This window comes from Actinomadura sp. 6N118, from assembly GCF_044326415.1.
Lineage (GTDB): Bacteria > Actinomycetota > Actinomycetes > Streptosporangiales > Streptosporangiaceae > Spirillospora.
This window is the reverse complement of sequence record NZ_JBIRAZ010000048.1, coordinates 1-40,453: the sequence shown is the minus strand read 5'-3', so window position 1 is coordinate 40,453 and position 40,453 is coordinate 1. Positions and strand designations below refer to the sequence as shown.

Below are 40,453 nucleotides of genomic sequence, written 5' to 3'. Positions count from 1 at the left end.
CACGGTATGGTCCGCGACCAGCACGGCAAGAAGATGTCCAAGTCGTTCGGCAACGTCGTCGACCCGCTCGACTGGATCGACCGTTACGGTGCCGACGCCACCCGCTTCACCCTCCTGCGCGGCGCCAACCCCGGCGGGGATGTCCCGGTAGCGGAGGACTGGGCGCAGGGCTCGCGCAACTTCTGCAACAAGCTGTGGAACGCCACCCGCTTCGCGCTCATGAACGGCGCGCACGTGCGCGGCCCCATGCCCGCCCCGGCCGAGCTGTCGACGGTCGACCGCTGGATCCTGTCGCGGCTCCAGACGGTCGTCGCCGAGGTGGACGACCAACTGGAGCACTACGAGTTCGCCAAGGCCTGCGAGACGCTCTACCACTTCGCGTGGGACGAGGTGTGCGACTGGTACGTGGAGCTCTCCAAGGTCCAGTTCGACGACGAACGGGCCGAGGCGACCCGCCGCGTTCTGGGCGAAGTCCTCGACACGCTCCTCCGCCTCCTCCACCCGGTGACCCCGTTCGTCACCGAGGAGCTCTGGACGTCGCTCACCGGCGCGGAGACCCTCGTCAAGGCCGCCTGGCCGGCCGCCGACAACGACCTGCTCGACAAGGACGCCACCGAGGTCGTCGAGTCGCTGCAGCGGCTGGTCACCGAGGTCCGCCGGTTCCGCTCCGACCAGGGCCTCAAGCCCGGCCAGAAGGTCGCCGCCGCGCTCGACTTCGGCGGCTCGCCGCTCGCGGGCCATGAGGAGGGCATCCGTTCGCTGGCGCGCCTCACCGCGCCGGGCGAGGGGTTCGCCGCGACCGCGTCGCTCCCCGTCGAGGGCGTGACCGTCCGGCTCGACACCGCCGGGGCCATCGACGTGGCGGCCGAGCGCAAGCGCCTGGACAAGGACCTGGCAGCCGCCCGCAAGGAGGTCGACCAGGCACGCAAGAAGCTCGGGAACGAGGCGTTCATGGCCAAGGCACCCGAGGCCGTCGTGGCGAAGAACCGCGAGCGCCTGGCCCAGGCCGAGACCGACATCCAGCGCCTGGAGGCCCAGCTGGCGGCGCTGCCTGCCGGCTGACGAACGAGCGACCAGGGCCCCGGCGGTGATGCCGGGGCCTGACTCGTCGGCGTCATTTCGGCCACACCGCTCAGAACGGGACGGGTGTGCGCGCGGGCCAGGCTACGATCTCTCTGATCGGCTGCGCTTTGGGTGGGATTGTGGGGGGTGTGATGGCGGATTCGGTCGCCAAACCCGGCCTGCCGGATGCTCCAGAGGACATCGATTTCGATGATGATGATCTGGACGCTCCGCGGGTCATGCCGCAGATGATCGACGACATCGAGGCCCCCGACGTGCCGCCCGACCTCGAACTGCTCCCGGACGACCTGGCCGAGGACCTGTACGACGACTTCCCGGAAGACCTGCGCGACGACCTCCATGACGACCTGCGCAACGACCCCCACGACGACCGGCGCGACGGGCAAGCCGAGGGGCAGCGTCGCGAGTTGCGCGACGAGGAGATCGACGAGGGTTACGAGGGCGAGCCCTGGTGGATGTCGGCGCCCGACGTGCGCGTGGCCGAAGGCCCCATCCCTGGTCCGCCCGCGACCCTGATGGACGGGGGGCACGGGTCCGGCCCGATGCCCGTGCTTCCCGTTCAGGCACCGCCGCCCCTGCCCGAGCACCGAGTGCCGGACTCCCAGACCTCAGGCGGCTGGCAGGTCGTGCCGGACGGCCCGGTCGAGGGGCCCGTGCCCCCGCTGCCCGCGCCGTACCAGCCCAAGCAGCGCAGCCGTGGCGGCCTGCTGATCGGTACCGCCCTGAGCGCCGGGATCTGCCTGCTGGCCCTCATCGCCGCCGGAGTCCTCTACACCGGGATGGACGGCGGTTCCGCCTCCCCGCCCAAGCTGACGCGTGCCATCGTGATCGTGCCCGTGGCGGGCGGCCTGACCAAAAGCCCCGAGCCCGCCGCCACCACCGCGGCCTACCCGTTCCTCCAGGCGGGTGTGCGAGCGGCCGGTGCCGAACGCCCGCGCAACGTCGCGGCCGTCTACTCCGGAGTCCCGATGGCCCCCCGGAACGTCGTCTTCTACGGCGGTACGGGTGACCTCGGGAGCCCCGAGGCGTTCCTCCGCAAGTCCCGGCCCAGCACCGTCATCGCCACCGTCAAGGCCAACCCCGGACGAGGCGGCGGCCAAGGTCTGTGCGGCACGTTCGCGGTCCTGAGCGACGTGCACGTCTACTGCGCCTGGGCGACCCGGACCTCGTTCGGCATCATCGCCGACAACGCGCCGACGGCGGCACCTGACACCGCCGCAATGGCCGTGCTGATGGCCCAGATGCGGCCCGATCTGGAGAAGAAGGCCTCCTAGGAGATCCCAGGCGTGTGACGGCCGCCTTCAGGCATTTCTCAGGGTTCTTGCATGGTGCCCTCAGAGTCGAACGGCACGGTCGAACTGCGGCCAACAAGCCGCGCAAAACCGACGCCAGTTAACGAACGGGGGCAGCATGAGCGAGGAGAAGAAGGTCGCACCCGAGCCTGCGGAACCGCAGGCTCAGGAGCAGCCGCAGGCTCAGACTGGGGATCAGCCGCAAGCCCAGCCGCAAGCCCAGGCTCAGGAGCAGCCGCAGGGGCCGCCGCCGCAGGCACCACAGGCGGAGGCGCAGGCACCGCAGGCGGAGGCGCACCAGCAGCCCGCCTACGCGGCTGCCGCGCCGGCGACGGGGACGGTGCGGAAAGACGGGGGCTTCGCCAAGTTCGTGCAGAACAGGGCGGTCCAGCTGGCCGGGGCAGGGCTCATCGGCGTCTTCATCGGCGGCGGAGCCGTGGCCACGGGGGTCGCGGTCGCCAATGACGGCCATGACCGTCCTGACCGGTCCGGTTTCTCACGTCAGTGGCAGGTTCCGGACAGGCAGCAGGGTGGCTTTCGGGGCGGTCCTCAGCGAGGCTTTGGCAACGGTGACGGCGCCCCGGTGTTTCCCGGACGCCCGGACGGGTCACAGGGAGGCTCCGGATCCGCTTACTGAACGGGAGGTCATGGGGGCCCGCGCCATCCATGACCTCCCGTGATCTGCGTTGTGGCCCTACGGCGCCGTGAAGAGACGCGTGGTGTCGGCGTCGACGAGATCGAGGACCTGGCCGATGAAGTAGACCGTGCCGAGGGCGACGACGTGACGCCCCAGGCCGGCCAGGCGATCGGGGGTGAGCTCGGCGGCGTCGATCACCTTCCAGGCCGAGGGGAGCGGCCGGGTGAAGCGCAGCCGTTCGTACGGCAGCCGGACGAACGTCACCGGCAGCGCGCCGAGTGCGGCGATGGCACCGTCGAGGTCCTTGTGGTCGGGCAAACACAGCACGACGTGGTCGATGTTGCCCCACCGCTCCCGGGCGGTCACCAGCGCCGTGGCCACACCGGCGCCATTGATCGCGCAGTCAGCCAGCACCTCGGTGTCCGTGCCGGGAAGCCGGTGCCACGAAAGGCGGCCGGGCAGAACGACCGTGGACAGCACGGTCTTCAGCCGGTCCGCGTCCGGATCGTCCTCCAGCAGCCTCAGCGCGGCGGAGCAGCCGACCTCGGCGGCCCGCCGGCCGAGACCAGACGGCAGGTGTTCCTGGGGGACATCGGCGCTCTCGACGTACTCCACCAGCCCCTTCCCACCCGTACGGGCCTCGACGGTCCGCTCCAAGGCCTCGGCGACCGCCGGAGTCTGCGGGGCCGACACGACGCGCCGGGTCAGCGCGTCCACCACTCCGGCCTTCTCGGCGGCGATGGCCGCGGCGGTGTCGCCGAGGACGCCGAGATGCTCACCGAAGATCGGTGTGATCGCGACGACCTCCGGCCTGAACAGCGAGACCTCGTCGCCCCGGCCGCCCATGCCCGCCTCCAGAACGAGGACGCCCGCACCTCGTTCCAGGGCCTGCACAACCCCCGACAACGTGAAGAGACCCGTCGGCGCGAGGTAGCCGCCGGTCCCGAGGTGGTCGCCGGTCCGCGGTGGCAGGGAGCCGATGGCCCGATCCAGCCGTTCGGCCAGCGACGCGAACTCCGCCTCGCTGACCGCCTGCCCGTTCACACGGATGCGGTCGCGGTTGCTGCGCAGGCCCGGGCTGGTCACCGTGCCGACCCGCAACCCCGCTGCGGCCAGACAGGCGGAGGCGTAGGTCGCCGCCGTGCCCTTGCCCTTGGAGCCGACGACCACGAGGACGGGAACGCCCGCCGGAAGGATGCCCAGATCCTCCGCCAGGGCGCGGGCACGGGCCAGGCTCCGGGTCTCGCCTGCGCCCCGCGCCTGCCATTCCCGGAAGAACACCTCGTCGGCCGTCACCCACTCATGGTTCCAGGCGGCTTCCAGGGCGTCGCGGCCGGGCCGCAGACCCATGGCAAGTAGGCTGCAAAGGTCACTTTCCGCAGGCATGGAGCAACGTGAGCCAGGTAAACGAGCCGCTCGACTACCGCGACGCCGTCAACGAGATCATGGGCCGCGGAGTCGAATGGGACATCGATCCCACCCTCGACCGGATCCGCGATCTGGTGGACCTTCTGGGGGAGCCGCAGCGCGGCTACCCCGTCATCCACGTCGCGGGCACCAACGGCAAGACCAGCACCGCGCGGCTGATCGAGGCGCTGCTGCGCGAGCGCGGCCTGCGCACCGGCCTCTACACCAGCCCGGAGATGACCACCCTCCGCGAGCGGATCGCGATCGACGGCGAGCCGATCTCCGAGGAACGCTTCGTCGAGACCCTGCAGGACGTGCTCCCGTACGTGCGGCTGATCGACGACAAACATGGCGTCCGGCTGTCGTTCTTCGAGGTGCTGACCGCGATGGCGTACGCGGCGTTCGCCGACGCTCCGGTGGACGTCGCGGTGGTCGAGACCGGCATGGGCGGCGCCTGGGACGCGACCAACGTCGCCGACGGGACCGTGGCCGTGATCACGCCGATCGGCCTGGACCACACCCGCTATCTCGGTGACACGATCGAGGACATCGCGGCCGAGAAGGCAGGGATCATCAAGCCCGGCGCGATCGCCGTCCTGGCGCAGCAACCGGTGGCTGCGGCCGAGGTGCTGCTGCGCCGCGTCTCCGAGGTGGGCGCGGTGGCGGCGCGGGAGGGCATCGAGTTCGGGGCGGTGCACCGCGACATCGCGTTCCGCGGCCAGATGGTGCGCATCCAGGGCCTGCACGCCATCTACGACGAGGTCTTCCTGCCGCTGTTCGGCGACCACCAGGCGAGCAACGCCGCGTGCGCGCTGGCCGCCGTGGAGGCGTTCGCCAGCGGCGCGCCGACCAGGGGAGAGGCCAACCTGGAGGCGACCACGCGGATCGCCGCGGGGGAGTCCTACCTGGGAGGCGACGAGGGCCAGCTCGACCCGGCGCTGGTCCGCAGCGGCTTCGCCAAGGCCGGTTCGCCCGGCCGGCTGGAGGTCGTCCGGACCGGGCCGACGGTGCTGCTCGACGCGGCGCACAATCCGGCGGGCATGGCGGCGAGCGTCGCCACCGTGACCGAGGAGTTCGACTTCACCCGGCTGGTCGGCGTCTTCGCCGCGTTCGCCGACAAGGACGTCACCGGCATGCTTGAGGAGCTCGAACCTGTCCTTGCCGAGCTGGTCGTGACGCGCAACTCCTCGCCCCGCTCCTTGCCGGCCGAGGAGCTCGCCGAGATCGCCGAGGGCATCTTCGGCGCTGACAGGGTGCACCTGTCGCTGCGCCTGGACGACGCCATCGACCGGGCGATCGGGCTGGCCGAGGAGACCGGCGAATATCAGGGCGCGGGCGTGCTGATCACCGGCTCGGTGGCCACCGTGGGCGACGCGCGGACCCTGCTGCGGGTGGAGGGATCGAAGTGAACGCGGGCGGAGCGGGCCGGTGAACGCGGGCGGAGGCGAGCCGATGAACGCGAGCGGAGCGAGCCGATGAATGCCGCACGGAGGTTGCTGGCGACGGTGCTGACCTGCGAGGCGATCGTGATCGCGCTCGCGATCCCGGTCGCGGTCTCGGTGCTGGACGTGGACGGCGCGCTCGCGGGACTGGTCTGCGGCGGTCTCGCGGTGGCCTGCCTGCTGCTGGCGGGTCTGCTGCGCTTCCCGTGGGCGGTCGCGGCGGGCAGCGGGCTGCAGGTACTGATCATCGCCACCGGCTTCATGGTGCCGACCATGTTCTTCCTTGGTGCCCTTTTCGGGTTGCTTTGGGTAACGTCCATTTGGCTCGGACGCAAGGCGGAAAGCGTGCAGGCACGCTAAATTCGCGGGAACGGCGTTTAAACTCATCCGCCGATATTCGCGATTCCAATTTATCGCACAAATCCGACATTGCACTTTTGCGGGAAGTGCCTCGGTGGATGACGCCCTCTTGAAGGAGAAGGCCGTGTCCCCCCACGAGGATCCCAGCGAATTCCCGACCGGCGACCCCGCCGACCGCACCGTCACCTTCGACCGTCCCGACGGTTTCACCATCCCGGTCGAACGGCCCGTCCGCCGGGAACGAGCCACCACCGAACCTCCAGCCGATCAGCCCCTCGCCCGGCCCACCGGCATGCGCATCGGCTCGCCCGTCGGCCTGCGCGCCGATCCGCCCCCCGACCCACCCGCCGACTCGTCCGACGACCCGCTCACCGGTTCGCAGACTGGTTCGTCCGCAGAGCGGTCGGCAGGTTCGCGCGCTGGTTCGTCCGAGGGCCGGCGTGCCGGTCAGCCCGCCGATCCGCGCCCCGACTCGTCTGCCGACCCGGTCACCGGTTCGCCCGCCGGTCCATCCGCTGGCTCGGTCACCGGTTCGTTCGCCGAGCCGTACGCAAGTTCGTCTGCTGAGCCGTACGCAGGTTCGTCTGCTGAGCAGCGCACGGATCCGTCCACCGGTCAGTCCTCTGATCCGGACGTTGACAGGGCCGGTGCCGAGGTGCGGCCGGGGCGGGTGCGGGGGTGGTTCGTTTCGATGGGCGTCGTCCTGTTGACGCTCACCGCGTTGCCCGCGATCGCGCTGGCGCTGCCCAACACCAGCATGAACGGCCTGGTGCCCGCCCGCGACGCCCTCGGTCTCGACAACGCGGGCATGCCGGGGCTGATCCGCGCCGCCGGGCTCGCGCTGCCCGCGCTCCTGCTCGCCGTCCCGGTCTTCGCCGTGGCGTCCCGCCGGTTCTCGCCGCGCCTCGTCCTCCTCTTCGGCCTCGCCCTTCTGCTGGGCGGTATCGGGGCGGCACGGTTCGCGGAGACGGTGCCGGCGATCGCTGGCGGCCGCGTGCTCCAGGGCCTCGGTGCCGGTGCCGTGCTGCCCGCGGTCCTCGTTCTGGTGATGGAGAGGCAGAGCCGCTTCCTCGCCGTGATCTGGGCGGGCACGCTGGCCGCCTCACTCATCGTCGCGATGCCGCTGGCGCTCCATGCGACACCGCTTCCTGGCGGCGGAGCCCCGCCCGCCGACTGGCGCGTGGCGTTCGCGCCGTACCCGGGCATCGCCGCCGCCGCACTCGCCGCCGCGTTCCTCTGCGTGCTCCTCAGGAGCCGCAGCCGGCTGTCCTCGGCACGGCGGGCCGAGCGCGGCCAGCTGTTGCTGCCCGCCGTCCCCGCCGCCGGTTTCGCGTTCCTCGCCGTCGTCACCACCTACGGCTGGTCGCCGGGTGCGCAGCTCGTCGTCGGCGGCATCGCGATGACCGCGCTGCTCGGCCTCGCGATGGTGGGCAGCCGCGACACGGCCACGGGCAGCCCGCTCGGCTGCGCGGTCGTGATGGTGACCACCGGCCTGCTCACTTATCCGTTGGCCGGGCCGCTGTCCGGGCTCGCGAACGCGTCCGCGACGATGCGGGGCGCGACCGACCCACGCCTCCATCTCGTTCCGTTCGCCGCCGCCGCTCTCGCCGCGCTGCTGGGGGCCATCGCCACGGTACGGATGTCACGGGACGCAGCGCGCGGAGCGGTGCTGAGCGGGCACGGCCTTGCCATCGTGGCGGTGCTGGTCTGCCTGGCCACCGACACCGCCTCGGATCCCTGGCTGCTCCTGGCGCCGCTCGTTCCTCTGGGTGCCGGCCTCGGCATGGCGCTCGCCGCCTCGCTCCGGGACGCCGGGGTGGGCGCGGCGCTGTTCGGCCTGACGCTGGGCTTCCCAGCCGTCCTGGTCGGCCAGCTGCTGGTGCTCGCGCTTCAAGCAGGACAGATCCAGCGCCTGCGCCCGGAGAACGGCGCGCAGCAGCTCTACGGTCTCACCGCGGGATTCCGCATCTGGGTGATCGTGGCCGGTGTCCTGACCGTGCTGCTGGTCGCCGCCTGCGTCCGGGTCACCGCGGCACGCGAGCGGGCTCCCCGTTCCGAGGGCCGCCGCCGCGCGGGTAACCTTCTCGCGTAATCCCACCTGTACGAGGAGAACTATCCGTGTCCGAGCGCACTCTTGTTCTGGTCAAGCCCGATGGCGTCCGCCGTGCCGTGGTCGGTGAGGTCATCTCCCGCATCGAGCGCAAGGGCCTGAAGATCGTGGCGCTGGAGCTGCGCACGCTGTCCCGGGACACCGCCGAGGACCACTACGGCGAGCACCGCGAGCGCCCGTTCTTCGGCGAGCTGGTCGAGTTCATCACCGGCGGCCCGCTGGTCGCGATGGTGGTCGAGGGCCCGCGGGCGATCGAGGCCTTCCGTGCGCTGGCCGGCGCCACCGACCCGGTCAAGGCCACGCCCGGCACCATCCGCGGCGACCACGCCCTGGAGATCGGCGAGAACATCGTGCACGGCTCCGACTCGCCCGAGTCCGCCGCGCGCGAGATCAAGCTGTTCTTCCCTGAGCTGGGCTGACCCCGCAGAGGCGTCACAACCGCCCCGACCTGTCCATGCGCCCGATCTGTTTCAGGGTTCAGATGACGGGGAAAGCTGACACATGCGGGCCGGAGAGATCCGGCCCGCATGTCTTTTTGCCGAAACTGGCCTGGTAGCCCTCTGATTTTTAGGCAAGACGCCCCGGGGCGGTGTCTGCCTCGCACCGCTTCAGCGCGTTACGATAGGTACGCCGCTCTGCACGCCCGCCAACATGAAGGGCTCCCTTTCTTCATGGGTAACAAGCTGTCTTTTCTTGGCCGTGACATGGCGGTCGATCTCGGTACCGCTAACACGCTGGTGTACGTGCGCGGGCGCGGCATCGTCCTGAACGAGCCCTCTGTGGTAGCGATCAATACCAACACAGGCAAGATCGTTGCGGTGGGCATCGAGGCGAAGCGCATGATCGGCCGCACTCCCGGCAACATCGTCGCCGTGCGTCCGTTGAAGGACGGTGTCATCGCCGACTTCGACGTGACCGAACGAATGTTGCGCTATTTCATCCAAAAGGTGCACAAGCGGCGGCATTTCGCCAAACCGCGCATCGTGGTGGCCGTGCCCAGCGGCATCACCGGGGTTGAGCAGCGCGCCGTCAAGGAGGCCGGCTACCAGGCCGGCGCCCGCCGGGTCTACATCATCGAGGAGCCCATGGCCGCCGCGATCGGCGCCGGGCTGCCCGTCTACGAGCCCACCGGCAACATGGTGGTCGACATCGGCGGCGGCACCACCGAGGTCGCCATCATCTCGCTCGGCGGCATCGTGACCAGCCAGTCCGTGCGTGTCGGTGGTGACGAACTCGACCAGGCCGTGATCTCGTTCTCCAAGAAGGAGTACTCCCTCATGCTCGGGGAGCGCACCGCGGAGGAGATCAAGATGGCGATCGGGTCGGCGTATCCCGGCGGCGAGGACGAACCGCACGCGGAGATCCGTGGCCGCGACCTGGTCAGCGGGCTGCCCAAGACCGTGGTGATCTCCTCCGAGGAGGTGCGCCGCGCGATCGAGGAGCCGGTCAACGCCATCGTCGACGCGGTCAAGACCACCCTCGACAAGTGCCCGCCCGAACTGTCCGGCGACATCATGGACCGCGGGATCGCCCTCACCGGGGGCGGCGCCCTGCTCAAGAACCTCGACGAGCGGCTGCGTGAGGAGACCGGCATGCCGATACACCTCGTCGACAACCCGCTCGACTCGGTCGTCCTCGGCACCGGCAAGTGCGTCGAGGACTTCGAGTCATTGCGGCAGGTCCTCGTCCCCGAGCCGCGACACTGACCGCCCAGCCCCCTTCGCGCACGGAAAAAGGGAGGTCAGTGGGTGAAGGACACCCGACGGACCCGCTTGGTCCTCGGCTTGCTCCTCGTCGTGGCGCTCGCGCTCATCACGGTCGACTATCGCGGTGGGGAGAGTTCGCCGCTGCGCGGCCTGCGCGGGGTCGGCGCCGCGGTGTTCGGTCCGGTGGAACGGGCGTCGGCGGCGGTCGTGCGGCCGATCGGCAACACCTTCGACGCGTTCACCGACGCGCCGGGTGAACGCCGGCGAGCCGACCAGCTCGAACGCGAAAACCAGCGGCTCCGCGAGCAGCTGCGCGCGAGCCGGCTCGACCAGCACCGCGCCGCGCAGCTCGACCGGCTGCTGGGCTCGGCCGGGATGGGCGGCTACAAGATCGCGGCGGCGAAAGTGATCTCCGCCGGGCAGGGCTTCGAGGACACCGTCACCATCGACGTGGGCTCGCGCAGCGGCGTCCGGCCGGAGATGACCGTGATGAGCGCCGACGGCCTGGTCGGCCGTGTCGTCCGGGTCGGCCCGGCCACCGCCACGGTGCTGCTCGCCACCGACGTGACCTCGCAGGTCGGCAGCCGCCTGGAGGACTCCCAGGAGATCGGCATCGTGCAGGGCCGCGGCCGCCGCGGTCTCGGCGGCGGCGGTGACACGCCGCTGCGGTTCCAGCTGCTCAACGCCAACGCGCCGATGCGGGTCGGCCAGCGGCTGGTGACGCTCGGCTCCCAGGCGGAGCGGCCGTACGTGCCGGGCGTGCCGATCGGCGTCATCGAACGGATCGACCAGCCGGTCGGGGACCTGACCCGCACCGCCTACGTGCGCCCGTTCACGAAGTTCACCAGCCTTGACGTCGTCGCGGTGGTGGTGGCCCCGCCCAAGGTCGATCCGCGTGACGCGGTGCTGCCGCCGAAGCCCAAACCGACGCCGTCCGCCACCCCCTCCGCCACGCCGAGCGGCAAGCCGGACGACGAGGGCAAGCCGGCCGACCGCGAGCCGGAGGGCGAAAGCAAGCCGACCAACAAGCCGACCAAGAAGCCGTCCACCAAGCCGTCATCGGGGGATTGATGTGCTGAACACAGCGGAGGTGTCGCCGGCCGGCCGCAACTTCCTGACCGCGGTCGTGATCGTGGTCGCGCTGATCCTGCAGGTGTCGGTGGCCAACCGGCTGCCGTTGCCCGGTGGCGTGACGCCCGACCTGGTCCTGCTGACCGTGGTGGCGCTGGCGCTGGTCAACGGCTCGCTGACCGGGCTGGTGGCCGGGTTCTCCGCGGGGCTGGCGGCCGACATCATCCCGCCCGCCGACCACACGATCGGCCGGTACGCGCTGGTCTACTGCCTGATCGGCCACGTCTGCGGGCTGGCCGCAGGTGAGATGGACCGCCAGTCGCTGGTGCCGTTCTTCGCCGTCGCGGCGGGCGCCCTGGTCGCCACCGTGCTGTACGCGGCGACGGGGATGTTGCTCGGTGACCCGCGTGCGAGCTGGACGATCGTGACGCGGATCGTGCCGTTGCAGGTGCTCTACGACGTGATGGCGAGCCCGTTCGTGGTGTGGGCGGTGCTACGCGTGACCCGCCGCTTCGAACGCGGCGAACGCCCGTCCCGGGATCGTTCCGTGGTGCCCGCCGCGAGCTACCGGAGCGGAGTGGGGACGCGGCTGTGAACTCCAGGACCCACTTCCGGCTCGTCGTGCTCTACGTGCTCGTCGGGGCGATGCTGCTGGTCCTGATGGGACGGCTCTGGACGATGCAGGTCCTCGACGGCGCGCACTACCGCCAGATCGCCGCCGAGAACCGCACCCGCGACATCGTGGTGCCCGCCGTCCGCGGCATGATCCTCGACAGCTCGGGGCGGGCGCTGGTCCGCAACCGCACCGCGCTGGTCGTCTCGGTCGACCGCACCTCGCTCTCGCGGCAGAAGGACAAGGGCAAGGGCGTCCTCGCCCGGCTCGCCGCGACGCTCGGCACCACCCCCGCCGAGCTGGAGAAGCGGATCCGGCTCTGCAGCCCCACGGTCAAGCGGCCCTGCTGGCCCGGCTCCCCGTACCAGCCGATCCCCGTCGACGACCGGGTCGACCCCAAGCGCGCGCTGCAGATCATGGAGCGGCAGGAGGAGTACCCCGGGGTGACGGCGGCGGTCCAGCCCGTCCGGGAGTACCCGGAGCCCGAGGGCGCCGCGGCGGTCCAGGCCCTCGGCTACCTCCAGCCGATCACGCAGGAGGAGCTCGACAAGCGCAAGGGCCTCAAGGTCACCGGCTACAGCGGTGTCGACCTGATCGGCAGGGACGGCCTGGAGGCCACCTACGACGGCGATCTGCGCGGCGTGCCGGGCTTCCGCAAGGTCCTGGTCGACAGCCATGGCCGCGTGACGGGCACCGCCCGGGAGAAGGCCCCGATCCCCGGCGGCAACCTGGTCACCAGCATCGACGCCAAGGTGCAGGAGGCGGCGGAGAAGGCGCTGGAGAACGGGGTCAAGAGTGCGCGCTCCCAGGGCAGGAAGGCCGACTCCGCCGCCGCGGTCGTGATGGACGTGCAGACCGGCCGTGTCGTGGCGCTGGCCAGCTACCCCACCTACGACCCGGCCGTCTGGACCGGCGGCATCTCCGAGGCCGAGTACGAGGGGCTCCTCGGCAAGAAGAAGGGCGAGCCGCTGATCTCGCGGGCCACCCAGGGCCAGTTCGCCCCCGCGTCCACGTTCAAGGTCGCCACCCTCACCGGCGCGATCGCCGACGGCTACTCCCTAAACGGCACCTACAGCTGCCCCGGCTCCTACATGGTCGGCAGCCGTGCGTTCCGCAACTTCGAGGGCCAGGCCCACGGCAGCATGAACCTGCACCGTGCCCTGGTGGTCTCCTGCGACACGATCTTCTACAAGTTCGCGTACGAGGCGTGGCTGCGCGACGGCGGCATGAAGCCCAAGAAGAAGCCCGCCGACCCGATGGTCACCATGATCCGCAAATGGGGCTTCGGCTCCCGCACCGGCATCGACGTGCCGGGCGAGACCCCGGGCCGGATTCCGGACCGGCAGTGGAAGCGCGACTACTGGAACGCCACCAAGAACGCCGACTGCAAGGCCGCCAAGGAGGGCTATCCCGACCTCGAGCGCAAGGATCCGGGACGCGCCGCCTACGTCAAGAAGATCGCGGCCGAAAACTGCCTTGAGGGCTTCGCCTGGCGTGCCGGTGACGCGGCCAACCTCGCCATCGGCCAGGGCGACATGCTCGTCACGCCATTGCAGCTGACCAGGGCGTACGCGGCGGTGGCCAACGGCGGGCGGCTGGTGGTGCCGCGGATCGCGAATGCGGTCGTGCGGCCGGACGGCTCGGTCGCGCGCCGCATCGAGACGCCGGCGGCGCAGCGCCTTCCGGTGGATCCCAAGGTGCTCAAGTACATCCGGGACAGCCTGGCCGACGTGCCCAAGTCGGGCACCGCGCGCGGGGCGTTCGCCGGCTTCGACCTCAAGAAGGTCGCCGTGGCCGGCAAGACCGGCACGGCCGAGGTCTGGGGCAAGGACGACACCTCGTGGTTCGCGTCGTACGGCCCGGCCGGCAAGCCGCGCTTCGCGGTGGTGGCGATGTTCTCCCAGGGCGGCACCGGCGGCGGGCTCGCGGCGCCCGCCGTCCGGGAGATCTGGGAGGCGATGTACGGCCTGGGCGGCAAGAAGGCGGCCCTCAAGGACGGCAAGCTGCCCGAGACCCTGCCCAAGCTGGGAGTCGGTTCGGGCGGCGTCACGGGCAGGCCCGGCACCGGAGCGCCGTCATGATCGGCAGCATCGGCGGGATGGGCGGCGCCGGGTCGGTCGGCGGCTACGGCGACCAGGGCGCCTGGCGGCGGCGCCTGGCGAGCCTCCGCACGCTCGACTGGACGCTGATCCTCGTCGTGGTGGCGCTGTCGGTGGTGGGCGCGCTGCTGGTGCGGTCCGCCACGTTCCAGCTCCTGACCGAGCAGGGCAAGGACCCCGAGGCCTTTTTCAAGCGGCACATGCTCAACCTGGTCATCGGCTTCGTGCTGGGCGGGGTCGCGACCATGCTCGACTACCGGCTGCTGCGCGCGTACGTGCCGATCCTGTACGTGCTCGCGTGCGTCGGGCTGGTACTGGTGCTGACGCCCGTGGGCTCGACGATCAACGGCTCGCACTCGTGGATCGTGATCGGCGGCGGGTTCCAGATCCAGCCGTCGGAGTTCGCCAAGGTCGGCCTGGTGGTGCTGCTCGCCATGCTGCTCGGCGAGCCGCGCGACGGCGAGGTCGGCCCGGGACGGCGTGACATCCTGCTGGCGCTGGGCCTGGCGGGGATCCCGGCCGTTCTGATCATGATGCAGCCGGACCTGGGCACGACGCTGGTCTTCTGCGCCGTGGTGCTCGGCATGCTGGCCGTGTCGGGCGTGCGGAAGCGCTGGCTGACGGGGCTGGTCGGCGGCGCGGTGCTGGCCGCGTTCTCGGCGTGGTTCTTCGGCCTGCTCAAGCCCTACCAGCTCGCGCGGTTCACGGCGTTCCTCGATCCGTCGGCCGACCCGCGCGGCGCGGGCTACAACGCCCAGCAGGCCCGGATCGCGGTCGGGTCGGGCGGCGTGACCGGCAAGGGGCTCTTCCAGGGCGAGCAGACCGGCGGCCACTTCGTCCCCGAGCAGCAGACCGACTTCATCTTCACTGTGGCGGGGGAGGAACTGGGCTTCCTCGGGGCCGCGGTGATCATCACGTTGCTGGGCGTCGTGTTCTGGCGCGGGCTGCGCATCGCGACGCAGGCCGCCGACTTCTTCGGCACGCTGGTCGCCACCGGCGTGGTCTGCTGGATGGGCTTCCAGACGTTCGAGAACGTCGGCATGACGCTGGGCATCATGCCGATCACCGGCCTGCCGCTGCCGTTCGTCTCCTACGGCGGCTCCGCCACGTTCGCCAACATGATCGCGCTGGGCCTGCTCCAGGCCGTCCACGTGCGCCGCAGGGCCTTTGACTGACGCTGACCGACGCGCGTGGGGGTACGCTGGGCGGATCCCACACAATCCTTCCATGGAGGACTCCCCATGCCAGTTGAGTCGATCTTCCCGCGCCTGGAGCCGGTGCTCCCGCGCGTGCAGAAGCCGATTCAGTACGTTGGCGGCGAGCTCAACTCCCAGGTCAAGGACTGGGACGAAGCCGAGGTCCGCTGGGCCCTGATGTATCCCGACGCCTACGAGGTCGGGCTGCCCAACCAGGGCGTGCAGATTCTGTACGAGATCCTCAACGAGCGTGCCGGCGTCCTCGCCGAACGTACCTACAGCGTCTGGCCGGATCTTGAGGCGATCATGCGGGAGCAGGGCATCCCGCAGTTCACGGTCGACGCGCACCGCCCGGTCGCGGCGTTCGACGTGCTGGGCGTCTCGTTCTCGACCGAGCTCGGCTACACCAACATGCTGACCGCGCTCGACCTGGCCGGCATCCCGCTGGAGGCCGCCGACCGCAGCGACGAGCACCCGATCGTGCTGGCCGGCGGGCACGCGGCGTTCAACCCCGAGCCGATCGCCGACTTCCTGGACGCGGCGGTGCTCGGCGACGGCGAGGAGATCGCGCTGGCGATCACCGAGGTCATCCGCGAGTGGAAGGCCGAGGGCAGCCCCGGCGGGCGCGACGGGCTGCTGATGCGGCTGGCGGCCTCGGGCGGCGTGTACGTGCCGAAGTTCTACGACGTCAGCTACCTGCCGGACGGGCGCATCCAGCGTGTCGCGCCCAACCGGCCCGGCGTGCCGTGGCGTGTCGAGAAGCACACCGTCATGGACCTGGACGAGTGGCCGTACCCCAAGAAGCCCTTGGTCCCGCTGGCCGAGACCGTCCACGAACGTTTCAGCGTGGAGATCTTCCGCGGCTGCACGCGCGGCTGCCGGTTCTGCCAGGCAGGCATGATCACCCGTCCGGTGCGGGAACGGTCGATCTCCACGATCGGCGCGATGGTCGACGAGGGCCTCAAGCAGAGCGGTTTCCAGGAGGTCGGCCTGCTCAGCCTGTCCAGCGCCGACCACAGCGAGATCGGCGAGGTGGCCAAGGACCTGGCCGACCGGTACGAGGGCACCAACACCTCGCTGTCGCTGCCGTCCACGCGGGTCGACGCGTTCAACATCACGCTGGCCAACGAGTTCTCGCGCGGCGGGCGCCGGTCCGGGCTGACGTTCGCGCCCGAGGGCGGCTCCGAGCGCATGCGCAAGGTGATCAACAAGATGGTCACCGAGGACGACCTGATCAGGACCGTGACCACCGCGTACGAGAACGGCTGGCGCCAGGTCAAGCTCTACTTCATGTGCGGGCTGCCCACCGAGGAGGACGAGGACGTCCTCGCCATCGCCGACATGGCCAAGCGCGTGATCAAGGCAGGCCGTGAGGCCACCGGCCGCCGTGACATCCGTTGCACGGTCTCCATCGGCGGTTTCGTGCCCAAGCCGCACACCCCGTTCCAGTGGGCCGCCCAGTGCGACCACGAGACCGTGGACCGGCGCCTGAAGGCCCTCAAGGACGCGTTGCGCCGCGACAAGGAGTACGGCCGTGCCATCGGCCTGCGCTACCACGACGGCCAGCCGTCGATCGTCGAGGGCCTGCTCTCGCGCGGTGACCGGCGTGTCGGCCAGGTCGTCCGCGCGGTCTGGGAGGACGGCGGCCGCTTCGACGGCTGGAGCGAGCACTTCTCGTTCGAGCGCTGGCTGGGGAGCGCCGACAAGGTCCTGGCCGAGCAGGGCGTCGACGTCGACTGGTACACCACCCGCGAACGCGACGAGGTCGAGGTGCTCCCATGGGACCACCTGGATGCCGGACTTGACCGCGAGTGGCTCTGGCAGGACTGGCAAGACGCGGTAGACGAGACCGAGGTCGAGGACTGCCGCTGGACGCCCTGCTACGACTGCGGCGTCTGCCCCACCATGGGCACGGAGATCCAGATCGGCCCCACCGGAAAGCGTCTGCTTCCTCTCTCGGTAGTCTGAGCTCAGGCGGGCCAGGGGTTCCAGGCGAGGGACCCCGCTGTCCGAGGCCACGAAAGCGGTGAGCACCACCGGGAGCCCCGTACTCTATAGAGAGACGTTTTCGACTCGACGCGAGTAGGAAGGACGAGTGCCCTGGCTCCCATGCCGGAGGGCCCTGCGCCGGCCCCTGTGGTCCAGCGCCTGCGCGTGCGCTATGCCAAGCGCGGCAGGCTGCGGTTCACGAGCCATCGCGACATTTCCCGGGCCGTGGAACGCGCCGTTCGGCGTGCCGGGATTCCTGTCGCGTTCAGCGCGGGATTCACTCCGCACCCCAAGATCTCGTATGCGGGTGCGGCGGCAACCGGGGTGGCCAGTGAGGCCGAGTACCTCGAGATCGGGCTCACCGAGTCCCGCGACCCTGCGCGGGTACGAGCCGATCTCGACGCCGCCCTGCCGGGCGGTCTCGACATCGTTGATGTCGTGATGGTCCGGCCGGTGCGCACCGGCGAAGCCCAGGCCAAGCCGGGCGCGCTGGCGGATCGGCTCGAGGCGTCCGAGTGGCGGATCCGGCTGGACGGTGTCGCCTCCGACGACGCCGCCTCGGCCGTGGCCGCCTTCTTGGCCGCCACCGAGATCGAGGTGGAACGCCTCACAAAAAAGGGACGACGCCGTTTCGACGTCCGTGCCGCCGTGTCCGCTCTGGAGCTGGACCGGCGTGCCGGGGAGACGGCCGATGCCCCTTGTGCGATACTTCGAATGGTTGTTCGGCATACAACACCTGCCGTACGACCCGACGACATCCTCACCGGACTGCGCCAGGTCGCCGACCTCGCGCCGCCGTCACCGCCAATGGTGACCAGGCTGGCGCAGGGGCCCCTCGACGCGGACACCGGTGGCCTCGCGGATCCGCTGGATTCCGACCGGGAGAACGACCAGCCGTCCGGCGATGATGCCGAGGCGGCCCATGGGTCTGCTCTCCCGATCTCCGGCGAAGCCGTGAGCGCGGATGCCGTCAGCGCCTGATCGACGGGCTGAAGCCGTGGCGCCGCCACGGAACCGGCCCGCAGGGAAAGATCGGCGCACCCCCGACGACTTTGTCGTCGCTGCCGGGCCACGGCCCGGACGCGACGGCGCCGACGACTGACGGAGTGTTCCCGTGCGGCGCACCGCACCGACCCGCCCGAGGCGGTAGGACGGTCGCGCCCGGGAGCCTGACGGGAGATTGCCCGGATGCTTGATAACGAAGCCGATTCGGCGAACGCCGAAGGCACCGATAACGCGACTGACGTGACCAACGCGACGACCGGCGTGCGGACGACAAGGCCGCGCCGGCGCGCGGCCAGCCGCCCGGCCGGTCCGCCGCCCGAGATCGACGACAGCCCCCCTGCGGCGACCGCGACCACCGCTGCCGCCGCTGCTGCCGCCGCGTCGGAGACCCCGCCGCCGGCCAGTGCGGATCCGGAGGAGGCTGCGTCCAACGAGGCTGCGTCCGACGAGGCCGCGCCGCCCAAGAAGACCACCCGCACCCGCGCGAGCCGCGCGAAGACCACCAGGGCCAAGGCCATCGAGACGGCTGCTGACCAGCCCGAGCAGGCCGCCGAGGCCCCGTCCGCCGAGTCCGCCGCCCCGGCGGAGGAGCCGGTCAGGACCACCCGGACCCGTACGCGCCGCAAGAGCCCCGCCGCCGAGGCTCCGGCCGTTCCCGCGGTCCCCGTCGTCCCGCCCGTTCAGCCGGAGACCGTGGCGGACGAGGGCGAGACGGCCGCAGGGGGAGCGCCCTCGGTGAGCTTCCAGCCGCCCATGGTCGTCTTCCAGGCGCCGGAGCCCACCGCCGCCCCGGCCAAGACCAGGTCCAAGGCCAAGCCCAAGGACGAGCCGAAGGACGCCGACCTCGCCGAGGACGAGATCGACGAGGCCGGGGCCGAACACGACGAGGACGACGAGTCGGGCGACAAGCCGTCGCGCCGTCGCCGCCGCCGTGGCGGCCGCGGCCGTGGCCGCACCGGCAGAGAGGGCGACGAGGAGGGTCTGGCCGACGAGGCCGAGGCCGATGACTCCAAGGAGGCCGAGCAGCCCAAGAGCACCGAGCAGGCCAAGGGCACCGAGCCGTCCAGGGGCACACGGGCTTCCCGTTCCCGCAAGGCCGCCCAGGAGGCCAAGGAGGAGCAGGCCGCCGAGAGCGACCAGGCCGATGAGGGCGACGACACCGATGAGGACGACTCGGCCAACGGTTCGAGCCGCCGTCGCCGCCGCCGTCGCCGCCGTTCCGGCACCGCCGACGCCGACGTCATCGATGACCCGCCCAACACCGTCACCCACGTCCGCGCGGCCCGGAGCGCCGAGTCGCGCGCGGCCGAGGACGAGGTGCAGTCGGTTCGCGGCTCCACCCGCCTGGAGGCCAAGAAGCAGCGCCGCCGCGAGGGCCGCGAGCAGGGCCGCCGCCGCCCGCCGGTGATCACCGAGGCCGAGTTCCTGGCCCGCCGCGAGGCCGTCGAGCGCGTGATGGTGGTCCGCCAGGAGGGCGAGCGCACCCAGATCGCCGTGCTCGAGGACGACGTGCTCGTCGAGCACTACGTCAACCGCGCGACGCACCAGTCGTACGTGGGCAACGTCTACCTCGGCAAGGTCCAGAACGTCCTGCCCTCGATGGAGGCGGCGTTCGTCGACGTCGGCAAGGGCCGCAACGCCGTCCTGTACGCGGGCGAGGTCAACTGGGACGTCGCCGGCCTGGAGGGCCAGCCGCGCCGCATCGAGTCCGCGCTCAAGTCCGGCCAGTCCGTCCTGGTGCAGGTCACCAAGGACCCGCTGGGCCACAAGGGCGCCCGCCTGACCAGCCAGGTGTCCCTGCCCGGCCGCTACCTGGTCTACGTGCCCGACGGCTCGATGACCGGCATCAGCCGCAAGCTGCCCGACAAGGAGCGCAGCCGGCTCAAGTCGATCCTCAAGAAGGTCATGCCGGAGAACGCGGGCGTCATCGTCCGTACCGCCGCCGAGGGCGCGACCGAGGAAGAGCTCTCACGCGACGTCTCCCGCCTGGCCGCTCAGTGGGACAACATCCAGAGGCAGGTCAAGACCGCTTCGGCGCCCTCCCTTCTCTACGGCGAGCCCGACCTGACGATCCGCGTCGTCCGCGACATCTTCAACGAGGACTTCACCAAGCTCGTCGTCGCCGGTGCCGACGCGTGGGACACGGTCTCCGACTACGTCCAGTACGTGGCGCCGCACCTGGGCGACCGCGTCGAGCGGTGGGCGGGCAACCATGACGTCATGGGCGCGTACCGGATCGACGAGCAGATCGCCAAGGCCCTCGACCGCAAGGTGTGGCTGCCGTCCGGCGGCTCCCTGGTCATCGACCGCACCGAGGCCATGACGGTCATCGACGTCAACACCGGCAAGTTCACCGGCCAGGGGGGCAACCTCGAAGAGACGGTCACCCGCAACAACCTCGAAGCGGCCGAGGAGATCGTCCGCCAGCTCCGCCTGCGCGACATCGGCGGCATCGTCGTGATCGACTTCATCGACATGGTGCTGGAGAGCAACCGCGACCTGGTCCTGCGCCGTATGGTCGAGTGCCTGTCACGGGACCGTACCAAGCACCAGGTCGCCGAGGTCACCTCGCTCGGACTGGTCCAGATGACCCGCAAGCGCGTCGGCCAGGGCCTCCTAGAGGCGTTCTCGGAGACCTGCGAGTCCTGCAACGGCCGCGGCATCCACGTCCACCTGACGCCTGTCGAGCCCAAGCCGGACGGCAAGGCCACCAAGGAGAGCGGCCGCCGCCGCAAGCGCAAGGGCGAGATCGAGAAGGCCGTCGAGGAGAAGCTCGCCAAGGACGACGAGCCCGTCGAAGAGGCCGCAGCCGAAGCCGCCGAAGCCGCGATCGAGGCCACCGAGACCGTCCCCGGCACCCTGGAGCCGGGCTCGGCCGAGGCCGACCTCAACGGCGCCGCCCCCGCCGAAGAGGACACCGCCGCCAGCAACGGCCGCCGCCGCAGCCGCAGCCGCCGCCCCCGCGCCAAGGCCGAAACCACAACCGAAGACTGACGATCTCAGTAGAGCCGTCGTGGTTTGACGACAACGCCCCGCCGTTCACTCGTGAACGGCGGGGCGTTCTTGGAATCAGCGCCGGAATCCCTGAATCAGCTCCGGTGAATCTTGCGGATCAGCGTCACAGCGTTGTTGCCCGGAATCCAGTGTTCAGCGGGGTGGCTGGGTCTGGCCGAACCGTTCCGCGACGAGCCTGTCGGCCCAGATGCGCAGCGCGTCCTGCACGGGCGGGTGGGCGATCCCGGCGGCGGCCGCCAGCTCATCGGCCGATGAGGTGTCGTAGCGATCTTCGGAAAGGAAGGTCAGCGTCTCGGGGTCGGCTCGGGTGATCGCGCGGGGCAACCGTCGTACGAGGGCGAGTGGCAAGATCAGCCGTGGCGGGCGTACGCCCAGGTGCCGTGCCAGGAGCGCGACCAGGTCGGGCAGCGGTGGGGTGGCGTCGTCCAGGAGCCAGTGCGCGCGGTAGGGCTCACGGTCGTGCTCGGGTACGGCGGCCAGGAAGCGGGCGAGGTGATCGACGGTGACCACGGGGATGAACGTGCGCCGGCTGCCGGCAAGGGCGGGGAGCCGTCCGGTCCACAGATCCTTGACCATGTCGGCCAGGCCGATGTACTGACCGGCCTCTCCCGTGGACGAGTGCCCGATCACGGTGGCTGGATTGACCACGGTCAGCGGGATTTCTTTTTGTGCGGCGATGGTCCGTACGGCTGCGTCGCCCTCGCGCTTTGACGCCTCGTACGCGCCGAAGCGCTGGTAGAGACGGGTCAGCTGATCCTCGGGGGCGGGGAAGGGGAGGGCCTCCGCCTCCGCCGCGACGCGGTAGCCAGATATGTGAATGAAGCGTCGCAGGTGCGGGCGTGCACCGGCCCAGCGGAGGACGTTCACGGCACCGTCGACGTTGGCCTGCCGGGCCTCTTTGCGACCCATGCCGAAGCGATAGATCCCGGCGGCATTGAAGACGTCCCGCACCGAACTCAGCTGGTCTTGGTCTTCAGGGGCGATCCCGAGCCCTGGCTGGGTCATGTCAGCGGTGATGACGGTGAGTGCTTGATCGTCTATTTCGTGCTGCCGTAGCCAAGTGCGGAGTTCGGCGTCGCGAGCGGGCCCGCCTCGGACGGTCACCGCGACCGACCGGCCCTGAGCCAGCAGTTCCGCCATCAGCCACCGGCCGATGAGACCGGTCGCGCCGACGACCAGCGTGTCGGGTTTGTTGGGCATGGACGTCTCCTAATAGACCGATCTGCATATTTTGACGCCGGGAGGGGTCCGAGGTCGTGGTGAACTGGGTGTCAGGCGTCGGGTGTCAGGCGTCGAGCAGGATGATGGCGGAACGGCGTGCCCGCTCAATGGGCGTTCGACTGCGCTGGGCGCGGGCCAGGACAAGGGCGCCTTCGATCAGGGCGAGCACGGAGCAAGCCAGATCCTCGGCTTGGTCGTGTGGATGGCCATCGGCGACCAGACGGTCCGCAAGCGCCCGCTGCCAGCTGTCATAGGCGTCCGCGCAGACTTTCTGCAGCGAATCGTTGGTGGCCGCGACCTCCAGGGCGACCGTGGCGATCGGGCAGCCCTTGGCGTAGTCGGCCTTCTCCATCCGATCGGCCAGCGCGTCCAGCACCGCCTCGATCAATGTTCTCGTGTCGGGAACGGAGACGGCGAGGGCCCGGATCAAGGAGTCGATCTCCTGGCCGGAGGCGGCGAGGGCCTCCGCGGTCAGTTGATCCTTGCCACCGGGGAAGTGGTGGTAGAGCGAGCCGCGGGGAGCCTTGCCGGCTTCGAGTACTTCGTTGAGGCCCACGCCGAAATAGCCGCGCGCCTCGATCAGCGTGCGCGCAGCGTCGATCAGCCGTGCCCGCGTCTCGTCACCCTTGACCGCCATGCGCCTAAATTAGACCGATCTACATAATTTTGTCCAACTGAGGCAAGGTCGGTTCGCTACGGTCGTGTGCATGGCTGGAGATGACACCTCCCGAGCCGACGCCGAGTTCCAGCTCGCCGCCACTCGTTATGAGGATGCCCGCAGGCAGGAAGAGGACGCCAGGGTCGCGCTCTTCGACGCCGCGGCTGAAGCCGTGCGGTCCGGCACGAGTGTCGAGGAGCTCGCCGCCGAGACCCCGTTCAGCGCCGCCGAGCTCCGCCGTCAACTCCGCGACCGGGGCATCGATTAACCGATCGTGTGTTGGGCGGTCGGGTGGCCGATCGCGCATCTGGCGGACGGGTGAGCGATCGCGCGTCTGGCGGACGGGTGACTGATCGCGCATCTGGCGAACGGGCGCGACCTTGATCGAACGGGCACGTTCGGCGGAGGTGGCTGGGAGGATCTGCGGCGTGACGGATCTTGATTCTCTCGTTCAACGGGTTGCGGCGAAGGCTCGCGAGGCCACCGCTGAACTGCCTCCGGTCCTCTCCGCCGTAGAGGTCGCGGCGGCCGAGGAGATTTTGGGATTCCGACTGCCGCCTCTGCTCGCGCGGCTGTACAAGGAGATCGCCGACGGCGGCTTCGGCCCCGACTACCAGCTCTTTCCGCTGAACGCGGGTGAGCGCACAGTGATAAGCGCCTATCTGGCGGAACGCGCCGAGTCGTCTGACGGGGACAATCCGCATTGGCCGGCGGGCGTCGTACCGATCCTCGACTGGGGCTGTGGCATGTACGCCGCGGTGGACTGCCAGAGCGAGCGGGCCTCCGTTCTGCTGTTCGAGCCGAATGGGTTCGACGGCGACTGGACGAAGGCCTGGTCCGTCGATGCCGCGTCGCTGGAAGACTGGCTGGAGAGCTGGCTCAGCGACAGTGGCTGGTTCAGCGTCGATGAATATGACGGCGACGAGGAGCTGCCGGAGCCGTCGCCGTGGAGCCTCGCGGCCGACCGGCTGGCGGTGAGCTGAACGGGGTGGATATGCCGGATACGCCGGAGGAGACGTCGAGGCTGACGGGATTCCTGTACGAGATCGGGCTTCTCAAGCGCTACAAGCGGACCGGGTGGCTCGTCGCGGGAGTCGGTGACCCCGAGAGCATCGCCGATCATTCGTTCCGTGTGGCGGTCATTGCGGGTGTCCTCGCCGCCATGGAGGGCGCGAACCCCGACCGTGCGGTCATGCTCAGCCTCTTCCACGACAGCCAGGAGACCCGGCTCACCGACATCCCGTACCTCGCCAGGCCGTACGTGACCAAGGCGTCGAACGAAGAGGTCACCGAGCACCAGACGCGCGGCCTGCCGGAGCCGGTCCTGTCGATGGTCACCGGGGCGGTGGGGGAGTACGAGGGCGGGGTGAGCCGCGAAGCCGTGTGCGCACGCGACGCCGACAAGCTCGAATGCCTCATCCAGGCGATCGAATATCGGGAGCACGGCAACCGGAACACCCAGCCGTGGATCGACAGTTCGCTGGCCCAGCTCCAGACCTCCTCCGCCCAGCGGCTGGCGGAGGAGGCCCTTGCGACCGGCTCGCTGGAGTGGCTGGCCCAGGCCCTCGGCGACGCCCCGTGATCAACCCACGTTGTTGATCACGATCGGTACGTTCTTGCTCTTGCCGACGAGCCACAGGGCCGGGCTGCCGGGGATGGCCGTGCCGCTGGTGACGTTGCCGTCGGCGGGGACGGGCAGTGCCACCTTCGTCCAGGTGTCGCCGTCCAGCCGGTAGAGGTCACCCCAGAATGTCTGGAGGGCCCACATGGTGCCGTCGCCGGTCCGGATCAGGTTCTCGTTGGAGGGTGTGGCGGGCACATCACGCCACGTCTGCCCGTCCCAACGCTGCGCGACCCGCCTGCCGACGGGCTCGTTCGTGCTCTTGTAGCCGGTGGCCCACACCTCGCTGTCGGACACCGCCAGAAGGCCAGTCCAATGCGTGTTGGCCGGACTGAGCACCTTGCTCCACCGCTGGCCGTCCCAGTGCAGGACTCCCCAGATCGCAGAGGCCCAGACGGAGGTATCGGAGACCACCGAGATCTCGGTGATGGAGATACAGCAGTTGTCGGGCGCGCCGGCCTCCTGCTCTGTCCACTGCCCGTTCTCCCACCGGTAGAGGCCGGTGCCGCAGGCGAACCACGCGCCGGTGGAATCAGCCGCCGGCTTCCTCGGCCCGCAACCATTGTCGGGACCCTGCACCTGCTCCCACTTCACCCCGTCCCACCGCGCGACGTACGGCGCCAGCTTGCTGCTGTCGTGGGGGTGCAGCGTGCCGGTCACCCACACGTTGTCCGGCGCCGCCGCGTCGATCTCCTGGACCACCGCGTCCCCGCCGAGACCCGGCAGGTCGTACGTCTTCCATGACGACCCGTTCCACCGGACGACCGCGCCCTTGGGCGGCAGGACGTGGATGGTCCCCGCGCCCCACCCGGGAACCGACCAGTCGATGCCCTGATAGCCCTGGTAGCCGGCAGCCCAGACATCGTTCGGCCCGGTGGCCGAGACGGCCTCCAGCCCACTGCGCGGCCACAACCACGGAGTGGCTGCGCTGCGAAGCTCCCGCGGCTCCGCCGCCAACGCAGGCGGCCCGACAAGCAGGCTCGCAACAGCAAGGACGAACGCGACGAACACAGTTGGTCTCACCGGCTGCTCCCTGGAATGGACGAGGCGCACTGCCGAGATTCAACCATGCCAGTGTTTGCTGGGATAGTCCTCAGTCGCCCGTATCTCCGTAGGACTCGAGCAGGCGGCACAACATGGACGCGAGCTCCCGGTTCTCCCCTTCGCCCAGCGCCTCCAGGAGGCGCGCCTCGTTCGCCAGATGCAGCGGAAGCACCTGGTCGATCACCTCCAGGCCGTGCGGGGTGAGCCGGATCTTGACCGAACGCCGATCGCCTTCGTCGCGCACCCGCGTGACCAGCCCCTTGGCGTCCATCCGGTCGACCCGCAGAGTGATCGCTCCCGTGGTCACCAGTGAGGCCTTGAGGAACGTGCCGGCGGTCAGCTCAAAGGGCTCTCCCGACCGCCGCAGGGTGGACAACATGTCGAACTCGCCCGGCTCAAGGTCATGTCGCGCCAGGAAGTCTTTGATCTCCTTGTCCCACAGCCGGGAGATCCGCATGACCCGCGCCACCACTTCAAGCGGTGAGACGTCCACATCGGGCCGCTCCCGCCGCCACTGCTCGATCACCGCCGCCACCGCGTCGGCCATGACACCTCCGAATAGATGAGCGCTCATCTACTTGACACTCACACAAACGCGAATTACCTTAGCGCTCATCTTACCAACGCTTAGGGAGTTGCCATGTCATATCCCGCGTCCCGCTACTTCGGAGACAAGGGCGAGATCAATGCCACCTTCCGGCCCGCCACCACCGAGCCGGACTTCATCTCGACCCCCGTGTCCTCGACCGGCCCGACCGTGAGCCAGGGCACCGCGTACCACTACCTGTCCACGACGGTTTCCACGAACGGGGAGTACGGCCTGTATCGCGTGGACATGGGCCCGGAGGCGGGCGGCCCGACCACCCACTTCCACAAGGCGATGTCGGAGTCGTTCTTCATCCTGTCCGGCACCATGCGCCTCTTCGACGGCGAGCGCTGGGTGGACGCGACCTCTGGTGACTACCTCTACGTGCCTGTCGGAGGCCTGCACGCCTTCCGCAACGAGTCCGGGGAACCCACGTCCATGCTCATGCTCTTCGCCCCCGGCGCCCCGCGCGAGGAGTACTTCGAAGGCATCACCGGCCTCGCCGACATGACTGACGAGGAGAGAGCAGAGTTCTTCGTCCACCACGACAGCTTCTTTGTCTAGAAGAGCCCGCCAAAGCCCCAAAGGGCTCGCCTGCAAGAAGGTCCGCGCCCGCGGCGCCTCTTGGGGAAAGTGATCCACCGCTTCGGGTGATACCGGAGCGGAAGGAGATCAAATGCCCCCTAGACGTACCGCCCGCGCCGCAGTCGGCGCGGGCCTCATCGGAGCTCTCGCCGTGCCGCTCGGCCCGACCCTCCCGGCGGGCGCCGACACGGCGCCCGCCCCGGCCGGGCCCACACGGACCGTGACGCTCCTCACCGGCGACGTGGTAAAGGTCCGGCCGGTCAAGGGCCGCCTGCCGCTCGTGTCGGTCACCCCCGGCAGCGGCCGTAAGAACCGGATGTTCAGCACCAGCATCCGGCCCGACGGCCACGTGGTGGTGCTGCCCGCCGACGTGACCGGGTTGGTCGGGAAGGTGATCGACCCCGCGCTGTTCGACGTGACCGGGCTGATCAAGCAGGGGTACGACGACGCGCGCAGCCGCGAGCTGCCGCTGATCGTCCAGCGCTCGGGAACGGCCCGCGCCAAGGCCGCCCTCGGCGGGGAGCTGCGGGAGACCCGGGCCCTGCCGAGCATCGGCGCGGTCGCCGTCCGCCAGCCCCGGGCCAAGGCGCCCAACCTGGGCAACGCGCTCGCCGGGCTCCGCACGTCCCCCCGCGTGCTGACCACCGGCGTCAAGCACATCTGGCTCGACCGCAAGCTCAAGGCCACCACCCTCCATGCCGGTGCACGCTCGGTGACCGCCCTACCCGGCAGTGCGCCGGTCGCGGCGACGCCCGGCAGTGCGCGGGCCGCGGCGACGCCCGGCAGTGCGCCGGGCACGGCGACGCCCCGCAGTGCGCGGGCGGCGGCGACGCCCGGCAGCGCGCGGGCGGCGGCGACGCTCGACCGCAACCTGACGCAGGTCGGGGCGCCGCGGGCATGGGGAACGGGGGTCACCGGGCGCGGGACCAAGGTCGCCGTGCTGGACACCGGAGTGGATCCGAACCATCCGGACCTCAAGGGACGCGTCGCCGAGAGGGCGAACTTCAGCGAGTCGCCCGACACCGTGGACCGGTTCGGGCACGGCACGCACGTCGCCGCGACCATCGCGGGGACCGGCGCCGCGGCCAAGGGCGAACGCAAGGGCGTCGCCCCGGACGCCGAACTGCTGATCGGCAAGGTCCTCGACGACGACGGCAACGGAACGGACTCGGGCGTGCTCGCGGGCATGGAGTGGGCCGCCCCGCGCGCCAAGGTCGTCAACATGAGCCTCGGCGGGGAACCGACCGACGGCACCGACCCGCTGGCCGAGGCCCTCAACACTCTGACCCAGAAGCACGGCACGCTGTTCGTCGTGGCGGCGGGCAACGCAGGGGCGATCTCCTCCGTCTCCACCCCGGCGACGGCTGACGAGGCCCTCGCGGTCGGCGCCGTCAACGGGTCCGACAAGCTCGCCGAGTTCTCCAGCCGAGGTCCGCGTACGGGCCGGTACGCCGCCAAGCCCGAGATCGTCGCACCCGGAGTCGACATCGTCGCGGCCCGCGCCGAGGGCACCAGGATGGGCAAGGTGATCGACGCCGACTACACGTCCTCTTCGGGCACGTCCATGGCGTCGCCGCACGTCGCGGGCGCCGCGGCACTCGCCCTGCAAAAGCACCCGAACTGGACACCCCAGCAGATCAAGGCGGCGCTCGTCGGCTCCACCGACCCGGCCACCGGCGGCGACGCCTTCGAACTGGGCTCCGGACGCCTCAACGCGGGCACGGCGGTGACCGCGCCGGTCGTCGCGGCCATGGCCGCCCCGCACCTGGGGACGTCCGCGTACCCCGCGCACCCGGCGCTGTCCGCCAAGATCGGCTGGAGGTCCACGGCGGGAGCGGTCTCGCTCGACCTGTCCGTCAAGGTCACCGATCGCGAAGGCAAGGTCATCTCCGGCGTGGCGTCGCTGCCCGCGAGGGTGGACGTCCCAGCGGGCGGCAGCAACCATGTCGCGTTGGAGGCCAAGGCACCCAAGGCCCCTGGCCTCTACACTGCGGAGGTAACTGCCAAGGGCGCGGGCACGACCGTCCGCACGCCCGTCACGTTCTACGTCGAGCCGCCGAGCCACACCCTCACCATCGTGGCCAAGCCCCTCCCGAACTCGCCCGAGGGGAAGACCACGGCGCAAGCCGAGATCATGAACCTCACCGACGCCGCGATCTACAGCAACTGGACTGAGGTCAGCACCGAGGGGACGACCCAGGTGCGCGTGCCCGCAGGCCGCTACGGCGTGCTCGGCAAGGTCTACGACACCGACGGCAACGGTGAGGTCATGCGCGGCGCCATAGCCGGTACTCCCGAGGTGCTCGTCGACCGGGACCTCACGGTCACCCTGGACGGATCCGTGGCGAACCCCGTCAAGGCGAGCGTGCAGGGCCTGGAGACCAAGGAGGTCACGACGAATGCCGCCCTCCTCCGGACGCTCCGACAGGGCTCCTGGGCCACGATGCTCTACAACGGCATGGCGGAGGGCCATTCCGTTCACGTCCAGCCAATGGGCGGCGTCCAGACCGGCAGCCTCAAGGCGTACGGCGGTCACCGGCTGACCGCGCCCGGGAAGGTCTACGACCTGATCGCGCCCGTCCCGACCGGCGACCCCGCCACCGTGATCACTCCGGCCGACCAGGCGCGGATGGCCCAGGTGGAGCAGCGGTTCGGCGCGTTCGACGGCGACACCTCCCAGGACATGCGCGAACGGCGCATCGGGGTCACGCCCGAGGGGCTGCAGCTGGCCGACTCGTCCGGCGATGTGCCGGCGGGCTCCACCCGGACCGACTACCTGCTGGCGCCGGCCGGCACGATCTGGTTCGGCTATGGAGCTCCCGGCACCATCGAATGGGTCGATCTCCCTCCGGCCTCCGAATTCAAGCCGGGCAGCAAGACGACCTTCACCTGGGGCCGCCAGCCGCTGAGGCCGGGTCCCGCCAACCAGCCGAACCTCACCGACAACCAGTGCCAACCCGCGCCGACGGCCCGTACGCGGGGTGAGATGACGATCGCAATCGTCGACATGCAGGCGCGTCCGGACGGCTGGGACTGCATTCTCGACGGCGTCAAGGGCCAGCACATGGTGCTCAGCGCGGACGGCAAGAAGATCGGCGAGTACGACGGCGACAGCCATGACCGTCCCGCCCGCTTCGCCGTTCCCACCCGCGCGGCGAACTACGAGCTGACGTACGAGAACGACGCGTCCGACGTCCTGCCCGTGTCAGTGCGGACCTCCACGAAGTGGACGTTCCGTTCGGCGGCGCCGTCGGGGCAGGAGAGTGCGCTCCTCCCGCTGGTGACCGTGGATTACGACCTGGCGCTCGACCTGCTGGGCAAACCCACGGGCCGGCCCGCCACGTTCGACGTCCCGGCGGGCAAGAGCCTGAAGCTCTGGACGTCTCTGGACGACGGCAAGACCTGGCAGTCCGCGCAGGTCACGTCCCTGGGCTCCGGCCGCTTCAGTGCCCCCCTGCCCAAGATGACCTCTGGCCAGGGAGTCTCCCTTCGCGTCCACGCCACGGACGCCAAGGGCAACGCCATCGACCAGGACATCATCCGCGCCTACAGAATCCGCTGATCCCCTCTGAACCGGCCCCGTGCGAGACCCTCACCGGCCCTTCGCGCGGGGCCCTTCCCCGCCAGCCAACGGACGCCCGCGCCAGCAAAAGGGTAAGGCCCTCGCTGACGCTCGGACAGCCCCATCGGGGCTCCCGCCCCGAGCCCCAAGCTGGGGGCTCCGCCCCCAGACCCCCACCCCTTCAGTGGCCCAACCCCTTCGCAAGAGGCCACAGGATCGCCGGCCGCGCCATTAGTGCCCGAAAAGACACGGTCCGTCCGGCCCCGGTGGCGCGGTGGGGTCGGCGGTGTTCAGCGTGTGATGATGATGGCCAGGGCCAGGTATTTGTTTCCTACGAGGGGGAAGCCCCAGGACAGGTCTGTGCCGTGCTGGAGGTCGGCCAGCGCGGACCCGAACCAGTCGCTTCGGCTGATGCCGCTGGTCTGTGAGTGAGTCATCTTGGGGGCGTGCTGGTCGAAGGTCTCTAGGAGCCAGTTCACGGCGTCCTGGGGTGTGGTGGTCTTCCTTTGCAGCATGCTTTGTGGCTTGTTCAGCCAGTCGCGGGTCATGACCGGTGGCGTGGTCATGTTGAGGTCACCGCACAGAGCGTCCCGCTTGGGTCCTTGGGCCGTGGCGGTGTCCCCGTGCCACAGATAGCAGTGGAAGACCATCGACAGGTGTCCTTGGAGGAGGGCAGGCCCCGCCTTGTGCGGGACCTGCCTGTGGGGTGGTGTGGTTAGGCGGGGGCGGCGGTCAGGGCCGGGGAGTCGTGCGGCAGGTCGAATTCCCCTGCTTTCGCTCCGGTGATGAAGTTGTGCCACTCGAAGTGGTCGAACTTGGAGACGTTGCCCTGCTCGTCGGTGACGATGACCGCGTCGCGGACGATGGCGACGTTCACGCACCCGCAGGTCTCCTGTTGCCCGTCGCACGAACTTGACTTGATGAACACATGGCCTCCCTTGAGCCTTCGGGGTTGTTTGAACCGGCCGACCGCGCCGCGCTGTTTGTCAGGCGTGATCGGCTGGGGATCATGGGGTTGGAGGACGGTGCCCAGGGCACAGGTCGCCCGCCTGTGGGGGCGCGTGTGTTTCGGGCTCCTGGGTGTTGATGGTCTCGACCATCGGGGCGGCGTTGGTGCCTCGGGGCGGAGATGTCGCCTGGTGGGGGTTGCAGGCCACCGTTGCGCCGATGTGTTCCCACCAGCCGGGACCGTAGGTGATGGGTTTGCGGCAATGCCGACAGAGCGGCCCGTCAGCCATGGCCCTGGACCGTCAGAGCGCGCACGCCCATAACGCGCGCCACCGAGCAAGCAACCTGCTGAACGTCCCTCACGTGCCCGATGCGCTGGGACTGCTTGTCGGCCCGCAGCCAGACGAACCACCAACCGGTCCCAGCATCGAAATCACACCCAACTTCCTCACGAGCATCGGATTCGTGCTTGGTGACCACGAGGCGGGCCGGCAGGCTGGCTCGTTCGACTCTCAGGTCTGGCCAGACTCGGGTGATCTCACAGCTCAGCTCGTCTAGGAGCACAGCTCGCTGGTTATCCGGCGTTGGCTGGTCCGGGCGGGTCTCTCGGTGCTGAGGTCCCTCGAAGCTCATGCCTCGAAGTTAGAAGCGGCATTACGGGGGTAGCCAGGAAGTTGCTTCAGGTTCCTTGGAGACGGCTACGGGCGGTCTCAATCTCTTCCCGAGCGGCTGCGCCGAATACCGTTTGGTTCCGCAGAGTTGCGAAGACGCGGAGGAAGTAGGCGATGTTCTCTGGTCGGGATGTCTGGAACGCACCCGACCAGAACTCTTGCTTGAGCAAGCTCTCATCAAACAGATAGAACCCCTCACCGGGGTACAACGACCTAGCCCTCCCCTGAGGAATGATGCCCACCGAGACGTACGGGAGAGTCGACACCTCCTTGAGGTAGTCGAGCTGGCCGTTCATCACTTCGAGGCCGCCTGTGTTGTTGGTAAGGGCGGAGGCTTCCAGCAAGAACGTGAACATGGGTGCCCCGGTGCCGAGGAACCTCTTGCGAGCCATCCGGTTGTGGGCGGCCTCTTCGACGTCTTCGAGTGGCAGGCCGTGAAGCCTCGCATGAATCGTGAACTGAGCCTTGGCGTATTCGACCGTCTGCAGGAAACCAGGGATGAACAGGGACTCATACACCCGGATGAGCTTGGACTTGGCGTACAGGTCCATGGCTTGGAACTGAAGCCGCTTCATTCCTGGCCGATGCCACCGCTTGTAGTCGGTCCACATCTGCTCGATCTCACGGCTCGTGGCTATGAGTTCGGGGATCAACCCCTCAGCGTTGCAGGTGTCCGCCCACTTGCGGATGTCTTCCTCGGTAGGGCTCTGCGTCCCATGCTCAATTTTCGAGACCTTGGTCTTATGCCATCCGCATCGACGCGCAAGCTCGACTCCGGTGAGTCCTGCGTCAAGGCGAAGCTCTTTGAGCTGAGTCCCGAACGCGCGCTTCGCGGACTCGGACGGCTGCTGGTCAGACACCTTGCGAGGGCTTGTATTCGCCGTTGGGGATGCCCAGCGACCACGCCCGCTCAAAAGCTTCGACGCAGAACCTCACCTCGTCCGGATCAGTCGAGAGCTGTATGTCCGTCTGCTGGTTGTCCCCGCCAATGAGATTGAAGATGACGAGATCATCACGGATGAGGCAGTCGTTCCCCGGCAAGGAGACGGCCGACGCCTTCGGCCGAGGAAGCCAACGGAGTCGTTCGGCAGGATCGGCCAACTCAAGGGCCATGCGCTGATACTCCGATGGCGGTTCGGAGATGACCCGCACTCGCCGGTATGGGAAGCCCTGACTGGCTCTCTGCGTGAGAAAGTCCCGGTGACCACGCATCGTGTCTTCGACGGTCTCACGGTCGCCTGAGCGCCACGCTTCGAAAAGAGGCCGGTCTACCTCGTAGAAATCCCGAAGCTCTAGCTTTCGGATCTCTTGGGCAGGCTCGCCGAACAGCAGCTCAAGACGGCGTGACGCCGATATCAATTCCATAGCGCTCCCTGACGTACTTCCGACCCGCAGCTGTCACCGTGGTCAAGAGTCTTCGTGGTGTCACCTTTGTTGGAGCCTGGGGTCGGCACCCGGTCTGGGGCTCCGCCCTTAGATGCCTTCTCCGCGTAGGTGTGGATCAGGGCCACCGTGGACGGTATTGAGCAAGGCTTCCTCGTAGGCGGCCCTGACGACGTCCACGGCCACCAGCAGCATGGCCCGCTGTGACTCCCGTCCAATGTCATCGGCCGTCACGGCTGATCCGGCTGGATCGGCAGCGACGCTTGCTCGATCTCGGACATCTGCCGCTCCAACTCCGCCTCGGTCCTTGCCCGGAGCATATGACCGCCGCCGCCTATCCACACCGGATAAGCGATGAAGCGCGTCTCGTAGACCGACCAGAGCACCATCCACCGACCTCGGTGTTTCTGCCGCAGTTCTTCTGCCCGCTCTTGTGGAGTTTGGAGGGCATTGCCCTTATTGTCGTTGTTGTATTGTCTGTCGTAAATCACCGCGTCACCTCTTGCTCGTCTATGCGACTTCTGGTCATCTGCTGACGAGCGTGGCTCCACAGGCCTACGTTGTCACCGTTGAAGCGGATTCCTGAAACACCTGGGAGCAACCGATGCCTCGTCGAGAGTCACTTGATCCGGACTCCTCGATGTGGGACTGGATGGCGGTTGACCTCAGGTTCCACCGCCTCAAGCACGGGCTTTCAGGGTCCCAGCTGGGGCGGATCATCAACTGCTCCCGGCATACTGTTTCAAACCTTGAGGCAGGACGGCCCGGCTGGTGGCTCAAAGAAGATCAAGCAGTCAAGCTCGATCAGTATTTCGCTCTGAACGGCCACTTTAAAAGGCTGCTGCGCTATGCGCGCCTCGGCCATGATCCCGATTGGTTCAAGGCGCATGTCCAGTACGAGGCCAGAGCGACAGAACACAAGATCTACGAGCTTGGCGTCATCCCTGGACTCCTGCAGACCCCCGACTATGCACGCGCCCTGTTTCGGTCCTTCGGCTCCAAGGACGTCGAAGGCCAGGTGGCGACGCGCATGGAACGTCAACGAGCCGTCTTCGACGAGAATCCGCCCTTCCTCTGGGTGATTCTCGCTCAACCAGTTCTCGAGTGGCTCGTGGGCGGCCCCAATGTCATGCGTGAACAACTCACCCGACTCCTCGAAGTGGCCGAACAGCCGGACGTCATACTCCGCGTGGTCCACAAGTCGGCAGGCGGACATCCCGGCCTTGGAGGGGCATTCCAGATCATGACCGTCGAAGGTGCCGATCTGGTGTATACCGAAGCTCTAGGCGGTGGAAGACTGGTGGAAGGAGGCTCCGAGGTGCAGGCTTTTGCGCGGCGCTTTGGGCGCATCGGTGCACAGGCCCTGACTGAGAGTGCTTCGCTGAAACACGTCCAGCAAGCGATGGAGACCTTGAGATGACTCAGTGGCGCAAATCCAGCCAGAGCCTGGGCGAAGACAACAGCAACTGCGTTGAGATCGCCCGCCTAGCCGAAGGCATCGGGGTCAGGGACTCCAAGGCGCCCGACGCTGGGGACCTCGCCCTGTCAACTGAGAACTTCGCTGACCTTGTCGCCCGTGTGAAGCGGGCAGAGTTGAACCTGTAGAAACTTGGACAAGCCCTGTGGGCCCCGGCTGCACCAGCCTCGCTGGCCTTGCGGAGGGGTTGGGCCACTGAAGGGGTGGGGGGTCTGGGGGCGGAGCCCCCAGCTTGGGGTTCGGGGCGGGAGCCCCGATAGGGCTGTCCGAGCGGAGCGAGGGCCTTGCTTTTGAGGGTCCACGGCGCCTCGCTTATGAGCGGGTGCGGCGGGCGATCACTAGGAGGTCGATCGTCGAGACGGCCACGATCACGGAGCAGACCGCCTCTTTGCCTGAATCTTGGCGTGGAAGGGAAGGCGCCAGGCGGCGGGGTTCAGGAGCCGCCTAGGCCTGCTTCTCTGGCTAGGACTATGGCTTGGGCTCGGTCGGCTACGTGGAGCTTCATGAAGATGTTGGAGACGTGGTTGCGGACCGTCTTCTGGCTCAGGAAGAGGGTGGCGGCTATGTCCTGATTGCTGCGGCCTTGGGCGATCAGTTCGAGGACTTCGCGTTCGCGTTCGGTGAGCTGGGGGAAGGCGGCCTGGCGGGGGTCGGGCATGTCGGTGAAGTAGGCGAGGACACGGCGGGCGATCTCGGGACCGTAGATGGCCTCGCCGGCGGCCACGGCCTTGACGGCGCGGGCGATCTCCTCGGCGCCGGACTCCTTGAGGAGGTAGCCGCGGGCACCGGCGCGCATGGCGGCGAAGACGGAATCGTCGTCGCGGAACATGGTCAGCACCAGGACGCCGATCCGCGGGCTCGTGCGGGTGATCGTGCGGGTGGCCTCGATGCCGTTGCCGCCGGGCATGTGGAGGTCCATCACGACGACGTCCGGCTGGAGCTCGGCGGCGAGTTTCACGGCCTCGGGCCCGTTCTCGGCCTCGGCGACGACCTCCACGCCGAGGGCCGTCAGGAGCCCCTTGAGGCCCTGGCGGAAGACAGGGTGATCATCGGTGATGAGGACCCGTATGCCCTCTGCGCTCATGTTCGTCCGCCTTTGCCGGTCGAAGGCCGATGCTACCCGGCACGGCGAGGGGAAGGCGCGCCGAGACGACCGTGCCGCCGCCGGCACGCGAGGTGATCGTGCAGCCGCCGCCGACCTCGGCTGCCCATTCGCGCATGGCCGCCAGGCCGCGGCCGCTGTGCGTGGAGCGGACGCCGTTGGAGTGGTGAGTGTGGCCGTTGCGCAGGCCCTTGCCGGAGTCCGCCACCGTGAGATGCAGCTCGGTGTCACGGCTCAGAAGGACGAGCGCGGTGCACGCGTCGGAGTGCCTGCGGACGTTCGTGAGGGCTTCGGCGACGATGTGGTAGGCGGCCACCTCGGTGGCAGCGGGGAGATTCGAGGGGTCGCCGTCGAACCTGACGTCCACCCGTTCGCAGGCGCCCTCCGCGAGGGATTCGATCGCGCCCACCAGCCCCAGATCGTCCAGCGCCGGTGGGCGCAGCCCGTGCGCCAGGTCGCGGACCTCCCCGATCGTCGTGGCGAGGCGGTCGCGGATCTCGCAGAGGATCGGGTCCACCCGGCCGGGATCGGTGGCGAGCATGATCCTGGCCTCGTCGAGCGACATGGCCACGCTGGCCAGCGTCGGACCCAGCTCGTCGTGCAGGTTGTGGCGGAGGCGGCGGCGTTCCTCCTCGTGGGCGGCGAGCATCCGCGCCCGGGATCGCTGGAGGTTCGCGGTCAGCCGTACGAGGTGCGGGATGCTCGCCAGGTGCGCCGTCACCGCCCCGGCGGTGAACGCGCCGGCCACGCAGGCCGCACGCGCCAGTAGCCCTCGCATCCCGTCCTTCCCCTCGCGCCGGTGTTCGGGCCGCCCTGATCGGAGCGGGTTCGTCCGGAACGACCCTGTCCGGTGGGGTGACCCGGTGTCAGGTGACCTGTGTCCCGAGCGCAACGGGAAAACGCATTCTGATCATGGTCCGGGGTCAGTCCTCGACGTCATCCCGCAGGTTGCGCATGGCGGAGGCCACGGTGACGCTGCTGTAGACGCGGGTGGACGAGAGGGCCGAGGACGAGTCCGGCGCCGGGTAGACGAGCCCGAACGTGCTGTCGGTCATCCAGGCGCACATCGCCGTTGAGATCGACGGAACGGAGGTGATGGTGGAGGTGTAGCGGATGCTCACGCAGGCCGCCTCCCCGTCGCCGCCCGCGTTGCTGACCGGCAGCGTCAGCGTGCTGAACCGGGATGAGGTCATCTCGCGGTCCACTGCCCGCCGGAAGCTCGTCACGAGGTCGTCGGGATCGAAGTCGCCCTCCGCGCCGACGAAGACGTAACGGTCGGTGCCCGCGCCATAGACGGCGGACTTGACCGTGTCGACCTTGTAGCCGCTGACCTGCTGGATGATCCGGCGCTGGCTGCTGATCGTCGTGCCCATCCGGACCTCGGCCGAGAAGTCGCGACTGCGGCCGCCCGCGACCGTCGGGGTTTCGATCGTGTGCTCGTTCATGCTGACGGCGACGACCGCCACGACGATGACCAGCACGACGGCCGCGACACCGGCGAAGATCACGCCCAGCACGCAGCCCGCGCTGGAGCGCCGCCGCGGCGGCGGCCCGTACGCCATCGGAGGCGGGCTGTAGCCGTAGCCGTAGGGCTGTCCGGGCGGCCCGCCGGGTGCGGGCGGGGGGTTCCAACCGCTCATATCAAGGCTCCTTCTCGGGCCGGGCGAGCGATTCAAGGGGATACTCGCCCGGCGGATTCCGATGCGTTGGACGTACGCGGCGCCCATCGCGTTTCGCCTCAGTGAGCGGTTTCTTGATTCTGTCCGAGTCCGGCCCTCCCTCGGGCCGGTCCGGGTGGGTCCTGCTGCTCGATGCGGTTCCTACTTCTCGATCTCGACGTCCTGCCGGAACTTGCGCATGATGTCGCCGGTCGCGGCCATCGAGGTGTTGGGAGCGGTGGGCACGACCACGCCGAACGAGCTGCTCGTGGCCCAGGCACACTCGGAGATCGTCACCCCGGACTGGCTGATCTGGCTGCAGGCGGCCTTGCCACCGTTCGGCCCGGGCGTGGTGTCGGTCGTCGGTGAACCGACCTTGCGTGCGGCCTCCTTGAAGCCGTTGATGAAGTCGTCGACGCCGCTGCCGAGGTCGCCGGTGCCGCCGATGAACATCACCCCGGCGGGAGTGGCGCCGGCCGACGTCCCGCTGGGGTCCTTGTAGAAGGCGGAGCGGAACGAGGTGATCTTGCCCTTGGTCTCGGTCTCCATCTGGCCGCGCAGTGTCTGGATGCTCGTCGCCAGCTGGTTCTCGGTGGACGAGTCGCGCTGCATGCCGGCCACGGACTGCGGGGTGGTGATCGTGTAGTCGGGCCCGGAGCCGCCGACGGCGATGAACACCGCCACGCCCGCGATCAGAACCACCACGACCGCGCCGACGATCAGGCCGATGATCAGGCCCGTACCCGACTTGCGACGCGGTGGTGCGCCGTAGGGACCGGGCTGGCCGTACGGACCGGGCTGGCCAGGTTGCCCGTACGAGCCGGGCTGGCCAGGTTGCCCGTACGAGCCCGGCTGACCAGGCTGCCCATACGAGCCGGGCTGGCCGGGTTGGGTGGGCGGACCGTACGAGCCTGGTTGCCCGTACTGGCCTGGCTGCCCATACGCACCCGGCTGCCCGTAGTCGCTGGGGCCGCCAGAGCCCCCAGACGGATAGCCCGGCTGTTGCGGTGGCTGTTGCGGTGGCTGTTGGCCATAGCCGCCGGGGCCACCCTGCTCGCCCTGACCGCCTTGCCCCGGCGGAGGGTTCCAACCGCTCATGTCATCTCCTCAGCACCGGAGCGGATCTCGACGCGAGGTCGGGGTAAGGAGCCGCACCGGCTGGTTCTGTTTCTATTGACGCATCCCAAGGGCGGCATGTTCTACATGTCGGCGCCCCGTAGAATCTGGGCCCGTGACACAGCCCAGCAGTGAGCGCGGCCAGGGCGCCGCCGACGTCGACCTGCCCACCCAGTACCAGCCGGCGAACGTCGAGGGCAGGCTCTATGAACGCTGGGTATCCGCAGGCTACTTCGCCGCTGACGCTTCTCGAGACCCGAGCGCCCCTTCCTACTCGATCGTCATCCCCCCGCCCAACGTGACCGGCTCGCTCCACATGGGGCACGCCCTGGACCACTCGATCCAGGACACGCTGATCCGCCGCCGCCGCATGCAGGGGTACGAGACGGCCTGGATCCCCGGCATGGACCACGCCGGGATCGCCACCCAGAACGTCGTCGAGCGCGAGCTGGCCAAGGAGGGCAAGTCCCGGCACGACCTGGGCCGCGAGGCCTTCGTCGAGCGCGTCTGGCAATGGAAGGCCGAGTCCGGCGGCCGCATCCTCGGCCAGATGAAGCGGCTCGGCGACAGCGTCGACTGGTCGCGCGAGGCGTTCACGATGGACGACGACCGCGCCCGCGCCGTCCGCACGATCTTCAAGCGGCTGTTCGACGACGGCCTGATCTACCGGGCCGAACGGATCATCAACTGGTGCCCGCGCTGCCTGACCGCGCTGTCGGACATCGAGGTGGAGCACGCCGACCGCGAGGGCGAGCTCGTCTCGATCCGTTACTCCGACGACATCGTGGTGGCGACGACGCGCGCGGAGACGATGCTCGGCGACACCGCCGTGGCCGTCCACCCCGAGGACGACCGCTACAAGCACCTCGTCGGCACCGAGGTCGAGCTGCCGCTCACCGGCCGCCGCATCAAGATCGTGGCGGACGAGCACGTGGACCCCGAGTTCGGCACCGGCTGTGTCAAGGTCACCCCGGCGCACGACCCCAACGACTTCGAGATCGGCCGCCGGCACGCGCTGCCCTCGATCACGATCATGGACGAACGCGGCGTCATCACCGCGCACGGCCCGTTCGAGGGGCTGGACCGCTTCGAGGCGCGCCCGGCGGTCGTCGCGGCGCTCCGCGAGGAGGGCCGGATCGTCAAGGAGGTCCGCCCGTACGAGCACGCCGTCGGCCACTGCCAGCGCTGCGCCACGGTCGTCGAGCCCCGTGTCTCGCTGCAGTGGTTCGTCAAGGTCGAGCCGCTGGCCAAGGCCGCCGGCGACGCCGTCCGCGACGGCCGCGTCGAGATCCACCCGCCGGAGATGGGCGCGCGCTACTTCGCCTGGGTCGACAACATGCACGACTGGTGCATCAGCCGCCAGCTGTGGTGGGGCCACCGGATCCCCGTCTGGTACGGGCCGGAGGGCGAGTCGTTCTGCGCCGGTCCCGACGAAGAGCCGCCCGCCGGCTGGACGCAGGACACCGACGTCCTCGACACGTGGTTCTCGTCGGCGTTGTGGCCGTTCTCCACGCTCGGCTGGCCGGACGGCACACCCGATCTCAAGCGCTTTTACCCCACCTCCGTACTGGTCACGGGCTACGACATCCTCTTCTTCTGGGTCGCCCGGATGATGATGTTCGGGCTGTACGCCATGGACGGCGTCGAGCCCTTCAAGACCATCGCCCTCCACGGTATGGTCCGCGACCAGCACGGCAAGAAGATGTCCAAGTCGTTCGGCAACGTCGTCGACCCGCTCGACTGGATCGACCGTTACGGTGCCGACGCCACCCGCTTCACCCTCCTGCGCGGCGCCA

General features: G+C 69.3%; 37 protein-coding genes. 23 read left to right on the top strand and 14 right to left on the bottom strand.

Features of this window, described 5'->3' with window-relative positions; translation table 11 throughout:
- From ACH34W_RS54305 to ACH34W_RS54295, 3 genes are all read left to right on the top strand, one after another.
- A partial coding sequence (locus ACH34W_RS54305) for a class I tRNA ligase family protein (RefSeq protein WP_395969156.1) occupies positions 1–1,062 on the top strand: 1,062 nt, incomplete at its 5' end.
- Between the two features lie 152 nt (positions 1,063–1,214).
- The gene (locus tag ACH34W_RS54300) at positions 1,215–2,357 is read left to right on the top strand and encodes a hypothetical protein (protein WP_395969155.1); all 1,143 of its coding nucleotides are present in this window, start codon (positions 1,215–1,217) and stop codon (positions 2,355–2,357) included.
- A gap of 136 nt (positions 2,358–2,493) precedes the next feature.
- Entirely contained in the window at positions 2,494–3,012 is a 519-nt protein-coding gene (locus tag ACH34W_RS54295; RefSeq protein WP_395969154.1) for a hypothetical protein, read from the top strand.
- 57 nt (positions 3,013–3,069) lie between these two features.
- On the opposite strand, the gene ACH34W_RS54290 is transcribed toward ACH34W_RS54295, so the two are convergent.
- Positions 3,070–4,362: a hypothetical protein gene (locus ACH34W_RS54290; protein ID WP_395969153.1), complete on the bottom strand. Its 1,293-nt coding sequence runs from the start codon at positions 4,360–4,362 to the stop codon at positions 3,070–3,072.
- A 95-nt stretch (positions 4,363–4,457) separates the two neighbouring features.
- Here ACH34W_RS54290 and ACH34W_RS54285 point away from each other — a divergent pair, with 95 nt between their 5' ends.
- From ACH34W_RS54285 to ACH34W_RS54230, 12 genes are all read left to right on the top strand, one after another.
- Complete coding sequence (locus ACH34W_RS54285) at positions 4,458–5,828, top strand: bifunctional folylpolyglutamate synthase/dihydrofolate synthase (RefSeq protein ID WP_395969157.1); 1,371 nt, start codon at positions 4,458–4,460, stop codon at positions 5,826–5,828.
- A gap of 66 nt (positions 5,829–5,894) precedes the next feature.
- Positions 5,895–6,221: a DUF4233 domain-containing protein gene (locus ACH34W_RS54280; protein ID WP_395969152.1), complete on the top strand. Its 327-nt coding sequence runs from the start codon at positions 5,895–5,897 to the stop codon at positions 6,219–6,221.
- A gap of 124 nt (positions 6,222–6,345) precedes the next feature.
- Entirely contained in the window at positions 6,346–8,313 is a 1,968-nt protein-coding gene (locus tag ACH34W_RS54275; RefSeq protein WP_395969151.1) for a hypothetical protein, read from the top strand.
- 26 nt (positions 8,314–8,339) lie between these two features.
- Positions 8,340–8,750, top strand: a complete 411-nt coding sequence (gene ndk, locus ACH34W_RS54270; protein ID WP_151571204.1) for a nucleoside-diphosphate kinase — start codon at positions 8,340–8,342, stop codon at positions 8,748–8,750.
- Positions 8,751–9,002: 252 nt separating this feature from the next.
- Positions 9,003–10,037: a rod shape-determining protein gene (locus ACH34W_RS54265; RefSeq protein ID WP_395969150.1), complete on the top strand. Its 1,035-nt coding sequence runs from the start codon at positions 9,003–9,005 to the stop codon at positions 10,035–10,037.
- Positions 10,038–10,079: 42 nt separating this feature from the next.
- On the top strand, positions 10,080–11,108 hold the full coding sequence (gene mreC / locus ACH34W_RS54260) for a rod shape-determining protein MreC (protein ID WP_395969149.1): 1,029 nt from the start codon (positions 10,080–10,082) through the stop codon (positions 11,106–11,108).
- A 1-nt stretch (position 11,109) separates the two neighbouring features.
- Positions 11,110–11,703: a rod shape-determining protein MreD gene (gene mreD / locus ACH34W_RS54255; protein ID WP_395969148.1), complete on the top strand. Its 594-nt coding sequence runs from the start codon at positions 11,110–11,112 to the stop codon at positions 11,701–11,703.
- Positions 11,700–13,802, top strand: coding sequence for a penicillin-binding protein 2 (gene mrdA / locus ACH34W_RS54250; protein ID WP_395969147.1), 2,103 nt, complete (start codon positions 11,700–11,702; stop codon positions 13,800–13,802). Before mreD ends, mrdA begins: the two co-directional genes overlap by 4 nt.
- A complete protein-coding gene (gene rodA / locus ACH34W_RS54245; RefSeq protein ID WP_395969146.1) occupies positions 13,799–14,995 on the top strand; it encodes a rod shape-determining protein RodA in 1,197 nt (398 codons plus the stop codon). The genes mrdA and rodA overlap by 4 nt, the downstream gene beginning before the upstream one ends.
- Positions 14,996–15,061: 66 nt before the next feature.
- Positions 15,062–16,984 carry a TIGR03960 family B12-binding radical SAM protein gene (locus ACH34W_RS54240; RefSeq protein WP_395969145.1) on the top strand — a complete coding sequence of 641 codons (1,923 nt, stop codon included), beginning with the start codon at positions 15,062–15,064 and terminating at the stop codon, positions 16,982–16,984.
- A gap of 141 nt (positions 16,985–17,125) precedes the next feature.
- Entirely contained in the window at positions 17,126–17,986 is an 861-nt protein-coding gene (locus ACH34W_RS54235) for a TIGR03936 family radical SAM-associated protein (RefSeq protein WP_395969144.1), read from the top strand.
- A gap of 207 nt (positions 17,987–18,193) precedes the next feature.
- Positions 18,194–21,004, top strand: a complete 2,811-nt coding sequence (locus tag ACH34W_RS54230; RefSeq protein ID WP_395969143.1) for a ribonuclease E/G — start codon at positions 18,194–18,196, stop codon at positions 21,002–21,004.
- 153 nt (positions 21,005–21,157) lie between these two features.
- Here the strand turns inward: ACH34W_RS54230 and ACH34W_RS54225 are convergent, their stop codons facing one another.
- Positions 21,158–22,225: an SDR family oxidoreductase gene (locus tag ACH34W_RS54225; protein WP_395969142.1), complete on the bottom strand. Its 1,068-nt coding sequence runs from the start codon at positions 22,223–22,225 to the stop codon at positions 21,158–21,160.
- An 85-nt stretch (positions 22,226–22,310) separates the two neighbouring features.
- A complete protein-coding gene (locus ACH34W_RS54220; protein WP_395969141.1) occupies positions 22,311–22,883 on the bottom strand; it encodes a TetR/AcrR family transcriptional regulator in 573 nt (190 codons plus the stop codon).
- Positions 22,884–22,953: 70 nt separating this feature from the next.
- Between ACH34W_RS54220 and ACH34W_RS54215 the strand changes: the two genes are divergently transcribed.
- The 3 genes from ACH34W_RS54215 to ACH34W_RS54205 all read left to right on the top strand — a co-directional run bounded on the left by ACH34W_RS54215 (position 22,954) and on the right by ACH34W_RS54205 (position 24,486).
- Positions 22,954–23,172 carry a hypothetical protein gene (locus ACH34W_RS54215; protein WP_395969140.1) on the top strand — a complete coding sequence of 73 codons (219 nt, stop codon included), beginning with the start codon at positions 22,954–22,956 and terminating at the stop codon, positions 23,170–23,172.
- A 160-nt stretch (positions 23,173–23,332) separates the two neighbouring features.
- Entirely contained in the window at positions 23,333–23,887 is a 555-nt protein-coding gene (locus ACH34W_RS54210) for an SMI1/KNR4 family protein (protein ID WP_395969139.1), read from the top strand.
- Between the two features lie 11 nt (positions 23,888–23,898).
- Positions 23,899–24,486 (top strand): HD family hydrolase, encoded by a 588-nt coding sequence (locus tag ACH34W_RS54205; RefSeq protein ID WP_395969138.1) that lies wholly within the window; start codon positions 23,899–23,901, stop codon positions 24,484–24,486.
- Here the strand turns inward: ACH34W_RS54205 and ACH34W_RS54200 are convergent, their stop codons facing one another.
- A complete protein-coding gene (locus ACH34W_RS54200; protein WP_395969137.1) occupies positions 24,487–25,548 on the bottom strand; it encodes a hypothetical protein in 1,062 nt (353 codons plus the stop codon). It abuts the gene before it with no gap.
- Positions 25,549–25,618: 70 nt separating this feature from the next.
- Entirely contained in the window at positions 25,619–26,143 is a 525-nt protein-coding gene (locus ACH34W_RS54195) for a MarR family winged helix-turn-helix transcriptional regulator (RefSeq protein ID WP_395969136.1), read from the bottom strand.
- A 66-nt stretch (positions 26,144–26,209) separates the two neighbouring features.
- On the opposite strand from ACH34W_RS54195, the gene ACH34W_RS54190 reads away from it, so the two are divergent.
- Positions 26,210–26,719, top strand: a complete 510-nt coding sequence (locus ACH34W_RS54190; protein WP_395969135.1) for a cupin domain-containing protein — start codon at positions 26,210–26,212, stop codon at positions 26,717–26,719.
- Positions 26,720–26,831: 112 nt separating this feature from the next.
- A complete protein-coding gene (locus ACH34W_RS54185; RefSeq protein ID WP_395969134.1) occupies positions 26,832–30,302 on the top strand; it encodes a S8 family peptidase in 3,471 nt (1,156 codons plus the stop codon).
- 290 nt (positions 30,303–30,592) lie between these two features.
- Here ACH34W_RS54185 and ACH34W_RS54180 read toward each other — a convergent pair whose 3' ends face one another.
- The 5 genes from ACH34W_RS54180 to ACH34W_RS54160 all read right to left on the bottom strand — a co-directional run bounded on the left by ACH34W_RS54180 (position 30,593) and on the right by ACH34W_RS54160 (position 33,795).
- Entirely contained in the window at positions 30,593–30,952 is a 360-nt protein-coding gene (locus ACH34W_RS54180; protein ID WP_395969133.1) for a hypothetical protein, read from the bottom strand.
- A 65-nt stretch (positions 30,953–31,017) separates the two neighbouring features.
- Entirely contained in the window at positions 31,018–31,179 is a 162-nt protein-coding gene (locus ACH34W_RS54175; RefSeq protein WP_395969132.1) for a hypothetical protein, read from the bottom strand.
- Between the two features lie 750 nt (positions 31,180–31,929).
- Positions 31,930–32,781, bottom strand: a complete 852-nt coding sequence (locus ACH34W_RS54170) for a helix-turn-helix domain-containing protein (RefSeq protein WP_395969131.1) — start codon at positions 32,779–32,781, stop codon at positions 31,930–31,932.
- A complete protein-coding gene (locus ACH34W_RS54165; protein WP_395969130.1) occupies positions 32,774–33,286 on the bottom strand; it encodes a DUF6879 family protein in 513 nt (170 codons plus the stop codon). Before ACH34W_RS54165 ends, ACH34W_RS54170 begins: the two co-directional genes overlap by 8 nt.
- A gap of 248 nt (positions 33,287–33,534) precedes the next feature.
- Positions 33,535–33,795, bottom strand: coding sequence for a hypothetical protein (locus ACH34W_RS54160; RefSeq protein ID WP_395969129.1), 261 nt, complete (start codon positions 33,793–33,795; stop codon positions 33,535–33,537).
- A gap of 161 nt (positions 33,796–33,956) precedes the next feature.
- On the opposite strand from ACH34W_RS54160, the gene ACH34W_RS54155 reads away from it, so the two are divergent.
- Together ACH34W_RS54155 and ACH34W_RS54150 are read left to right on the top strand one after the other, a co-directional pair.
- Positions 33,957–34,724 carry a Scr1 family TA system antitoxin-like transcriptional regulator gene (locus ACH34W_RS54155; RefSeq protein ID WP_395969128.1) on the top strand — a complete coding sequence of 256 codons (768 nt, stop codon included), beginning with the start codon at positions 33,957–33,959 and terminating at the stop codon, positions 34,722–34,724.
- Positions 34,721–34,909, top strand: a complete 189-nt coding sequence (locus ACH34W_RS54150) for a DUF397 domain-containing protein (RefSeq protein ID WP_395969127.1) — start codon at positions 34,721–34,723, stop codon at positions 34,907–34,909. The genes ACH34W_RS54155 and ACH34W_RS54150 overlap by 4 nt, the downstream gene beginning before the upstream one ends.
- 305 nt (positions 34,910–35,214) lie before the next feature.
- Here the strand turns inward: ACH34W_RS54150 and ACH34W_RS54145 are convergent, their stop codons facing one another.
- From ACH34W_RS54145 to ACH34W_RS54130, 4 genes are all read right to left on the bottom strand, one after another.
- Positions 35,215–35,865, bottom strand: a complete 651-nt coding sequence (locus ACH34W_RS54145) for a response regulator (RefSeq protein ID WP_395969126.1) — start codon at positions 35,863–35,865, stop codon at positions 35,215–35,217.
- Positions 35,828–36,661 carry a sensor histidine kinase gene (locus ACH34W_RS54140; protein WP_395969125.1) on the bottom strand — a complete coding sequence of 278 codons (834 nt, stop codon included), beginning with the start codon at positions 36,659–36,661 and terminating at the stop codon, positions 35,828–35,830. The genes ACH34W_RS54145 and ACH34W_RS54140 overlap by 38 nt, the downstream gene beginning before the upstream one ends.
- Before the next feature lie 145 nt (positions 36,662–36,806).
- Positions 36,807–37,523, bottom strand: coding sequence for a hypothetical protein (locus ACH34W_RS54135; RefSeq protein WP_395969124.1), 717 nt, complete (start codon positions 37,521–37,523; stop codon positions 36,807–36,809).
- A gap of 180 nt (positions 37,524–37,703) precedes the next feature.
- Positions 37,704–38,639 (bottom strand): hypothetical protein, encoded by a 936-nt coding sequence (locus ACH34W_RS54130; RefSeq protein ID WP_395969123.1) that lies wholly within the window; start codon positions 38,637–38,639, stop codon positions 37,704–37,706.
- 133 nt (positions 38,640–38,772) lie between these two features.
- Between ACH34W_RS54130 and ACH34W_RS54125 the strand changes: the two genes are divergently transcribed.
- The coding region (locus ACH34W_RS54125; protein ID WP_395969122.1) for a valine--tRNA ligase at positions 38,773–40,453 on the top strand (1,681 nt) is incomplete at its 3' end.

What these genes read in the sequence shown, in the direction of transcription:
- ACH34W_RS54230 (WP_395969143.1), top strand. Translation starts at nt 18,194, where the DNA reads ATGCTTGATAACGAAGCCGATTCGGCGAACGCCGAAGGCACCGATAAC.
- ACH34W_RS54215 (WP_395969140.1), top strand. Translation starts at nt 22,954, where the DNA reads ATGGCTGGAGATGACACCTCCCGAGCCGACGCCGAGTTCCAGCTCGCC.
- ACH34W_RS54220 (WP_395969141.1), bottom strand. Translation starts at nt 22,883, where the DNA reads ATGGCGGTCAAGGGTGACGAGACGCGGGCACGGCTGATCGACGCTGCG.
- ACH34W_RS54190 (WP_395969135.1), top strand. Translation starts at nt 26,210, where the DNA reads ATGTCATATCCCGCGTCCCGCTACTTCGGAGACAAGGGCGAGATCAAT.
- rodA (WP_395969146.1), top strand. Translation starts at nt 13,799, where the DNA reads ATGATCGGCAGCATCGGCGGGATGGGCGGCGCCGGGTCGGTCGGCGGC.
- ACH34W_RS54290 (WP_395969153.1), bottom strand. Translation starts at nt 4,362, where the DNA reads ATGGGTCTGCGGCCCGGCCGCGACGCCCTGGAAGCCGCCTGGAACCAT.
- ACH34W_RS54280 (WP_395969152.1), top strand. Translation starts at nt 5,895, where the DNA reads ATGAATGCCGCACGGAGGTTGCTGGCGACGGTGCTGACCTGCGAGGCG.
- ACH34W_RS54195 (WP_395969136.1), bottom strand. Translation starts at nt 26,143, where the DNA reads ATGAGCGCTCATCTATTCGGAGGTGTCATGGCCGACGCGGTGGCGGCG.
- ACH34W_RS54295 (WP_395969154.1), top strand. Translation starts at nt 2,494, where the DNA reads ATGAGCGAGGAGAAGAAGGTCGCACCCGAGCCTGCGGAACCGCAGGCT.
- ACH34W_RS54145 (WP_395969126.1), bottom strand. Translation starts at nt 35,865, where the DNA reads ATGAGCGCAGAGGGCATACGGGTCCTCATCACCGATGATCACCCTGTC.
- ACH34W_RS54235 (WP_395969144.1), top strand. Translation starts at nt 17,126, where the DNA reads ATGCCGGAGGGCCCTGCGCCGGCCCCTGTGGTCCAGCGCCTGCGCGTG.
- ACH34W_RS54150 (WP_395969127.1), top strand. Translation starts at nt 34,721, where the DNA reads ATGACTCAGTGGCGCAAATCCAGCCAGAGCCTGGGCGAAGACAACAGC.
- ACH34W_RS54185 (WP_395969134.1), top strand. Translation starts at nt 26,832, where the DNA reads ATGCCCCCTAGACGTACCGCCCGCGCCGCAGTCGGCGCGGGCCTCATC.
- ACH34W_RS54180 (WP_395969133.1), bottom strand. Translation starts at nt 30,952, where the DNA reads ATGGTCTTCCACTGCTATCTGTGGCACGGGGACACCGCCACGGCCCAA.
- ACH34W_RS54225 (WP_395969142.1), bottom strand. Translation starts at nt 22,225, where the DNA reads ATGCCCAACAAACCCGACACGCTGGTCGTCGGCGCGACCGGTCTCATC.
- ACH34W_RS54140 (WP_395969125.1), bottom strand. Translation starts at nt 36,661, where the DNA reads ATGCGAGGGCTACTGGCGCGTGCGGCCTGCGTGGCCGGCGCGTTCACC.
- ACH34W_RS54240 (WP_395969145.1), top strand. Translation starts at nt 15,062, where the DNA reads ATGCCAGTTGAGTCGATCTTCCCGCGCCTGGAGCCGGTGCTCCCGCGC.
- ACH34W_RS54285 (WP_395969157.1), top strand. Translation starts at nt 4,458, where the DNA reads ATGGGCCGCGGAGTCGAATGGGACATCGATCCCACCCTCGACCGGATC.
- ACH34W_RS54130 (WP_395969123.1), bottom strand. Translation starts at nt 38,639, where the DNA reads ATGAGCGGTTGGAACCCTCCGCCGGGGCAAGGCGGTCAGGGCGAGCAG.
- ACH34W_RS54165 (WP_395969130.1), bottom strand. Translation starts at nt 33,286, where the DNA reads ATGGAATTGATATCGGCGTCACGCCGTCTTGAGCTGCTGTTCGGCGAG.
- ACH34W_RS54135 (WP_395969124.1), bottom strand. Translation starts at nt 37,523, where the DNA reads ATGAGCGGTTGGAACCCCCCGCCCGCACCCGGCGGGCCGCCCGGACAG.
- ACH34W_RS54205 (WP_395969138.1), top strand. Translation starts at nt 23,899, where the DNA reads ATGCCGGATACGCCGGAGGAGACGTCGAGGCTGACGGGATTCCTGTAC.
- ACH34W_RS54155 (WP_395969128.1), top strand. Translation starts at nt 33,957, where the DNA reads ATGGCGGTTGACCTCAGGTTCCACCGCCTCAAGCACGGGCTTTCAGGG.
- ACH34W_RS54300 (WP_395969155.1), top strand. Translation starts at nt 1,215, where the DNA reads ATGGCGGATTCGGTCGCCAAACCCGGCCTGCCGGATGCTCCAGAGGAC.
- ACH34W_RS54265 (WP_395969150.1), top strand. Translation starts at nt 9,003, where the DNA reads ATGGGTAACAAGCTGTCTTTTCTTGGCCGTGACATGGCGGTCGATCTC.